Annotated in this window: 48 protein-coding genes and 1 tRNA gene; 15 read left to right on the top strand and 34 right to left on the bottom strand. The window is 65.4% G+C overall.

The genetic code is table 11. The features are described from left to right. The first annotated feature begins 183 nt into the window (after window positions 1-183). The gene (locus E4K65_RS22765; protein WP_135176067.1) at window positions 184-690 is read left to right on the top strand and encodes a MarR family winged helix-turn-helix transcriptional regulator; all 507 of its coding nucleotides are present in this window, start codon (window positions 184-186) and stop codon (window positions 688-690) included. A 15-nt stretch (window positions 691-705) separates the two neighbouring features. Here E4K65_RS22765 and E4K65_RS22770 read toward each other — a convergent pair whose 3' ends face one another. The 4 genes from E4K65_RS22770 to E4K65_RS22785 form a co-directional block, all read right to left on the bottom strand. Continuing rightward, the gene (locus tag E4K65_RS22770; RefSeq protein WP_135176068.1) at window positions 706-1,821 is read right to left on the bottom strand and encodes an alpha/beta hydrolase family protein; all 1,116 of its coding nucleotides are present in this window, start codon (window positions 1,819-1,821) and stop codon (window positions 706-708) included. A gap of 271 nt (window positions 1,822-2,092) precedes the next feature. Beyond that, window positions 2,093-3,064 (bottom strand): SDR family NAD(P)-dependent oxidoreductase, encoded by a 972-nt coding sequence (locus tag E4K65_RS22775; protein ID WP_135176069.1) that lies wholly within the window; start codon window positions 3,062-3,064, stop codon window positions 2,093-2,095. A gap of 35 nt (window positions 3,065-3,099) precedes the next feature. After that, window positions 3,100-3,306 (bottom strand): hypothetical protein, encoded by a 207-nt coding sequence (locus E4K65_RS22780; RefSeq protein ID WP_135176070.1) that lies wholly within the window; start codon window positions 3,304-3,306, stop codon window positions 3,100-3,102. A 20-nt stretch (window positions 3,307-3,326) separates the two neighbouring features. Continuing rightward, on the bottom strand, window positions 3,327-4,235 hold the full coding sequence (locus E4K65_RS22785) for a dihydrodipicolinate synthase family protein (RefSeq protein WP_135176071.1): 909 nt from the start codon (window positions 4,233-4,235) through the stop codon (window positions 3,327-3,329). 327 nt (window positions 4,236-4,562) lie between these two features. Here E4K65_RS22785 and E4K65_RS22790 point away from each other — a divergent pair, with 327 nt between their 5' ends. Further along, on the top strand, window positions 4,563-4,802 hold the full coding sequence (locus E4K65_RS22790; RefSeq protein ID WP_027547402.1) for a hypothetical protein: 240 nt from the start codon (window positions 4,563-4,565) through the stop codon (window positions 4,800-4,802). Between the two features lie 133 nt (window positions 4,803-4,935). Here the strand turns inward: E4K65_RS22790 and E4K65_RS22795 are convergent, their stop codons facing one another. Then, window positions 4,936-5,910, bottom strand: a complete 975-nt coding sequence (locus E4K65_RS22795; RefSeq protein ID WP_135176072.1) for an alpha/beta fold hydrolase — start codon at window positions 5,908-5,910, stop codon at window positions 4,936-4,938. 121 nt (window positions 5,911-6,031) lie between these two features. Between E4K65_RS22795 and E4K65_RS22800 the strand changes: the two genes are divergently transcribed. Continuing rightward, window positions 6,032-6,655: a TetR/AcrR family transcriptional regulator gene (locus tag E4K65_RS22800; protein WP_135176073.1), complete on the top strand. Its 624-nt coding sequence runs from the start codon at window positions 6,032-6,034 to the stop codon at window positions 6,653-6,655. A 328-nt stretch (window positions 6,656-6,983) separates the two neighbouring features. Here the strand turns inward: E4K65_RS22800 and E4K65_RS22805 are convergent. The 7 genes from E4K65_RS22805 to E4K65_RS22835 form a co-directional block, all read right to left on the bottom strand. Beyond that, window positions 6,984-7,061, bottom strand: a tRNA-Pro gene (locus tag E4K65_RS22805). A gap of 127 nt (window positions 7,062-7,188) precedes the next feature. After that, window positions 7,189-7,770, bottom strand: coding sequence for a MerR family transcriptional regulator (locus E4K65_RS22810; protein ID WP_135176074.1), 582 nt, complete (start codon window positions 7,768-7,770; stop codon window positions 7,189-7,191). A 26-nt stretch (window positions 7,771-7,796) separates the two neighbouring features. Next, complete coding sequence (locus tag E4K65_RS22815; RefSeq protein ID WP_027548240.1) at window positions 7,797-8,138, bottom strand: integration host factor subunit alpha; 342 nt, start codon at window positions 8,136-8,138, stop codon at window positions 7,797-7,799. 134 nt (window positions 8,139-8,272) lie between these two features. Then, window positions 8,273-9,253 carry a beta-ketoacyl-ACP synthase III gene (locus E4K65_RS22820; protein ID WP_135176075.1) on the bottom strand — a complete coding sequence of 327 codons (981 nt, stop codon included), beginning with the start codon at window positions 9,251-9,253 and terminating at the stop codon, window positions 8,273-8,275. Further along, entirely contained in the window at window positions 9,250-10,311 is a 1,062-nt protein-coding gene (gene plsX / locus E4K65_RS22825; protein WP_135176076.1) for a phosphate acyltransferase PlsX, read from the bottom strand. Before plsX ends, E4K65_RS22820 begins: the two co-directional genes overlap by 4 nt. A 297-nt stretch (window positions 10,312-10,608) precedes the next feature. After that, window positions 10,609-11,178, bottom strand: coding sequence for a YceD family protein (locus tag E4K65_RS22830; protein ID WP_135176077.1), 570 nt, complete (start codon window positions 11,176-11,178; stop codon window positions 10,609-10,611). Further along, window positions 11,175-11,726, bottom strand: coding sequence for a ubiquinol-cytochrome C chaperone family protein (locus tag E4K65_RS22835; RefSeq protein ID WP_135176078.1), 552 nt, complete (start codon window positions 11,724-11,726; stop codon window positions 11,175-11,177). The genes E4K65_RS22830 and E4K65_RS22835 overlap by 4 nt, the downstream gene beginning before the upstream one ends. A gap of 98 nt (window positions 11,727-11,824) precedes the next feature. Between E4K65_RS22835 and E4K65_RS22840 the strand changes: the two genes are divergently transcribed. Next, on the top strand, window positions 11,825-12,310 hold the full coding sequence (locus E4K65_RS22840; protein ID WP_167771046.1) for an outer membrane protein assembly factor BamE: 486 nt from the start codon (window positions 11,825-11,827) through the stop codon (window positions 12,308-12,310). Window positions 12,311-12,427: 117 nt separating this feature from the next. Beyond that, entirely contained in the window at window positions 12,428-13,429 is a 1,002-nt protein-coding gene (locus E4K65_RS22845) for a Bug family tripartite tricarboxylate transporter substrate binding protein (RefSeq protein WP_135176080.1), read from the top strand. A gap of 276 nt (window positions 13,430-13,705) precedes the next feature. Here E4K65_RS22845 and E4K65_RS22850 read toward each other — a convergent pair whose 3' ends face one another. From E4K65_RS22850 to E4K65_RS22905, 12 genes are all read right to left on the bottom strand, one after another. Next, complete coding sequence (locus E4K65_RS22850; RefSeq protein ID WP_135176081.1) at window positions 13,706-15,826, bottom strand: sodium-translocating pyrophosphatase; 2,121 nt, start codon at window positions 15,824-15,826, stop codon at window positions 13,706-13,708. Between the two features lie 266 nt (window positions 15,827-16,092). Beyond that, a complete protein-coding gene (gene thiL, locus E4K65_RS22855; RefSeq protein WP_135176082.1) occupies window positions 16,093-17,091 on the bottom strand; it encodes a thiamine-phosphate kinase in 999 nt (332 codons plus the stop codon). A 157-nt stretch (window positions 17,092-17,248) separates the two neighbouring features. Then, complete coding sequence (gene nusB, locus E4K65_RS22860; RefSeq protein WP_027548253.1) at window positions 17,249-17,746, bottom strand: transcription antitermination factor NusB; 498 nt, start codon at window positions 17,744-17,746, stop codon at window positions 17,249-17,251. A gap of 3 nt (window positions 17,747-17,749) precedes the next feature. Beyond that, the gene (gene ribH, locus E4K65_RS22865; RefSeq protein ID WP_011087790.1) at window positions 17,750-18,241 is read right to left on the bottom strand and encodes a 6,7-dimethyl-8-ribityllumazine synthase; all 492 of its coding nucleotides are present in this window, start codon (window positions 18,239-18,241) and stop codon (window positions 17,750-17,752) included. A gap of 112 nt (window positions 18,242-18,353) precedes the next feature. Further along, complete coding sequence (locus E4K65_RS22870) at window positions 18,354-18,962, bottom strand: riboflavin synthase (RefSeq protein ID WP_135176083.1); 609 nt, start codon at window positions 18,960-18,962, stop codon at window positions 18,354-18,356. Window position 18,963: 1 nt separating this feature from the next. Further along, window positions 18,964-20,112: a bifunctional diaminohydroxyphosphoribosylaminopyrimidine deaminase/5-amino-6-(5-phosphoribosylamino)uracil reductase RibD gene (ribD, locus tag E4K65_RS22875; protein ID WP_135176084.1), complete on the bottom strand. Its 1,149-nt coding sequence runs from the start codon at window positions 20,110-20,112 to the stop codon at window positions 18,964-18,966. After that, window positions 20,109-20,591, bottom strand: a complete 483-nt coding sequence (nrdR, locus tag E4K65_RS22880; RefSeq protein ID WP_007603426.1) for a transcriptional regulator NrdR — start codon at window positions 20,589-20,591, stop codon at window positions 20,109-20,111. Before nrdR ends, ribD begins: the two co-directional genes overlap by 4 nt. A 15-nt stretch (window positions 20,592-20,606) precedes the next feature. Further along, on the bottom strand, window positions 20,607-21,905 hold the full coding sequence (gene glyA, locus E4K65_RS22885; protein ID WP_027548258.1) for a serine hydroxymethyltransferase: 1,299 nt from the start codon (window positions 21,903-21,905) through the stop codon (window positions 20,607-20,609). Between the two features lie 268 nt (window positions 21,906-22,173). Continuing rightward, complete coding sequence (locus tag E4K65_RS22890; RefSeq protein WP_135176085.1) at window positions 22,174-22,395, bottom strand: hypothetical protein; 222 nt, start codon at window positions 22,393-22,395, stop codon at window positions 22,174-22,176. A 37-nt stretch (window positions 22,396-22,432) separates the two neighbouring features. After that, complete coding sequence (locus tag E4K65_RS22895; protein WP_027548260.1) at window positions 22,433-22,669, bottom strand: hypothetical protein; 237 nt, start codon at window positions 22,667-22,669, stop codon at window positions 22,433-22,435. A gap of 199 nt (window positions 22,670-22,868) precedes the next feature. Beyond that, complete coding sequence (gene ldtR / locus E4K65_RS22900; protein WP_011087797.1) at window positions 22,869-23,387, bottom strand: transcriptional regulator LdtR; 519 nt, start codon at window positions 23,385-23,387, stop codon at window positions 22,869-22,871. A 510-nt stretch (window positions 23,388-23,897) separates the two neighbouring features. Continuing rightward, entirely contained in the window at window positions 23,898-24,401 is a 504-nt protein-coding gene (locus tag E4K65_RS22905) for a DUF6163 family protein (protein ID WP_135176087.1), read from the bottom strand. Window positions 24,402-24,524: 123 nt separating this feature from the next. Between E4K65_RS22905 and hemB the strand changes: the two genes are divergently transcribed. The 3 genes from hemB to E4K65_RS22920 all read left to right on the top strand — a co-directional run bounded on the left by hemB (window position 24,525) and on the right by E4K65_RS22920 (window position 27,249). Then, on the top strand, window positions 24,525-25,586 hold the full coding sequence (gene hemB / locus E4K65_RS22910; RefSeq protein WP_167771047.1) for a porphobilinogen synthase: 1,062 nt from the start codon (window positions 24,525-24,527) through the stop codon (window positions 25,584-25,586). Window positions 25,587-25,795: 209 nt separating this feature from the next. Further along, on the top strand, window positions 25,796-26,353 hold the full coding sequence (locus E4K65_RS22915; protein ID WP_167771048.1) for an RDD family protein: 558 nt from the start codon (window positions 25,796-25,798) through the stop codon (window positions 26,351-26,353). 119 nt (window positions 26,354-26,472) lie between these two features. Continuing rightward, on the top strand, window positions 26,473-27,249 hold the full coding sequence (locus E4K65_RS22920; RefSeq protein WP_135176089.1) for an arginyltransferase: 777 nt from the start codon (window positions 26,473-26,475) through the stop codon (window positions 27,247-27,249). A 134-nt stretch (window positions 27,250-27,383) separates the two neighbouring features. Here E4K65_RS22920 and E4K65_RS22925 read toward each other — a convergent pair whose 3' ends face one another. Further along, window positions 27,384-28,736 (bottom strand): Nramp family divalent metal transporter, encoded by a 1,353-nt coding sequence (locus E4K65_RS22925; RefSeq protein ID WP_135176090.1) that lies wholly within the window; start codon window positions 28,734-28,736, stop codon window positions 27,384-27,386. A 168-nt stretch (window positions 28,737-28,904) separates the two neighbouring features. On the opposite strand from E4K65_RS22925, the gene E4K65_RS22930 reads away from it, so the two are divergent. After that, on the top strand, window positions 28,905-30,149 hold the full coding sequence (locus E4K65_RS22930) for an MFS transporter (RefSeq protein ID WP_135176091.1): 1,245 nt from the start codon (window positions 28,905-28,907) through the stop codon (window positions 30,147-30,149). 85 nt (window positions 30,150-30,234) lie between these two features. Here E4K65_RS22930 and E4K65_RS22935 read toward each other — a convergent pair whose 3' ends face one another. After that, window positions 30,235-31,494: an adenylate/guanylate cyclase domain-containing protein gene (locus E4K65_RS22935; protein ID WP_135176092.1), complete on the bottom strand. Its 1,260-nt coding sequence runs from the start codon at window positions 31,492-31,494 to the stop codon at window positions 30,235-30,237. A gap of 177 nt (window positions 31,495-31,671) precedes the next feature. On the opposite strand from E4K65_RS22935, the gene E4K65_RS22940 reads away from it, so the two are divergent. Next, window positions 31,672-32,829 carry an MFS transporter gene (locus tag E4K65_RS22940; protein WP_135176107.1) on the top strand — a complete coding sequence of 386 codons (1,158 nt, stop codon included), beginning with the start codon at window positions 31,672-31,674 and terminating at the stop codon, window positions 32,827-32,829. A gap of 31 nt (window positions 32,830-32,860) precedes the next feature. Beyond that, window positions 32,861-33,049, top strand: coding sequence for a hypothetical protein (locus E4K65_RS22945; RefSeq protein ID WP_135176093.1), 189 nt, complete (start codon window positions 32,861-32,863; stop codon window positions 33,047-33,049). Between the two features lie 32 nt (window positions 33,050-33,081). Here the strand turns inward: E4K65_RS22945 and E4K65_RS22950 are convergent, their stop codons facing one another. The 6 genes from E4K65_RS22950 to dmeF all read right to left on the bottom strand — a co-directional run bounded on the left by E4K65_RS22950 (window position 33,082) and on the right by dmeF (window position 39,056). After that, the gene (locus tag E4K65_RS22950; protein WP_235885703.1) at window positions 33,082-34,509 is read right to left on the bottom strand and encodes a methyl-accepting chemotaxis protein; all 1,428 of its coding nucleotides are present in this window, start codon (window positions 34,507-34,509) and stop codon (window positions 33,082-33,084) included. Continuing rightward, window positions 34,469-35,098 carry a hypothetical protein gene (locus tag E4K65_RS48765; RefSeq protein ID WP_235885705.1) on the bottom strand — a complete coding sequence of 210 codons (630 nt, stop codon included), beginning with the start codon at window positions 35,096-35,098 and terminating at the stop codon, window positions 34,469-34,471. Before E4K65_RS48765 ends, E4K65_RS22950 begins: the two co-directional genes overlap by 41 nt. A gap of 122 nt (window positions 35,099-35,220) precedes the next feature. Next, a complete protein-coding gene (locus E4K65_RS22955) occupies window positions 35,221-35,847 on the bottom strand; it encodes a hypothetical protein (RefSeq protein WP_235885706.1) in 627 nt (208 codons plus the stop codon). A gap of 366 nt (window positions 35,848-36,213) precedes the next feature. Then, window positions 36,214-37,092, bottom strand: coding sequence for a DMT family transporter (locus tag E4K65_RS22960; protein ID WP_135176094.1), 879 nt, complete (start codon window positions 37,090-37,092; stop codon window positions 36,214-36,216). Window positions 37,093-37,172: 80 nt separating this feature from the next. Then, window positions 37,173-38,012, bottom strand: a complete 840-nt coding sequence (locus tag E4K65_RS22965; protein ID WP_135176095.1) for an N-acyl homoserine lactonase family protein — start codon at window positions 38,010-38,012, stop codon at window positions 37,173-37,175. 93 nt (window positions 38,013-38,105) lie between these two features. Further along, window positions 38,106-39,056: a CDF family Co(II)/Ni(II) efflux transporter DmeF gene (dmeF, locus tag E4K65_RS22970; RefSeq protein ID WP_167771050.1), complete on the bottom strand. Its 951-nt coding sequence runs from the start codon at window positions 39,054-39,056 to the stop codon at window positions 38,106-38,108. 206 nt (window positions 39,057-39,262) lie between these two features. On the opposite strand from dmeF, the gene E4K65_RS22975 reads away from it, so the two are divergent. Then, a complete protein-coding gene (locus E4K65_RS22975; protein WP_135176097.1) occupies window positions 39,263-40,081 on the top strand; it encodes a chromate resistance protein ChrB domain-containing protein in 819 nt (272 codons plus the stop codon). Then, the gene (gene chrA / locus E4K65_RS22980; protein WP_135176098.1) at window positions 40,081-41,466 is read left to right on the top strand and encodes a chromate efflux transporter; all 1,386 of its coding nucleotides are present in this window, start codon (window positions 40,081-40,083) and stop codon (window positions 41,464-41,466) included. Before E4K65_RS22975 ends, chrA begins: the two co-directional genes overlap by 1 nt. 112 nt (window positions 41,467-41,578) lie before the next feature. Here chrA and E4K65_RS47410 read toward each other — a convergent pair whose 3' ends face one another. Together E4K65_RS47410 and E4K65_RS47415 are read right to left on the bottom strand one after the other, a co-directional pair. Then, window positions 41,579-41,728, bottom strand: coding sequence for a hypothetical protein (locus E4K65_RS47410; RefSeq protein ID WP_167771051.1), 150 nt, complete (start codon window positions 41,726-41,728; stop codon window positions 41,579-41,581). A 327-nt stretch (window positions 41,729-42,055) separates the two neighbouring features. Next, window positions 42,056-42,202: a hypothetical protein gene (locus tag E4K65_RS47415; RefSeq protein ID WP_167771052.1), complete on the bottom strand. Its 147-nt coding sequence runs from the start codon at window positions 42,200-42,202 to the stop codon at window positions 42,056-42,058. 71 nt (window positions 42,203-42,273) lie between these two features. Between E4K65_RS47415 and E4K65_RS22990 the strand changes: the two genes are divergently transcribed. Both E4K65_RS22990 and E4K65_RS22995 read left to right on the top strand, forming a co-directional pair. Continuing rightward, complete coding sequence (locus E4K65_RS22990; protein WP_135176100.1) at window positions 42,274-43,317, top strand: medium chain dehydrogenase/reductase family protein; 1,044 nt, start codon at window positions 42,274-42,276, stop codon at window positions 43,315-43,317. Window positions 43,318-43,674: 357 nt separating this feature from the next. Then, on the top strand, window positions 43,675-43,949 hold a 275-nt coding region (locus E4K65_RS22995), incomplete at its 3' end, for a transposase (RefSeq protein ID WP_430649033.1).

Here is a 43,949-nt window from a genome sequence, read left to right on the forward strand (position 1 = left end):
ATTGGATTCCAGCCACATTGTGTCGCACGCGCAACACCGTCGTCCACGCAGCCTAATTGTTGATCAGCTCATATTTGTAAAATGACTGACACAATTACCTTGCCCTGCACTTGCGTCAGGGCAGACTTGCGTGAACAATGATCATCAAAGCGTAAGTGGCGAATGTCGAACCGGGAGCGCAGGATGTCCACGTCGAGGAAGGAGGCAACGCGATCTCGCCCCATCGGCAATCTCGACATCATCAGGCGCTTCACCTGGGAAATATCGTCGATCAACATGTATCTGGAGGAGCTGCGTCAGTTCTGGGCGAGAACGCTCGGCATCAGCGGCCCGCAATGGCTGATCCTGATGGCGATCTCCGATCTCGACAAGGACGACGGCGTGCCCGTCAACATGGTCTCCAAGCTGCTCCACGTCGATCCCTCGTTCGTCACCACCCAGTCCAAGCTCCTGGAGAAGAAGGGCTTGCTCCGCCGGCGGCCCTCGCCGACCGACGCCCGGGTCGTGCGGCTGTCACTGGTCGACAAGACCCAGAAGCACATTGCGAGCCTCAACGAGCAGTACAAGACGATTCGCGAATTCGTCTTCGAGGAGTTCGACGAGAACGAGCTGGCGGAATTCACCACCAAGCTCGCGACGCTGAAGAACCGGCTCGAAAAAGCCTGCGTCAGGATATCGCTCGACTTCTGAGACGCGCGACCGCGCTCAGGTCCGCCGGCCGACGGCGCCGAGTCGCGATTCCAGCCAGTCGAAGATGTATTCGTTGGCCAGGCTCGGATTGTCCGCGTGGGCCTGCGCCGCGCCCGTCTCCGCCGCGGTGAACACCTTCAGCACGATATCGGAGCTGCCGAGCCGGGATTTCTGGACGATCTGACGCGCCCGGTCGGCCTTGAGCCAGCCATCCTCGCCGAGCGTGATCAGCACCGGGCAGTCGGCGCTGGAGGCCATCAGCGGCGCATGCGGCACCGGAACGATGCTGAGGTCGCTGATCGCGAAGCGGCTGGCGAAGAAGGACCGTTCGTGCAGATCCCAAAGGCCGCCATCGCAGACGGCGGCGGCGAGCCGCGGCTCCTGCAACACCGCGCGCGCCACGAAAGAGGATCCCCACCCGTCCGCCACGATGGCGACGCGATCGAAATCGACGTCGCCGCGCGTTTCCAGATAGTCCATGACGCTCGCGATCGAGCTCTCGAGGTCTCGGCGCTGCAAGAGCGTATCGGCATAATCGTCGCGCTGGTCGCCGAGCAGGTCCAGCGCGAGCATCGACAGTCCGCGCTCGCGCGCATGCGGCGCGAGCTTGAACAGGAATTCCTCCTTGCGGTGTCCCGGCTCGCCGATGCAGATCACGGTCGGAGCCCGTCCGCCCGCCGACGGCGCGGGCAGGAAATAGCCCTGCAAGGAATGATCGTCGACCCAGGGAATCGTCACGACCTCGCCGGCCGGCGCGCGCGCCGTGAGGTAGCGGCGGGCGCATTCCTGCATCGCCAGCACCGCAACCCAGCGGCGCTCGTCGGCCTTATCGAGCGGCATTGCCGCTGCACCATAGTAGTTCATCGCCCGCAGCCAGTTGCGCTGCGCGGTCGCCATGTGGCCCTCCGCGAACGCGGCCTCGGCGCGCTGGCGGTTGGCCTGCGCGAGCCTCTTCCACTCGCGATGCCAGGATTGCTCGTCGTCCCGTTTGAGCTGCCGCGCGATCATCAGGCATTCCGCGATCGTGGCACCGCCCTCCTGGGCTGCGGTCAGGAGCCGCGTGAATTCAGCGGAGATGTCCTCTCTCTCCGGGCACAGGGTCCAGTCGTCAGAGAGGCATGCGGGTATCATCGGAGCTGCGCTCTATCATCGCGTTACCCCTGATTCATTAAACTATTTTAATTCGCCAACCAAGCTGCGGCGCGCCGAACGCGACCCGTTTGACATCACCATCACTTGAACAATGCTTGAACGTTCAGACCATGTCGCGTGCGTGACATTGCAATTCGTCATATCGCAACGAATGTTGGCAAGAGGTGGCACGTGAAATTACCTGCGCGCCTCTTGCCATGACGATCATCATACCCATATACGCGCGCCTTCGCCGACTGGGCCAACCGGTTCAGCCGAGCCGCCAGCCGACCTCCTGGGTCAAACTTTCGTAGAAGGCGCGATCATAGGCTTGCTCCGGCGTGGCGCGAACGCGCTCGTCAAGGCGCCTGGCGTCCTCGCCCACGAGAATGCGCCAGCGCTCGGCCTTCACCCCGTCAAGGATGATCTTCGCGGCTTGCGCAGCCGTCGTCGGCGCATCCTCCAGGAAGCTGCGGGCCCGCTCCGCGAACGCCGCCTGGATATCCTCGTCCGACATCCTGTCGGCATCTGGCACGCCGGCCGCGACCATGCGCTTGCGGGTCAGCGCGACCTCGTCGGCGTTGAGCCGCTCCGACCCGTCCATGCTCTGCACCTTGCGCGAATTGGAGACGATCGAGGTGCCGATATGGCCGGGCATCACCACCGAGCATTTGACGTGCGGCGCGTGCAGGCGGAGGTCGTTGATCAGCGCCTCGGTAAATCCCTTCACCGCGAACTTGGCCGAGCTGTAGGCGGTGTGCGCCTGGTTCATGCCGATCGAGGCCCAGAAGCCGTTGACGCTCGCGGTGTTGACGATATGGGCCTCGTCGGCCGCGACCAGCATCGGCAGGAAGGTGCGCACACCGAGATAGACCCCGCCCCAGCAGATGTTGAAGGTGCGCTCCCACTGCTCGCGCGTGTTGGTGAACAGGCTGCCGCCGCCACCGATACCGGCATTGTTGAACAGAAGATGGATCCGGTCGGTCTTCTGCTGTTCGGCAAGCTCGTCGCGAAAACGCTTCAGGTGATCCTCGATCGCGACGTCGGCGACGTGCGTCGTGACGCGCAGGCCCTGCGGCAGCTTCTCGACCTCGCAGAGCCGCTTGGTCTCGGCCATCGCGGCCTCCGAGACGTCGCACATTGCGACATTGCAGCCCTCGGCCACGAGCTGCCGCGCGAGCTCGCGCCCCATTCCCGTGCCGCCGCCGGTGATGACCGCGATCTTTCCTGCAAAATCCTTCATGGGACTTTCGGCCCCTCCCTTGTCGGCTTGTTTCTTCAGAGCATGATCCGGACCCGGAGGGCCGCGTTAGCGCAAAGCGTGAAGCGGTTTTCCGAAGAGATCATGCTCAAACGATAACCTAAAGCGCGATGACGATTCATCCCAATCTCATCGCGCTTTGGCGCCGCTGATCGCGGCGCGCGCAGAATGTAGCAGCGCTGCATCCGCAGGTAAAAGCGGATCGGCGCTGCCATCTTCGCCATCGATTATTTCGGCGGACGGACTATTCAGCCGCCTCGACGCGCGGCCCGCCCAACGCACCGAGTGCCTCCAGCGCCTTGCGGATCGCGGCCTGCTGCGCGCTTGATGCCTCCGGCATCGGCGCGCGCGGATATGTCCTGGGCAGGCCCTGGAGCGTCTGTGCATAGCGCGTGCAGGCCGGCAGATTGTCGGCGATGACAGCATTCCACAGCGTCAGCAGCTTCTTGTGCAGGTCGAGCGCGCGCGGATGGTCGCCCGCCTTCACCGCATCCCACAGCGCGACGGAGGCATGCGGCGCCGCGGTCAGGATCGCGGCGATCGAGCCGTGGGCCCCGAGCGTGTAGGACGGATACATCAAGGCATCGACCGCGCTGTAGATCAGCTTGTCAGGCGCCATCATCATCAGGTCGGCGAACAGCTTGAGATCGCCCGCGCTCTGCTTGACGCCGACGACCAGCGGCACTTCGGTCATGATCCGCGTCAGCAGCACCGGCGACAGATAGGACCACGGCACCACGTTGTAGATGATGATGGGCATGCCGGTCTCGTCAGCGATGGCGCGAAAGTGCGCCACCATCGCCTCCTCGTCCGGCTTGAACAGGTAGTGCACCGGCGTGACCTGGAGCGCGGCGACATTCATGTCGCGGACCAGCTTGCCGCGGCGGATCGCATCGCGCGTGGAGTCCACGATGATGCCGGCGATCACGGGGATGCGCCCCTTCACCGCCTCCACCGTCGCGGCCATCAGCTCTCGATATTCGTCGTGATCGAGCGTGTGTCCTTCGCCGGTCGAACCGCCGGCGGCGACGCCATGGGCGCCGGCGCCGATCATCCAGTCCACCTGGGGCGCCACGAGCCCGAAATCGATCTCGCCGTCGTTCCGGAACGGCGTCGTCATCGGCGGGATCACGCCGGTCGGTCGTACCTTCATGGTCTGCCCTCGCGTTTCCTGTGGTGTTGCGGCAGCCCCGCTCTTTTGGCGAGTGCCCGCAACGCCATGAATCGTATCGGCCTTGCGGGCCTTGTGAAGTGGCTCATACGCGGCGCGGCCCTGACAATCGATCATTCCTGGGGGTTCCTGCGGGTTCCCCGTATTTGTCCGGCTTCGGGTTAATGGCAATTTTTTTACAATCCGAATCGCCAAATGAAGGTGGACGCTAGGTTGAGTCGGTCAGGCCAGCGTGTCGTTTGTGTCACAGGCTCTGGCACTCCGCTTGCATCCTCTTCGTGGTCAGAAACTACCGATGAGGTGACAGGAATGTTCGTGACCGTCGTTGCCGTGCTCTGCCGGCTTGGTGCATCTGCCTCGGGCGCTTGTGTCGAGGAGATCGTGACCGACAGTAATATGACGCCCGAAATGTCGATGATGCAGTGTGCAATCGGTGCACAGGCACCGCTTGCGAAATGGATGGGCGAGCATCCGATCTATCACGCCAACTGGCGCCTCGAGCGCTACAAATGCGTGCCGGGTCACTACGAGATCAAGGGCCACGCCTAAGGCCCCGCAAAACTACTGATACCAAGACGACCGAGGAAACGCCCCGGGGGCCGCCTTTCTCCCCCGCGCAGGCACAGCCGGCGCCAGACCCACCGTGGCGGCGCGCTTTGTGACAATCGTCACGCTCTCCCCCTCAGGCAATCGCACGCAAGATCATCGCACGCGCCTGCCGCCCCTCCGGCGTCGGCATCAGCGCATAATTGTGCGGCTGGCCACGGCGCAGATGCAGCTCGACCGGGACACCCACCGCCCTCGCCCGCTCCGCCAGATCGACGCTGTCGGGGTAAAGCAGATCGCGCGTGCCCGAGAAGATCGTCATTGGCGGCAGCGAACGGAACGCGCCGTTGAGCGGACTGACGAAGGGATGGCCGACATCGAGTTGGCCGGCATAGAGGCGTCCCGCCTCGAGGATCCCCGGAATGTCCTGCATCGGATCGCGCGCCGCGATCTCGACCTGCTCCGGACGGCTGACCGACGCATCCGCCGCGGGCGAGATCAGCACCATCAGGTTTGGCTGCCGATGTCCGCGATCGCGCAGCCACTGGCAGGCGGCGAGCGCAAGGGCCCCGCCGGCCGAATTGCCGACCACCGTGACCTTTGCGGGCCCGGCATCTTCCAGCAGCATCCGCAACAGCTCGGCCGTCCCCGGCACGACATCCTTGGCGGTGGCGCGCGGCGCAAGCGGATAGATCGGCACGACGCAAACGACGCGCGCCTCACGCGTCATCTGGCCGACGAAGCGCCAATGCGCCGGCACGATCTCGTTGATGAAGCCGCCGCCGTGCAGGAACATGACGTAGTTGCAGCCCTCGTGTCCCGCTGACGGCGCGGTGTAATAGACCGGCCATCCGCCCATCTTCGTCAGCGTTGCCTCGACGCCGCGGCCAAGTCCCGTCGGCTCGAACGAGGCCGGCTCCAACGCGACCTTCTGCACGTGTGCCTGCACTGCTTCGGCTGATGCCAGTTGCTTCTTGAACGGAAGAAGGCGCAGCAGCAGGTTGAAGGCGCGGCTTTGCAGGCTCGGCGCGGGATCGCGCGGCGCCCGCGCACCGAACGCGCAGCCACCTGGGCAGAACTGAAATGCCGACACAAGTCTGGCAACGCTCATGGCCACATCCCCATCTTGCTCTTTCGATACGGCGACGAAGAGGCTTGCCGACCCGCCTCCACTTGCGGATATAATGCGAGCATTCACTCGCTTTTCCTACTCGCATTAAGATCACAAGGCCGTGGCCCGCAAACCGCCCACAAAGCCCCGAAAAAATGCCTCGCAGGAGCGATCCCGCGCCACCGTCGACGCATTGGTCGAGGCAACTGCTCGCATTCTAGTCAAGGAAGGATTCGAGAAGGCCAGCACCAACCGCATCGCCGAAATCGCCGGTGTCAGCGTCGGCTCGCTCTACCAGTATTTCCCGAGCAAGGAGGCGCTCGTCGCCGCCGTGATCGACCGTCACAACGAGGAGATCATGGGCATCGTCCGCTCGGCGCGGATTGAGGTCGCCGACATGCCGATCGACAAAGCCGTGCGAAAACTCGTGACCGTTGCGATCGAGGCCCACCGCATCGACCCGAAACTGCACCGCGTCCTCGCCGAGCAGATCCCGCGCACCGGCCAGCTCAAGGACGTCGAAGCCTTCAACCGCGAGGTCCACGCCTTAGTGCGCACCTATCTCGAAAGCCGCCGCAACGAGATGCGCAAGATTGATCCGGCGCTGGCCACCTTCATCTGCGTCAGCGCGATCGAAGCCGTCGCGCACAACACGGTGCTGAACCACGCCGAGATGCTCACGGAGAAGACGGTGCGGACGCTGGTGGACGAGACGACGAGGATGGTGGTGGGGTATTTGAGGTAGGCGGAACGACGTGTGGGGCTTGGACGCGACCTGCTGGCCGCGAGGAAAGGTTACGCTTCGTGGCGCGGGGAGAAGACAACTCCGCTCCGGACGTTCATCCCATGAACCGGGATGATGACATCATGCCCCTGTTTTGCCGACGCGTCAAACCGATTCGGAAAAACGTTACCCACCAATGACATCGCTACTGTGCATGGGGTTGTTTTCGGCATTTTAATCTGCCGGTCACCGACGCAGCCGCCCGCTACCGATCGTCGCGCATGCGGCGCGCGGCGGGAGCAGGCTCCGCGCCGACGGTCGATCCACCCGACAGATGAGTTGGAAAAAATGGTCGGAGCGAGAGGATTTGAACCTCCGACCCCTAGTCTCCCAGACTAGTGCGCTAACCGGGCTGCGCCACGCTCCGAACGTCGTTCCATTAGCTAGGATCGCCGCTTTGCGCAAGGCGAGGTCACAGCATTTTGGTATCGCGATCTGGTTGGCTCCGAGCCCAGAGCCCCGGAACTGCCCCGCAAGGCCGGCGGAATGCGGCCCTAGCCGTCCTTCAGCGCCAGGTCCAGCATCTCCCGGCAGGCGACGAGGTCGGCGAGCACCCGTCCCAGCCTCTCCCGGTCCAGCGCGCTGGGGCCGGCGGGCGCGGCGGGGGTGCCGCCCTTGCGGAAGGTGGTGAGGATTTCCTCGTCGTCGACCTCCGTGAAGCGGAAGTCGATGCCTTCCTCTTCGTCGCCCTGGTAGTCGTCATCGTCGGCATCGGCGACGCCCTTGATCGGCGCCTCCTCGTCGTCCGGCTCCATGAGGCTCGCGCCGATGGCGTCCTCGATGGCCCCGAACGAGACCGCGGCCGCGCCGTCGGCGAGCCCCTGCACCGATTTGACGCCGTGCTCCTTCAGGATCCGCTGCACCCCGCGGATGGTGTAGCCCTCCCCGTAGAGCAGCCGGCGGATGCCCTTGAGCAGGTCGACGTCGTCGGGGCGGTAATAGCGGCGGCCGCCGCTGCGCTTCATCGGCTTGATCTGGGAGAACCGGGTCTCCCAGAACCGCAGCACATGCTGCGGAATGTCGAGTTCCTGCGCTACTTCGCTGATGGTTCGGAACGCATCCGGCGCCTTGTCCAAATGCCAAATCCTTATCCGAAAGGCGATTACGCCTCGGGTTGAGCCTTGCTGGCGTCGCCGTTGGTGCGGTGTTGGGAGTTGATTCGCTGCTTCAGGATCGCCGACGGCTTGAACACCATGACGCGGCGCGGCGAGATCGGCACTTCGGTACCGGTCTTCGGGTTGCGGCCGATCCGCTGGCCCTTCTTGCGAACCATGAAGGAACCGAACGAGGACAGCTTCACCGTCTCGCCCTTCTCCAGGCAGTCGGTGATCTCCTTGAGCACGAGTTCCACGAACGCAGACGATTCCGTCCGCGACAGGCCCACCTTCTGGTAGACGGCTTCGCAGAGATCAACACGCGTTACGGTTTTACTTTGATCGGTCATCGCCCTGCCCCACATCACGGCGAACAATTGTTGTCTGAAATTATGAGCTTACGATACGGCGGTCAACAGCGCTCATCAATGCATACGCATCGATAATCGGCGCTGATTCCGGCAAAATTTTATCGACTGTGGCTCTACCAGCGCACCAGCGCCGAGCCCCAGGTGAAGCCGCCGCCCATGGCCTCGAGCAGAATCAGGTCGCCGCGCTTGATGCGGCCGTCCTTGCGCGCCACCGACAGCGCCAGCGGGATCGAGGCCGCCGAGGTGTTGCCGTGACGGTCCACCGTCAGCACTACCTTCTCCGGCGCGATATGCAGCTTGTGCGCGGAAGCGTCGATGATTCGCTTGTTGGCCTGGTGCGGCACGAACCAGTCGATGCTGTCGGCATTGAGCCCGGTCGCCTCGAAGGCATCGACGATCACGTCGGTGATCATGCCGACCGCGTGCTTGAAAACCTCGCGGCCCTCCATGCGCAGATGGCCGACGGTCTGGGTCGAGGACGGTCCGCCGTCGACGAACAGTTTTGCCTTGTGGCGGCCGTCGGAGCGCAAATGCGTGGTGACGATGCCGCGGTCGGTCGCGGCACGGCCCGGCTGCTCCTGCGCCTCCAGCACGACCGCGCCGGCGCCGTCGCCGAACAGCACGCAGGTGCCGCGGTCGTTCCAGTCGAGGATGCGCGAGAAGGTCTCGGCGCCGATCACCAGCGCGCGCTTGAAGGCGCCGGTGCGCAGGAAATTGTCGGCGGTGGCGAGCGCGAACACGAAGCCCGAGCACACCGCCTGCAGGTCGAAGGCCGCGCCGTGGTTGATGCCGAGCCCGTGCTGCACGGCGACAGCCGTCGCGGGGAAGGTGTTGTCAGGCGTCGAGGTCGCCAGCACGATCAGCTCGATCGACTGCGCGTCCACGCCGGCATCGGTGAGCGCGGCCTGCGCCGCCTTGATCGCCAGGTGCGAGGTGAACTCGCCCTCGGCCGCAATGTGCCGCTCGCGAATGCCGGTGCGCTGGACGATCCACTCGTCGGACGTGTCGATACGCGCCGCCAATTGGGCGTTGGTCACCACCTGCTCCGGCAGGTAGGAGCCGCAGCCGAGCACGACCGAACGAATTTGAGTCACGAAACATCCTCCGGCGCGGGCTGCACGGAACTGAGTGCACCACCCTCGCGGTTGAGCATCTGATTGATCTTGTTCAGGAGATCGTAGTGAGCCATCTCATAGCCAACATCGATCGCATAGGCAAAGCCTTCGGCGCTGGTTCCGCCGTGGCTTTTAACCACCAGTCCGTTGAGCCCCAGAAACACGCCGCCATTGGACTTGTTGGGGTCCATTTTGTCCCGCAGGGCCTGGAACGCGCTGCGCGCAAAGAGATAGCCGAGCTTGGACAGCCAGCTCCGTTGCATCTCGTTACGGAGTAATTCCGCCATCTGCCGCGCGGTTCCCTCGGCAGCCTTGAGCGCGATGTTGCCGCTGAACCCTTCGGCGACGATGACGTCGGCCAGCCCCTTGCCGATGCCGTCGCCCTCGACGAAGCCGATATAGTCGAGCTCCGGCAGGTTCCTCGCCCGCAGGATCTCGCTGGCTTCGCGGATCTCCTCGTGCCCCTTGATCTCCTCGGCCCCGATGTTGAGCAGGCCGACCGTGGGGCGCGGCTTGTTGAACAGGACGCTTGCCATCGCCGCCCCCATGACGGCCAGCGACACCAGATGGTGCGCATCGCCGCCGATGGTGGCGCCGAGGTCGAGCACGACGGACTCGCCGCGCTTGGTCGGCCATATCCCCGTGATCGCCGGGCGGTCGATGCCCGGCAGCGTGCGCAGGTGGAAGCGCGACATCGCCATCAGCGCGCCGGTATTGCCGGCGGAGACCGCGACCTCCGCCTCGCCCTTCTTCACGGCATCGATGGCAAGCCACATCGAGGAGGTCCTGCGGCCACGGCGCAGCGCCTGGCTCGGCTTGTCCTCCATGCTGACGGCGACGTCGGTATGAACGATCCTGGAAGCGGCCTTGAGCGCGGGGTGCTTCTCGAGCTCGGGCTCGATCCTGGCGCGGTCGCCGACCAGCAGGAATTCGGTGTCGCGATGCCTCTGAAGCGAGATGGCGGCGCCTGGAATGATCACGGCGGGGCCGACATCGCCTCCCATGGCGTCAAGCGCGATGCGAACCTTGCTTGGCATAAAAGTCCTGGAAACCTGGTCTGGTGCGGTCTTGAACGAGCGGGGGCCGCGAAATGGGTTCGCCACGGACATGGCGACGGCCAGGCGCCACGCCGCGCCCGGACCGGGGCGCGACAATAGCGTTTTGTTATCCCGAAACAACCTCTTGCCCCCAGCCTTTTGCATTCGGGGCGACGTGGCGGCAAACGCGAAGATTCGAAAGAAATATATAGAAATCAAATAGATGAAACAGGCTTTCAAACCACTCAAGCAAACACCTCGCGCGGCCTGGCAAGCGGTCTTACGGGGAATCGGCAGCTACTGGCCTTTCTTCTTGTCCTGAAGCGCCTTCAGCGCTGCGAAGGGATGGTCTTCCGGGTCCAGGGCAACGACCTCCGCCTCGAACACGGCCCCAGGCTTGCGCGGATAGGGGTCGATCGCCAGGAACAGGGCATCGGTGGCGAGCCGGCCAAGGTCGATGATGCCATTGATGATGGCCTCGGGCGGGTCGATGACCTCCGGCGGCTCCTCGTCGTCCTGCCCCTCCTCGATCAGGTCGGACAGGCGGCGTGCCTCGGCCTCGGGGGCGAAGGTCAGGTCCACCTCCTCCTCGATCTCGTTCTCGATCGGATCGAGCGTGACCACGCAGGTCTGGCCGACCCGGGCGCGGACGTGGCCCGTGACATGGAGCCGGCCACCGCTTTTCGGCACGACATCGAAGCTGGCGTTGGCGGACAGGATCTCCCGCACGCTCGCGACCTCCGCCATGACCTTCCGTTCAGCGGCCGACGCCTCGATCTCGCGGTGCAGGCCAGTATCGGGAATCTGCGCGACGATGACGGGGACCCGCCAGGGATCGGGCTCGGATCCAGTATTCGGTCGGTTCATGGCGTGACATCCTCGGGTAGCGCCGGGGGAAAGTTGAAGGACGCGCGCAGCAGCGCGGCCTCGTCGGTCCGGCCGAGATCGGCATCCGTGGCCCGCGCGTAGGCCGCGAGCCGCTTCGCCTGGTCCAGGCCGGCCCCATTCAAGATATTCTTGCAGATCGCCGCCGCCAGCGCCTCAACGCCACCTTCGATCGCCTGGTCGTAGGCCTGCACCCGGCCGTAGAAGGCCTCGCCGAAGGCCCGCATCCGCTTCGGCACGGTCTGGTCGCCCACCCCCATCTCCCGCAGATTGTCGTCCATGTCCTCGCAGAATCGGTCGAACAGCGCCTGCGACAGCTCCGTGGCGCCCTCGACCGTGCGCAGGCGGCGCAGCAGCAGCCAGAGATGGAGCAGCAACAGGTCGAAACGCCCGTTAACCGTATCCGGTACGCCCAAGTCGCGGTAAAATATGGGTTCTCGCGCCTGCGTCACGATCATGCCATAGATGGCTTCAATGGTGCCCGGCGGGGCTAGGCGGGGTTTCCTGAAGTGATTGAACGGCCAAAGCATTGTGGTTTCCGCAAGCGGGCGCGCGCGTGTTGCATTCAGAGCCTCCGCCCGGTACTTCAGCGCCTCGCGCGACGCAAGGGGACGGAATCAGTTCCGCTATGACGATAACGAACCAGACCAGCCCGCGCGCAGACAAGCGGCGCGGCCTTTATGCACGCTGGCGCGGCCTGCGCATGGCCGCCGCTGCGGCCTTGGTCGGCGTGGCGCTCGCGGGCTGCACCGGCGAGCAGTTCCAGAAGGGCTACATCCTGCCGCCCGGTGCGCTCGAGCAGATTCCGATCGGCGCAAGCCAGGACCAGGTGCTGATCGTGATGGGCACGCCCTCCACGGTCGCGACCCTCGACGGCGAGGTCTTCTACTACATCTCGCAGCGCTCCGAGCGCAAAGTCGCGTTCATGAATCAGCAGGTGGTCGATCAGCGCGTGATCGCGATCTACTTCGACAAGAACCGGCGCGTGCGCCGGCTGGCGAATTACGGCCTCCAGGACGGCAAGATCTTCGACTTCATCAGCCGCACCACGCCGACGTCGGGCCAGGAGATGAGCTACCTCACGCCGCTGTTCAAGCTGCTCAGCTTTAACTGAGCCTTCAGCCTGCGGCGTCGTGCCGCCCTTCGCGCGGCACTTGCGCTCGCGCGCGGCTTGCCGTTGCGCGCCGGGTTCCATACGCTCCCTGCAAAACAAGAAACAGGGAGTGGATTCGTGCCGAAAACGTTGTTGTCCCGCCGCCGCGTGCTCACCGGCGCTGCCGGCCTGTCGGCCGCAGCGATCCTGCCGCGATCGAGCCTGGCGGACTGGAAGCCCACCGAAAACGTCCGCCTGGTGGTGCCGGCTGCGGCCGGCGGTTCGACCGACGTCATGGGCCGGCTCCTGGCCGCCCACCTGCAAACCGCCTGGGGCCAGTCGGCCGTCGTGGAAAATCGCTCCGGCGGCGGCGGCACGATCGGCACCGCCGAGGTCGTTCGCGCCAAGCCGGATGGCCACACCATCCTGATCGGCAATCCCGGGCCGAACGCGATCGCCTACAGCATCTTCAAGAACCTCACTTACAAGCCGGACCAGCTCCAGCCGGTCTCCAACATGATCCGGATCCCGAACATCGTCTCGGCGCATCCGAAGACCGGCATCAAGTCGGTCGCTGAGCTGATCGCCTATCTCAAGGCCAATCCGGACAAGCTCAGCTATGCCTCCTCCGGCGTCGGCCAGAGTCCTCACCTCACCGGCGCCTGGTTTCTCCAGCTCACCGGGCTGAAGATGACGCACATCCCGTTCCGCGGCGCAGGTCCCGCGCTCCAGGCCGCGCTCGCCGGCGACATCCAGATCCTGTTCGACAACCTCTATCCGAGCCTGCCGCAGGTCCAGAACGGCACGCTCACCGGCCTCTGCGTGACCACCACCGAGCGCAGCGACCTCGCGCCGAACCTGCCGACGATGCGCGAGAGCGCGCCGGAGCTGGCCAATTTCGACGTCTCGTCCTGGTTCGCAGTGTTCCTGCCGAAAGGCGTCCCCGCCGGGGTCCTCGAAGCGCTCAACCTTCAAGTGAAGGCGATGCTGGAGCGCGACGACATCAAGAAGAACATCGCCGCCATGGGCGCCCGCGCCGACTACGGCACGCCGCAGCAGTTCGCCGACTTCGTGGACGCCGAGACGAAGAAGTTCGCCGGCATCATCCAGAAGGAAGGTTTGCAGATGGATGTGCAGTAGGCGGGCTCGCTTGCGGCGCCGGAGATTTGAGCCAGTTGAAGGTGATGAGGACGGCCGCCGCCAGCGCGACCGCCAGCATTGTACGAGCACCGGTTTGCCGGCCACCGGTTTGCACCTTGCCGCAAGTCGGACAGACCGTGTCGGCCATCAGCATGTCGCAGCCGCACCGGATACACTTGGTCGTCTCGAACTTCATGGCGACGGTCCCCCGTAAAGCGCACAACAAAAAACCCGCGGTTTGCACCGCGGGTTTGTCGTTTGTAGAGCCCTACAAGCTCAGTGCGCCAGGATCGCCAGCAGCAAGAGCGCCACGATGTTGGTGATCTTGATCATCGGGTTCACCGCGGGGCCGGCCGTGTCCTTGTAGGGATCGCCGACGGTGTCGCCGGTGACGGCGGACTTGTGGGCATCACTGCCCTTGCCGCCGTAATGGCCATCCTCGATGTACTTCTTGGCGTTGTCCCAGGCGCCGCCGCCCGAGGTCATGGAGATCGCGACGAACAGGCCCGTCACGATCACGCCGAGCAGCATCGCGCCGACCGCCGAGAACGCCGCAGACTTGCCGGCCGTACCGCCTCCGGCGATCGCGTAGATCAGGAAGTAGACGACGATCGGCGACAACACCGGCAGCAGCGAGGGGATGATCATCTCCTTGATCGCCGCCTTGGTCAGCAGGTCGACCGCCTTGCCGTAGTCCGGCTTGTCGGTGCCCTGCATGATGCCCGGCTTCTCGCGGAACTGACGCCGCACCTCCTCGACGATCGCGCTCGCCGCACGGCCCACCGCCGTCATGCCCATCGCGCCGAACAGGTACGGCAGCAGACCACCGAACAGGAGGCCCACCACCACATAGGGATTGTTTAGCGAGAAGTCCGGATTGACGCCGGCGAAGTAGGTGTGATGCGCGGAGTCCGCAACGAAGAACTTGAGGTCCTGGTTGTAGGCCGCGAACAGCACGAGCGCGCCGAGACCGGCCGAGCCGATCGCGTAACCCTTGGTGACCGCCTTGGTGGTGTTGCCGACCGCGTCGAGCGCGTCGGTCGACTTGCGCACCTCTTTCGGCAGGCCCGCCATCTCGGCGATGCCGCCGGCGTTGTCCGTCACCGGACCGAAGGCGTCGAGCGCGACGATCATGCCGGCCAGCGCCAGCATGGTGGCCGTCGCGATCGCAATGCCGAACAGGCCGGCAAGGCTGTAGGTGACGAGGATGCCGGCGATGATGACGATCGCGGGCAGCGCGGTCGCCTCCATCGAGATCGCAAGGCCCTGGATCACGTTGGTGCCGTGGCCGGTCACCGACGCAGCCGCAATCGACTTCACCGGACGATAGTCGGTGCCGGTGTAGTATTCGGTGATCCAGATGATCAGCGCGGTGACGATCAGGCCGACGACGCCGCACTCAAACAGCGACATCCCGGTATAATCGACACCGTCGAGCTTGCCGAAGCCGATCAGCGTATAGATCACCAGGGCGATGCCGATCAGCGACAGCACGCCGGTTGCGATCAGGCCCTTGTAGAGCGCGCCCATGATCGACTGGCTCGGCCCGAGCTTGACGAAGAAGGTGCCGATGATCGAGGTGATGATGCAGATGCCGCCGATGGCGAGCGGCAGCGTCATCATGCTCATGAGGATTGGCGTCTTGGCGAAGAAGATCGCCGCGAGCACCATGGTGGCGACCGCCGTCACCGCATAGGTCTCGAACAGGTCGGCGGCCATGCCGGCGCAGTCGCCCACGTTGTCGCCGACGTTGTCGGCGATGGTCGCGGGGTTGCGCGGATCGTCCTCGGGGATGCCGGCCTCGACCTTGCCCACGAGGTCGCCGCCGACGTCCGCACCCTTGGTGAAGATGCCGCCGCCGAGACGGGCGAAGATCGAGATCAGCGAGGCGCCGAAGCCAAGCGCCACCATGGCGTCGACGACGACGCGGCTGTCAGGCGCCAGCTTCAGCGAATAGACCAGGAAGCCGAAATAGAGGGTCACGCCGAGCAGCGCGAGACCCGCCACCAGCATGCCGGTGATCGCGCCCGCCTTGAAGGCGAGCTCGAGGCCGCCGGCGAGCGACGTCGTCGCGGCCTGGGCGGTGCGCACGTTGGCGCGAACCGAGACGTTCATGCCGATGAAGCCGGCCGCCCCCGACAGGATGGCGCCGATGGCAAAGCCGATCGCCACATAAAGCCCGAGGAAATAGACAAGCAGCAGGAAGATGACGATGCCGACGATACCGATCGTGGTGTACTGGCGCCGCAGATAGGCCTGTGCGCCTTCGCGCACCGCAGCTGCGATCTCCTGCATGCGCGGCGACCCCGCATCCGCGCTCAACACCGAAGACGTCGCCCAAATCGCGTAGACGACGGAAAGCACTCCGCAGAGCACTATCAACCATAATGCTGTCATGTGATTTTTTGCCTCAGATCCTTGATGTACCCCCGGCGCCTTTTATTGTCCGTCGTGCGGTGCGGCGCCTTGATTTCGAACAAGGCCGCCCCTTTCCCGAAGAGGCGGCCTCAGTCGGTCGCGAGCTTGCCAAAATCAACTTGATGGTGCAACGCCGGAAGCGGCCGAAAAAGCCGATCTCGGCAAGTATTTAGGCCAAGTCGTGAGCAAGTCCTGAGCACCAGGTCATAAGCCCAGAGCCTGGACGCCGCGATTTGGAGCAATTCCTAGAAGTGGCTGTAGGACAGCCGCTTCAAAGCCAGTTCCTGGCCCTGCCCGTCCAGGAAGCGCGGCCGCGCGCCGCCCGCGACGATCGTGCCGATCGCGGTGACCGCAACGCCGACGGCCCGCCCCGCGGCAATCAGCGCATCGCTTTGCGCCGGCGGCACCGTGCACAGCACCTCGTAATCGTCGCCCCCGGCAAGCAGCGTCTCGACGCAAACGGCGTTGCGCGCGATCAGGCCCGCCGCGGCGGCCGAGAGCGGCACGTTCAGCACGTCCACGGAGGCCGAGACGCCCGACGCCGCGCAGAGTTTGGTCAGATCGCCGGCGAGCCCGTCGGAGACATCCATCGCGGCCGACGCATGGTCGCGCACGGCCTGCGCCAGCACGTTGCGCGGCTGCGGGATGCGATAGCGCGAGACCAGAGCTTCCCTTGCAGCGGGATCGGACGCGAGCGCCGCGGCCACCACCCCGCCCGTGAGCACGTCGAGGCCGAGCGCGGCATCGCCGATCGTGCCCGTCACCAGGATGCGGTCGCCCGGCCTTGCGCCGGTGCGGCCAACCATCTGCCCCTGCGGCACCCGGCCAAAGGCGGTGATCGAGATCATCTGCGGTCCCGGCGTCGACACCGTGTCGCCGCCGAGCAGCGGGCACGCGAAGGTTGTCGCATCCTCGCCCAGCGCATCCGCGAACGGCCTGAGCCAGGCGTCTTCCTTGCTCCGCAGCGCCAGCGTCAGGACGAAGCCGGCGGGCACAGTGCCCTTGGCGGCGAGATCGGACAGGTTCACCCGCAGCGCCTTGCGCGCGATGGTGTCGGGTGGATCGCCGGCAAGATAATGTACGCCCTCGACCACGGCATCGGTGGTGACGACGATGTCATCGCCGGAGGAGGACAGGACCGCGGCATCATCGACCAGCCCGAACGCACCGGGATCGGTCGCCAGCGGCTTGAAATAGCGCGCGATCAGCGAGTCTTCGGCGGAGGTTTCCGGTGCGTTCGTCATCGGCACTAGCCCCAAACACCACTGTCATCGCCCGGCTCGACCGGGTGATCCAGTACGCCGAGACGCCTGATATAGACAACCGCTGCCGCGGCGTACTGGATCACCCGCCCCAGTGCGCAACTGCGCACAAGGCGGGTGACGACAGCGGAATGTGTAACTACCCCCGCCCGAACTCGTCGCCGCGAAACTGACGGCCGATCTGGTCGAGCACCGCATTCACCATGCCGGTCTCCTCGCGGTCGACGAAGGCATTCGCAACGTCGACATATTCGGAGACGACGACACGGCCCGGCACGTCCTTGCGATGCTGGAGCTCATAGGCCCCTGCCCGCAGCACGGCACGCAGGATCGCCTCGATCCGCTTCAAGGGCCAACCCTTCGACAGCGCCTCGTCGATCAGGGGGTCGAGCTTCTTCTGGTCACGCACGACGCCGGAGACGACGTCGCGGAAGAACGCGGCCTCGGCCGGCAGATAGGTGTCGCCCTCGACCTCGTTGCCGAGCCAGTGGCTCTCGAACTCGGCGAAGATGTCGTTGATGCCGGCGCCGGCGATGTCCATCTGGTACAGCGCCTGGACGGCCGCGAGCCGCGCCGCACCGCGCCGGTTCGCCTTCTTCTCCGGAGCGCCTGCCGGCTTCTTGTTGTTGTCAGCCATGGCTCAGGCCCGCGCCAGACGGCGCTTGATGCGCAGCATCGCCAGCGCCGCGCGCGCGGCATCGCCGCCCTTGTTGAGCTCGCTGGCGCGCGCCCGCGCCCAGGCCTGCGCCTCGGTGTTGACGGTGAGGATGCCGTTGCCGAGCGGCAGCTTGCGCGAAACCGCAAGGTCCATCAGCGCGCGGGATGATTCCTGCGAGACGATCTCGAAATGGATGGTGTCGCCGCGGATCACGCAGCCGAGCGCGATCACCGCGTCATAGGGCTTGCCGTTGGCCGCTGCGGCATCCACCGCAATGGCCACCGCCGCCGGGATCTCCAGCGCGCCGGGAACCGTGATGACGTCATGCGTCAGGCCGGCGGCCTTCAACTCGGCCACCGCACCGTCCAATAGCGCGTCCTGGAGATCGTCATAGAACCGCGCCTCGACAATCAGCGCACGTGCGCCGGAAATGTCGGTCTGGTCCTTCAGGGGTGCGCGCCGCGCGTCTGCCATGGTCAACCTATTCTGTCATTGCCGGGCTTGCCCCGGCAATCCGTCGGGCAAGCCCCTCTTAAGAGGATGGATGCGCGGGTCAAGCCCGCGCATGACGAACTTTATCCGCCGGTCACTTCATTTCCGTCAGCCGCGCCGCGTAGCGCGCCATCAGGTCGACCTCGATATTGACCTCGGCCCCTGCCTTCCAGCCGCCGATCGTCGTGACCGTCAGCGTGTGCGGGATGATCAGCACCGAAAAGGTCACGTCCGCAACCGTATTGACCGTCAGCGAGACGCCGTCGAGCGTGATCGATCCCTTGGTGGCGATGAACCGCGCCAGCTCGCGCGTCGTGGAGAGCACGAACCGCGCCATGTCGGGCAGGTCCTCGCGGCTGACGATGGTCGCGATCCCGTCGGCGTGACCTGCGACGATATGGCCGCCAAGCTCGTCGCCGATCTTGAGCGCGCGTTCGAGATTGAGCCTGGTGCCGACCTTCCAATGCTTTGCCGTCGTCAGCGCCAGCGTCTCGGCGGCCGCATCAACGTCGAACCAGGTTTTGCCGCCCTCGACACCTGAAGCGACGACCGTGAGACAGACGCCATTGCAGGCGATCGAGGCACCATCGGCAATGGTGGACTGGTCATAGCGGCAGGCGATGCGCAGCCGGTGCAACTGGCCCTGCGCCGTTGGCGTGAAGCTGACGATCTCGCCGAGATCGGTGACAATGCCGGTGAACATGTTAGGCGCGCTCGTAGATGGTGAGAGTATCCTTGTCGAATGTTTCGCTAGCATGAACCTTGTAGGCCTGCGACTGCGTGATTTTCGACAGGGGCAATGCATCGAGCGCATCGACGCCGCGACTGCCCACCTCTTCCGCGCCGCGGAACAGCCAGATCTCGTCGACGAGATCGGCCGCCACGAACGAAGCCGCAACGCGGCTGCCGCCCTCCACCATCAACCGCGAGATGCCTTTCCCGGCCAGCGCATGCAGCGCGGCCGGCAGATCGAGCCCGGAGGCGTTTCCCGCCGGTATGCGGATGATCTGCGCACCGGCGGCTCCAAGCCGCATGGCGGTCGCAGCCTCGGCGAGTTCGGAGCCCGCCACCCACAGCGGCGTCTCACGCGCGGAGCGCACGAGCTGGCTCGATGCGGGGATGCGCAGGCTCTGGTCGAGCACCACGCGCACCGGCGAGCGCGCCGCCATGCCCGGCAGACGGCAGGTGAGAAGCGGATCATCCGCCAGCACCGTGCCGATGCCGACCAGGATGGCATCGCTCTGCGCGCGAAGCAGATGCACGCGGTCGCGCACAGCTTCACCGGTGATCGCAACCGGCTTGCCGCCGGCGGCGCCGATCTTGCCGTCGGGCGAGACCGCGAGCTTCAGGATCACATGCGGGCGCTTGTCACGGATGCGGCGGAAATGACCGGCGTGGTCGAAGGCGGCCTCCGCCGCGCACAGGCCGACGTCCACCGTGATGCCGGCGGCGCGCAGACGGGCATGGCCCTGGCCCGCGACTTCAGGATTGGGATCCTCGATCGCCGCCACCACGCGCGTGATGCCGGCGGCGATCACCGCGTCCGCACAAGGCGGCGACTTGCCGAAATGCGAGCAGGGCTCGAGCGTGACGTAGAGCGTGGCCCCGCGCGCCGCCTCCCCCGCCTGCCGCAGCGCTTCGGGCTCGCCATGCGGACGTCCGCCGGGTTGCGTCCAGCCGCGGCCGACGATGACGCCATCTTTCACGATGACGGCGCCGACGGCCGGATTGGGCCAGGTCCGCCCCTGCCCGCGCCGGCCGAGCGCCAGCGCCAGCTGCATGAAGCGGCGATCGGCGTCCTTGGATTCGCGGATCTTCTGCGCGAACTGATCCTCCAGAATGCGGAAGATCATTTGCGGATCGCGGCGAGCCGCGCTTCCTCCTCGCCGGAAAGCTCGCCGAGCACGTCGGCGAAATCCTTGGCCTCACGGAAATTGCGGTAGACCGAGGCGAAGCGCACATAGGCGACGTCGTCGAGCGTGCGCAGATGCTCCATCACGGTCTCGCCGATCACCTCCGAGGAGATCTCGGCCTCGCCCCCGGTCTCGAGCTCGCGCACGATGGTGGAGACCATTTTCTCCACCCGCTCCGGCTCGACCTGGCGCTTGCGCAAGGAGATCGACACCGAGCGCATCAGCTTGTCGCGGTCGAACGGCACGCGGCGGCCGTTGCGCTTGATCACCGTGAGCTCGCGCAGCTGCACGCGCTCGAAGGTGGTGAAGCGGAAATTGCAGGCGACGCACACGCGCCGCCTGCGGATCACGGACGAGTCCTCGGTCGGACGCGAGTCCTTTACCTGCGTATCGAGACTGTTGCAGTTCGGGCAGCGCATCCGCTTGGCCTAGCCTTACTGATAGATCGGGAACCGGTCGGTGAGCGCCTTGACCCGTTCCTTGATCGCGGCTTCCACCAGCGGCGCCTTGCCGTCGTCGGACTGCGCGATCGCGTTCAGGACCTCGGCGATCATGCCGCCAACCTGCTGGAATTCGGCAACGCCGAATCCGCGCGTGGTCGCGGCCGGCGTGCCCAGCCGCAGACCCGAGGTCACGAAGGGCTTTTCGGGGTCGAAGGGAATGCCGTTCTTGTTGCAGGTGATGGCCGCGCGAACCAGCGCCTTCTCCGAGACGTTGCCCTTCAGGCCCTTCGGCCTGAGGTCGACGAGCATCAGATGGTTATCGGTGCCACCCGAGACAATATCGAAGCCGTGGCTCTTCATCGCCTCGGCCAGCGCCTTGGCGTTCTCGACGACGTTCTTCGCATAGACCTTGAAGTCGGGCCGCAGCGCCTCGCCGAAGGCAACCGCCTTCGCCGCGATCACATGCATCAGGGGGCCGCCCTGGAGGCCCGGGAAAATCGCCCCGTTGAACTTCTTGGTCAGCGTCTCGTCATTCCACAGCATCAGGCCGCCGCGCGGACCGCGCAGCGACTTGTGCGTCGTGGTGGTGGTGACGTGGGCATACGGCACGGGCGAGGCATGCACACCACCGGCGACGAGGCCGGCGAAGTGCGCCATGTCGACCAGCAGGTACGCGCCGACGCTGTCCGCGATCTCGCGGAAACGCTTGAAGTCCCAGGCGCGCGAATAGGCCGAGCCGCCGGCGACGATCAGCTTCGGCTTGATCTCTTCGGCCTGCTTCTGCACCGCATCCATGTCGATGATCTGGTCCTCGCGGCGCACGGTGTAGTGCGCAGCCTTGAACCACTTGCCGCTCATGTTGACGGGCGAGCCGTGGGTGAGATGGCCGCCGGCGGCGAGGTCGAGGCCCATGAAGGTGTCGCCGGGCTGGAGCAGCGCCAGGAACACCGCCTGGTTCATCTGGCTGCCGGAGTTCGGCTGCACATTGGCGAAGCCCGCGCCAAACAGCTTCTTGGCGCGGTCGATCGCGAGGTTCTCGGCGACGTCGACCCACTCACAACCGCCGTAGTAGCGCGCGCCCGGATAACCTTCCGCATATTTGTTGGTCATCACCGAACCCTGCGCTTCCAGCACGGCTCGGCTGACGATGTTCTCGGAGGCGATCAGCTCGACCTCATGGCGCTGCCGGCCGAGCTCGCCCTTGATGGCGGCAGCGATTTCCGGGTCGGCCTGGTCGAGCGAGGCGGTGAAAAACGAATCGGGCGCGGAGGCGGTTTTTGCTGAGGTCATCTTGCGAATATCTCCACCGCCGCAGCCTTTTGGCGGGCTACGGGCGGGTCTGGTGTGGCGATCGGAAGCGGCGAGCGCCATCTACCACATCGGCCGCCCCCGGCCAAGCATTTGCGGGTCGGGCCTGATATTTATGCAAGATATGGTGGGATTGAAGGATCTGGACGCTGGTGCGGTTCTCTGGAACCGCCCCGTTCCGATTCCCTGAAGGGGCCGTTTTGGACCTCAAGGCCCTGCCGGCCGATGAGGGCCGCCGCCCCTTCCCTCTTTAGAGCCCCGTATACCCCGACTTCACGGGGTCCACGCTACCGTCGAGCTGGCGCAAATAGGTCAGGCCGCAAACCGTCAACCTGTGGGTGTCCTTCTCGCCGGCTTCCATCAACGTCTTGAGGTAGTTCGTGACCTTGGCCCGTGCCTCCTCGCTGGCCGCGGCGGTGCGGTTGGCGAGCAGGTCATAGGTCTGCATGATGCGGTCGATGGCAGCTTCCATGGCACCCTCTGGTTCTCTGGAATATCGGGAGTTCTGATCAGGCAACCGCGCGGGCCTCGGACTGCGTCTCGAACCGGCCGATCGCCTTGTTGGCGAGCCTGATCTTGTTGAATTCGCCGTGCTGGAGCAGCTTGATGATGATCTCGAGCAGGTGTTCGTTGGTGACGAGCGTGTCCGGAATTGCGCCGGAGCGGCGGAGGTAATTCGCGGCGATGGCATAGGCATCGCTCACGAGTTCGACGTTCACAGCCTGCAACCCGCGCCCGACCAGCATCGCATCCCTCCGATCCAGAGGAACAACGGCGATGCCGGGACCTGGTTCCACCCGGACGGCGAATTTTCTCGCAGCTGCGAAACGACAAAACGCACCGGTCCGGGGAGATCCCGGGCCGGTGCGCTTGGGGAAGTCAGGCACGTTCACAAGGCTTGCCGGTCTTGTTGCGGGCCGGCTTGGCCATGATCCGTTTTGGAACTCAGAGCCGATACAGGATCTGGTCGGTCCAGAACCGCTCGAGACGGTGCAGCGACTTGTTGAGGGTCGAGAATTCCTCGCCCGAGATGCCGCCGACCTGCTCGACCGTCTTGACGTGCTTCTGATAGAGCGAGTCGACGATGCGGCGGACTTCCTGGCCCTGCGGCGTCAGGCGGATGCGCACCGAGCGGCGATCGACGCGCGAGCGCTGATGATCGAGGAAGCCGAGCTCGACGAGCTTCTTCAGATTGTAGGAGACGTTGGAGCCGAGATAGTAGCCGCGCGTGCGCAGTTCGCCCGCGGTCAGCTCCTTGTCGCCGATGTTGTAGAGCAGCAGCGCCTGCACCGAGTTGATGTCGGCGCGACCGCGGCGATCGAACTCGTCCTTGATGACGTCGAGGAGCCGGCGATGCAGCCGCTCCACCAGAGTCAAAGCTTCCAGATAGAGCGACTGCACCGAACCCTGCTGGCCGGAGACGCGCTCTGCGGTATCTGCCGCAGTTGCGACGGCTTTCATCATGACACTTCCCCTGTTGTCGTTTTTATCGACACTTATTCGACGAAACTTGTGTCCCGCCTGATAGGTGCAACTTAAGGGGCTCGTTTGAAGATCGGCTTAAATAAGAGAATAAAGAGATCATGAATTTAAGAGAGTGAATTGCGGATTAAGCCTGTGCCACAAGGGCTTTTCGCAACCCTCTGTTGACCTTCGCAAGGTCCTGTTCACCCTCCGTCCGCCGCGGTTGTCGCATTCCAGAACAGCCCCGCCCCGTTTCGAAACGCGCGCGTAAGAGCTGTGGCGGAATGCACGGAGTCAACGAAAAGTTACCTCGAATTTTACGCAACCAACGGTCAACCAAGCGCGACATTCTCATGTCCCGGACAAGCGAAGTGCAGAGCCGGGACCCAGATAGCCAGAGCTTAGATCGCGGAGAAGTGGGCCCCGGCTCTGCAACGCATCACGCCGCAAGCGCGGCGCGCCGCATTGCGTCCGGGGCACGAGCGCAGTTTGCAGTGTCGACGTCGCGGCCTACGGCGGCCGTTCGCGCGCGGCCATCCAGGCGAGCGCCAGATAAGCGGCGAGCATGAAGACCTCGACGCCGACCACGACCAGGCTGCCGCCATAGATTCCCGGGAACATCAGCTCGATCACCGCCATCGACACCACGGTCGTCAGCCACACCACCGCGCCCCAGGGCGTTGCGAGCCACAGCCCGACGGCGGCGACGAGCTCGATCACGGCGAAGTAGACGGTCGCGGCCTGCCAGGCCATCGACTGGTTCTCGAACGCCTCGTCCTCGCCGCCGACGAAGCCGGTCACCTGCGCCCAGTGATAGAGGCCCTTGAGGATCGAGAGCAGCGCCATCACCCGCAGGAACAGCACGAGCCGGCGCGTCCAGACATTGTCGTCGGACTCCGCGCGCTCCGACGAGATCGCCGCCACCGACATGGCATTGTCTCTGGCATTGTCTCTGGCGGCGTCCCTGGCATTGGCGCTGTCGCGGGCCGCATCGCGGGTGGAGATCTCGGACATGGCTCCCTTCTGGCTGTTTCGCCCCGCAAAATCAATCGGCTGCCATCGCTTGCGGCAGGTCAAGCCGCGGTGACGGGAACCATGCGAGCTGGTATAAGAATAATTCCAGCCGGAGGAAGAGTGATGGCGATCAAATACGGGCGTCCGATCGAATTGCGCGAGGTTTCGCGCCGGGATGGCGGTGTGGCCTCCCCTGCCCTCGACCTGACCGTCCGCCCGCGCCGCAACCGCAAGGCCGAGTGGGCCCGGCGGATGGTGCGCGAGAACGTGCTCACCACCGACGATCTGATCTGGCCGTTGTTCCTGATCGACGGCAACAACAAGCGCGAGCAGATCGCCTCGATGCCGGGGGTGGACCGCCTCAGCGTCGACCAGGCCGTGCGCGAGGCCGAGCGCGCCATGAAGCTCACGATCCCCTGCATCGCGCTGTTTCCCTACACCGACCCGTCCCTTCGCGACGAGGAAGGCTCGGAGGCCTGCAACCCGAACAACCTGGTCTGCCAGGCTGTGCGTGCGATCAAGAAGGAGTTTCCCGATCTCGGAATCCTCTGCGACGTCGCGCTCGATCCCTTCACCAGCCACGGCCATGACGGACTGATCGCGGACGGCGAGATCCTCAACGACGAGACGGTCGCCGTACTGGTGCGCCAGGCCCTGGTGCAGGCCGAAGCCGGCTGCGACATCATCGCGCCCTCCGACATGATGGACGGCCGCGTTGCGGCGATCCGCGAGGGACTGGATCACGCCGGGCTCATCGACGTGCAGATCATGGCCTATGCGGCCAAATACGCCTCCGCCTTCTACGGCCCGTTCCGCGACGCCATCGGCTCGGCCAAGACGCTGACCGGCGACAAGCGCACCTACCAGATGGACAGTGCCAACACCGACGAGGCGCTGCGCGAGGTCGAGCTCGACATCTCCGAGGGCGCCGACATGGTGATGGTGAAGCCCGGCATGCCCTATCTCGACGTGGTCCGTCGCGTGAAGGACACCTTTGCGATGCCGACCTTCGCCTACCAGGTGTCGGGCGAGTACGCGATGATCGCAGCGGCCGCGGGCAACGGCTGGCTCGACGGCGACCGCGCGATGATGGAGAGCCTGCTCGCCTTCAAGCGCGCCGGCGCCGATGGTGTGCTGAGCTACTTTGCGCCGAAGGCGGCGGAGAAGCTGCGGACGCAGGGGTAAGGTCATTGTCGTCCCGGCCTAGTGCGCAATTGCGCACTAGGCCGGGACGACATCGGGGATGTGGTGCCGCGCCGCCTCTCACAGCCCCGCCCAGCCCCCTCGCCCCCGAATCGCCGGAATATTTCGGCTTGCTAATCCCGACGCCCTTGGCACGCGGACGGCCTGTTCCCATGTCCTGCCACGGGAGTTTCCCTTCGGGAGGATGGACCATGTCGTATTCGGACTCGGGCAATTCAGGACCCCAGGCGGGCGCCTGGCGCAATGACGGCGGGGTGCAACCGCATGCCTTCGATCCGTATCGGCAGCCGGAATTGTTCCGCGGCGTCGCAACGCGGCGGGTGTTCGCCTTCCTGATCGACATGGTCGTGATCTCGGTGCCGGTCATCCTCGGCTACCTCTTCATCGCCTTGTTCGGCGTGGTCACGCTCGGCCTCGGCTGGGCGCTGTTCTGGCTGGCCTGGCCGGCCTCGGTGATCTGGGCCATCGTCTATTACGGCGCCTGCATCGGCGGTCCGTCATCGGCGACGATCGGGATGCGGGTGATGGACCTGGAGCTGCGCACCTGGTACGGCGCGCCCGGTTATTTCGTGCTCGGCGCCACCCATGCCGTGCTGTTCTGGGTGACGGTTTCGTTCCTGTCGCCCTTCGTGGTGCTGGTCGGCCTGTTCAACGGCCGCCGGCGGCTGTTGCATGACTTCGTGCTGGGAACGGTCGTGATCAACAACTCGGTCCGCGCACCCGCGCCCCAGGGTGCCAGAACCTACTGATCAAGAACCTATCAACCAGGACCGGCTAAGCTGACTGATCAGACCTGCCGAGCAGACCAATTGACCGAGGGCTTCCGTAGCGCGATGCTGATACTCACTTTGGAGGCCCACGACGTCCCTTGACCCAACACTCGCGCGACACCCCCCAATTTTACCTCACGGCGCCTTCTCCGTGCCCGTATCTGCCGGGCCGTCATGAGCGCAAGGTGTTTACGCACCTCGTGGGTGACCGCGCGGGCGATCTCAACGACCTGCTGACCCATGGCGGCTTCCGCCGCAGCCAGTCGATCGCCTATCGGCCCGCCTGCGACCAGTGCCGCGCCTGCGTGTCGGTCCGGGTCGTCGCCAACGAGTTCCGCCCGTCCCGCAACTTCCGCAAGGTGATGGCGCGCAACGCCGACATCATCGGCGAGCAGCGCAGTGCGGTTCCGACCTCCGAGCAGTATTCGGTGTTCCGCGCCTATCTCGACGCCCGCCACCGCCATGGCGGCATGGCCGACATGACCGTGCTCGACTACGCCATGATGGTCGAGGACAGCCATGTCGAGACCCGCATCATCGAGTACCGCAAGCGCGGCCCCGACAGCGGCATCACCGGCCGCGGCGAGGAGCTGATCGCGGTTGCACTCACCGACGTGCTCAGCGACGGCCTGTCGATGGTCTATTCCTTCTTCGAGCCGAGCCAGGTCAGCCGCTCGATGGGCACCTTCATGATCCTCGACCACATCGCCCGCGCCCGCCGGCAAGGGTTGCCCTATGTCTATCTCGGCTACTGGATCGAGGGCTCCAAGAAGATGGACTACAAGGCCCGCTTCCTGCCGCAGCAGCGGCTGGCACCGTCCGGCTGGCTGCGCATCGACGCGCAAGGGGATGCGGCGTCGGAGCCGCAGGACTAGCGTACCCACACTCTCGCGGTCATGCCCCGCGAAGGCGGGGCATCCAGTACGCCGCGGCCCATCCGCATAAAATCGCCGTCTCTGGAATACTGGATCGCCCGCCTTCGCGGGCGATGACAGCAAGCGTAGCGCCCTCAGCCGAACAGCGTGTCGGCCAGCAGCTTCAGATTCAAGATCACGATGACGCCTGCGACGATCCACGCGATCGCGGCAACGTATGGCGGAATCGCGAACTGCCCCATCTTGCGGCGGTCGGAGACGAAGCGGACCAGCGGGATCACGGCGAAAGGCAATTGCATCGACAGCACGACCTGGCTGAACACCAGCAGATCAGCGGTGCCGCGCTCGCCATAGATCGCGGTGACGACGATGACGGGAACGATCGCGATGCCGCGTGTGAGCAAGCGCCGCGCCCAGCTCGGCAGGCGCAGATCGAGAAAGCCTTCCATCACGATCTGGCCGGCGAGCGTCGCCGTCACCGTCGAGTTGAGGCCCGAGGCCAGCAGCGCAATCGCAAATAGCGTCGAGGCGATGCCGAGGCCGAGCAGCGGTGACAGGAGCTCGAAAGCCTGGCCGATCTCGGCGACGTCGGAATGGCCGCTTTTGTGGAACGTCGCAGCTGCCACGACAAGGATCGCGGCGTTGATGAACAGCGCCAGCATCAGGGCGATGGTCGAGTCCGTCGTCGCCCATTTGATCGCCTCGCGCCGGCCCTTCTCGTTGCGCTCATAGGCGCGCGTCTGCACGATCGAGGAGTGCAGATAGAGATTATGCGGCATCACGGTCGCGCCGATGATGCCGATCGCGATGTAGAGCATTTCCGGATTGGTGAAGATCTCGGTCTTCGGCATGAAGCCGTGAAGAACTTCCGCGACCGGCGGCGCCGCGGCCACGATCTGGACCGCGAAGCAGACCGCGATCACCGCGAGCAGCGCGATGACGAAGGCTTCCAGGAAACGGAAGCCGCGGTTCATCAGAAGCAGCAGCAGGAAGGCATCGAGCGCCGCAAGCAGCGCGCCGCCGATCAGGGGAATGCCGAACAGGAGCTTGAGCGCGATCGCGGTGCCGATGACCTCGGCAAGATCGCAGGCGATGATCGCCGCTTCGCAGGCGAGCCAGAGCAGGAAGTTCACCGCCGGCGAATAGGTCGCGCGGCAGGCCTGCGCGAGATCGCGGTCGGTGACGATGCCGAGCCGCGCCGCCAGCGACTGGAGCAGGATCGCCATCAGGTTCGAGAGCAGGATGACCGAGAGCAGCGTGTAGCCGAACTTCGATCCCCCGGCGAGATCGGTCGCCCAATTGCCGGGGTCCATGTAGCCGACCGAGACCAGATAACCCGGACCGACGAAGGCGAGCAGCCGCCGCCACCAGCGGCCTGCCGCTGGAACCGCAATTGTGGAATTTACCTCGGCGAGGCTCTTGGTGGCAGGCGCGTCGGTGCGCCAGCCGGCGGCGTCGGAGGTGAGATCGGGCGAGCGAGCATCCATGCGGTCAGAATACCGAAGTCGAGGCTTATTGCAACTCATTTGCAACTGCATCTAGCCGCATCGGTTCCCGGCGCGGCCCCGTTTTGCCCACCCTGTCGGGAAGCGGGTGGGTTTGGCCGGTCTCGGGGGCGGATACTGGCGCCAATCCGACTTTGCAGGAAATGAGCCATGTCAAATCCGCCGCGCCTCCCCGACACCTTCAACCGCCTCGCCTGGTCCAACCTCGCGGCGCAATCGGCCGAGCAGATCGCGCTGGCCGCAGCGCCCATCGTCGCCGTGCTGACGCTCGGGGTCGCCGAAGGCCAGACCGGCATGTTGCAGACCGCGCTGACACTTCCCTTCGTGCTGTTCGCCATTCCGGCCGGCCTGCTCGCCGACCGCATTTCACGGCGTTCGCTGATGGCGGGCGCCGAGGCGCTGCGAGCGGCAGCCCTCGTGGCCATCGTGCTGCTGCTGGCGCTCGGCGCCCTCAATCTGCCGCTGCTGGCGCTGCTCGGCTTCGCTGCGGTGTGCGGCACCGTCGTCTACAGCGTGGCCGCCCCGGCCCTGGTGCCCTCGCTGGTGAGTTCGGACCTGTTGCCATCTGCCAATGCCCGGATCGAGCTTGCGCGCACCATCGCCTTTGCCAGCGGGCCTGCGCTCGGCGGCGCGCTGGTCGGCTGGTGGGGCGCGAGCCTGGCTTTCGGCTTTGCCGCGGCGCTCTCGGCCGTTGCCGTGGTGCTGCTCTCCGGCATCTACGAGCCCGACCGCACGCCGGCGCCGCGGCGCCATCCGTTCCAGGACATCCGCGAAGGCGCAGCCTTCGTGTTTCACCATCCGCTGTTGCGGCCGGTCTTCATCACCCAGTTCATCTTCAACACCGGCTGGTTCCTGCAGATCGCGGTGTTCGTGCCTTACGCCGTGCGCCATCTCGGCCTGACCGCCGCCGGCGTCGGGACGGTGCTGACGATGTACGGCGTCGGCATGGTGATCGGTGCGCTGCTCGCGACGCGAGTCATGCAGCGCGTCGCCTTCGGCACGGTTGTCGGCCTTGGCCCGGTCACCGGCTTCGTCGCCTCCCTGGTGATGGCGTTGACGGTGCTGATCCCCTCGCCCTGGCTCGCGGCCCTGAGCTTCTTCCTGCTCGGCGTCGGGCCGATCCTGTGGGTGATCTCGACCACCACCTTGCGCCAGTCCGTGACGCCGCCGCGCCTGCTCGGCCGCGTTTCCGCCATCAACATCATGAGCTACGGCGCCCGCCCGCTCGGCTCGGCGCTGGGCGCGATCGTCGGCGGCCTCTGGAGCGCGGAGGCGTGCCTCTATCTCGCGGCGGCCGTGTTCGGCATGCAGGCGCTGGTGATCCTGCTGTCACCGGCGGTGGCGCTGCATCGGCAGCCGGACATGGTGGGGGACGAAGTGGCGGTGAGGTGTTAGCCAAATCCTCGAAAGAGGAACAACAAACTCCAACGTCGTCCCGGCCTAGTGCGCAATTGCGCACTAGGCCGGGACGACGTCGATCCTACCCCGCCAGATACCGCTCGTAGCTTCCCGTCACCGGCTCGTTCGCGTCGACCTCGGGATCGAGCGTGTAGAGGTCCTGCGCACGGCCGATGCCGCGGAGCGCGTAGCGGCCGGTGGAGACGAGATAGCGGCGCCCGGCGGCATCGAGGCCCTTGTAGAACTCCGCAGATGCCAGCAGCTCGCGGTCGACCGAGCGGCTCATCGAGGCGATGCGGCTGACCTCGTTCACCGTCGGACCCACCACCGTGAAGTCGAGCCGGTCCTCGCTGCCGATATTGCCGTAGAAGACCTCGCCGACATGCAGGCCGATATAGGCGGACGTGGTGGGGCGGCCGTCGGTAGCCCGACGCGTGTTCAGCGCCGCGACGTTCTGGCGGAACAGGTGCTCGGCGCGCAGCGCGGCACGGCGCGCGGCCGCCATGTCCTCGCCGGTGAACATCGCGAGCACGCCGTCGCCGATCAACTTCAGGACGTCGCCGCCGGCGTCGTGGATCGCATCGATCACGGCCTGCGCATAGTCGTTGAGGAAGGGAATGATCTCGTCCGGGCCGATGCTCTCGCTGATCCCGGTCGAGCCGCGCAAATCCGAATACCAGAGCACGGCCTTGATGCGCTCGGTGACGCCGCGCGAGATGCGGCCGCCCAGCACCTGTTCGGAGGCGCCGCGGCCGAGATAGACCCGCCCCAGCGTGCGGGCGATGTCGACCTGCTGCGCCGATTTGATCGCAAGTCCCAGCACCGGCACGAGATCACGCAATGCCACAAGCTCCGGCTCGGAGAAGCCACTGTCGCGGCGCGTGGTCCAGCAGGAGTACAGGCAATCCATCAGGCCGAGCGCGCCGTTCTCGCCGAAGCGATGCACGAAGGCGAGATAGTGCTTGTGGCCCTTCTCGGCGAGTTCGCCGATCTGCGAGAAATCCAGCGACGGCGCGTCGGCGAGATCGATCACCATCTCGTCGTGGCCATGCTCGAGCATGTGGAAGAACACCGAGCGGCGCCAGTGCTCGTTGGCGTCGCCCTCGGCGGTCGAGCCGTATTCGAACGCATCGCTCTCGTTGCTGGCCCGGTCGCTCCAGCGGAAGCCGCGGCCCTCATAGATCGGATGCAGCGTGTCGATGACGACGAGCCCGCGCGAGAGTTCCAGGCCCTCGGCGCGGCAGCGCTCGCAGAACCCGCGGAGCAGTTCGTTTTCGGGCAGGCCGGTGAGCCCCTGGCCGGTCAGCCAGTTCATCAGCGCAAGGCGCGAGGTCAATTGCATGCGCCATTATGCCGTGCATTCGTGACGAGCGAAAGGCGCAAGCCTCAGGCGAGCCGTGCGCAAGGCTCCCGTCCCCTGCAGGTCGAATATGCCGCGATCGCGGTTGACGCACTCGCTGCGCGCAGGGCAAATGCCGGCGATGATGACTTTGTCGGCCAGAATCGGAAGTACGCGCGGATGAGCCGGCGCCAGCTCCCGATCATCCTGGCGCTCGGCACCACGCAGACCCTGGCCTGGGCTTCCAGTTACTACCTGCCGGCCCTGCTCGCCGATCCCATGGCGCACGACCTCGGCGTCTCCTCCAACTGGATCTTCGGCGCGTTCTCGGCCTCGCTGGTGATCTCCGCGATGCTCGGCCCGCGGATCGGGCGGCAGATCGATCTGGTCGGCGGACGGCAGGTGCTGTCGGCTTCCAACCTGACCATCGCCGCCGGCCTCGTGCTCCTTGGGTTGTCGCAATCCGTTCTGGTGATGGCGATCGCCTGGCTCGTGCTCGGCATCGGCATGGCGATGGGACTCTATGACGCCGCCTTCGCCGCGCTCGGCCGCATCTACGGCACCGAGGCGCGCAGGCCCATCACCGGCATTACGCTGATGGCTGGCTTCGCCTCCACCGTCGGCTGGCCGCTCACCGCCTGGGGCCTCGCCCATATCGGCTGGCGCGAGACCTGCTTTGCCTGGGCCGCCGCCAACGTCCTGATCGGCCTGCCCCTCAACTTCTTCATGCTGCCGGCGATCAAGGGCGCGAAGCAGGCGGCGGCGACGGCCGAGAAGCCGCACGTGCCGCTCGACCGCACCATGATCCTGCTCGCCTTCGTCTTCGCCGCGGCCTGGACGGTCACCGGCGCGATGGCGGTGCACTTCCCGCGCATCGTCGAGGCAACCGGCGCGACACATGTCGAGGCGATCGCGGCCGGCGCGCTGATCGGTCCGGCGCAAGTGTTCGCGCGCATTCTCGAGGCGAGCGTTCTGAGCCGCTTTCATCCGCTGTGGTCGACGCGGCTCGCCTGCGTGACCCATCCGATCGGAGCGGCCGTCGTCGCCATCTTCGGCGGCGCCGCTGCGAGCGCGTTTGCGTTGCTTCACGGCTCGGGCAACGGCATCCTGACGATCGCCCGCGGCACGCTGCCGCTGTCGATCTTCGGGCCGAAGGATTTTGGCTACCGCCTCGGTATCATCGGCGCGCCGGCCCGGATGGCACAGGCGGTGGCGCCGTTGGCCTTCGGCCTGCTCATCGACGTCATGGGCGCCAAGGTGCTGATGGTCTCCTCCGCGCTGAGCCTCTCGGCGCTGGCAGCGCTGTTCCTGATCCGCGCGGAGCGCCGGCCCGATTGACCGCCCGGCCGCTTTCGCGCACAAGCGGGCCATGACCGAAGACAACAGCCCGCCCCGCACATTCAAGGGTCTCCTGCGCTGGGCGACCACGCCGCCACAGGCCTGGGTCGTCTATCTCCTTGCCGTCATGCTGGTGTGGCTGCTGTCGTTCTATGCCGGCACGCTGAAGCCGAAGAAGACGCCGGAGGGCGGACCACCGCCGGTCGCGGCGCCGCGCTGAAGCATGACGCTTCAAGCCAAAGCCATTGCGATTTAGGCGGCCCGGACGTCCTCGACAAAGCTGCCCACCTCGCTTGTCAGTTGCTCAGCCTGTCGCGACAGACCGTCTGCCGCGCTCAGCACCTCGCTCGCAGCAACGCCGGTTTCCGTTGCCGCCTTGCTCACACCACCGATGGTCGCCGTCACATCCTTCACCGATTGCGACGTCTGCTGGACGTTGCGGGCGATTTCCGCCGTCGCCACCCCTTGTGCCTCCACTGCCGTCGCGATCGCATTCGAGATCGAACTCACCTCTTCGATGGTCCCGGTAATTCCACGGATCGCGTCGACGGCCTCCTTGGTGGCAGCCTGAATTTGCGCGATCTGGGCCCCGATCTCCGCCGTCGCCGTCCCCGTCTGGGTCGCCAGCATCTTGACCTCGGAGGCGACCACGGCAAAGCCTCTCCCGGCGTCTCCGGCCCGGGCTGCCTCGATCGTCGCATTCAAGGCCAGCAGGTTCGTTTGAGCGGCGATGGCCTGGATCAGGGTGACCACCGCACCGATCTTCTCGGCTCCCTCAGCCAACGTCTGCACGATCCTGTCGGTCCGCTGCGCATCGGCCACCGCCCGGCCAGTGATCGTCGACGATTGTGCGACCTGGCGGCTGATCTCGCTGATCGATGCCGTCAGTTCCTCGGCCGCGGAGGCGACCGTGCTCGCACCCACGCTCGCTTCCTCGGCCGCCGCCGCGACGGTTGTCGCCTGCCCCTTGGTCTGCGTCGCGGTCGAGGACATGGATCGTGCCGTGCTCTCGAGCTCGGTAGCCCCTGACGCCAGCAGCGCCACCATCGCCCCTGCCTTGGTTTCGAAATCGCGAACCAGGCCTTCGAGGCGCGCCGCGCGCTTCTCCTTGACGATCCGCTCGGCGGCCTGTTCTCCAGCCAGTCGATTGGTAGTGGCCATCGCCTCTTTGAAGACCTGCACTGCGACAGCCATGCCGCCGATCTCATCCTTGCGGGCGGCAAATGGGACCTCGGCCTCCTCGTTGCGGGCAAGCCGGGTCATGACCTCCGAAAGCCTCGAGATGGGCGTGAGCAAATGGCGCACGAGCAGCACCGAGGAAGCCGCGGATAATCCCAGAACGACCAGAATGGCCGCGCCGGCGAACAAGATGCCGCCGAGCCCATCCGCTTCGTCCTGCTCGGCCACCGCCTGCGCGTCGCGCAAGGCGGCATCGCGGATTCCCAGCAACGAGGCGTTCGCGCTCGTGGCGGACTTGCGCCAGTCATCCACCGATACCTCGTAAGGAGTGCCGTTGAAGGCGGCCTTGGTCAGACCGTCGCGCAGCGGCTTGTCCGAACCGAAGTAGCGATCCCTGGCCGCGCCGACGCTGGCCCGCGTGTTCTTGGGGGCGTGAGCGTCATCGCCGCGATCGAGGATTTCAGCCCAAAGCCGTGTCATCTGGCCGTTCGCAGCGCTCAATTCGTCCCGCTCCGCCAATGTGGCCGGACGTCACAAGCCCCGAGATCAACAGCGAGACCTGGCCGGCCGTCTGCCGGATCACCCAGCCCTTCTGGGCGACATCGAGCAGGTTTCCCGCCGTGGTGCTCAGCCGCATCGTCGCCTTGATGCCGGATTCCAGCAGTTCATTCAGACTCGCCATCGCTTCGGCATAGTCTCGCATGGCCTTGGCAGCGATGCCGCCGGGACGTTCGGTCAGCGGTTTCTGCCAGTGGGAGGCGGCCTCCTCACGCGCGGCGGCAATCTTCGCTGCGGCCGCCTTGACCCGCTGCGTCAAGTCAGCATCGCCGCTGGCAAGCGTCTGCAGTTTCTCCAATGCCTCATCGCTCGTTCGGCGATTGGCGGCAAACTCCTTGAGCACCGCATCGTCCGCCGCGGACTTCCCGAGCAGCGCCCGATTGACGGGACCACGCTCGATGGTCAGGCTGCCGACGGCATCGAAGCCCGCAGCCAGACGGGTCTCCAGGGCGTGCGCCGCGATGGCGTTCTGGTAAGCGCGCCAGCGCTCGCTCAGTTGAAGGCCTGACGTCAGAACGACGACGCCCGACATCAGCGCAGCAATGGCAATTCCCGACCGCTTGATAGACACGCCCCACTCCTCATTCGCATCAGAACCCAGGAAGTGAGGGCTGCCCGCTCAGCAGGAACGCTCCTCCGCCCGAATGTCACGCCTCATTTCAGTTCGAATTCGACAAGCTCGACGGTCGATGTTCCTGCGTTTCGCATCGTCCGTACGGGGCCGGCATTTTGCCACGCGAAATCGCCGTACTTCAGGTTGAGCTTGTGGTCCGGCTTCCCCTGCACGCCCTCGACCAGCACGCCACCCTGCACCACGATGCGCACACCGGGCGCCGCCTGCTGCATAGGTGGCGCCGCCTCACCCGGCTGGAGGATCAACCGCCAGGCCTGGACACGGTGGTTGTCCATGACCGAGACGTAGGGCGCAGGGCGAGCAAGCGGCGCAAAGCGGCCTGGCTGAGAGTCGAATATCTCGAACCCCATGATGCGGAAATCGCTGGTGCCGACATTGGCGACCTGGTGCACCACCGGCTGCTTCGTATAGTTGGTGAACAACACTTCTCCGACCTTGCGCGGCGTGATGACGGGCTTGCCCCCAAGCGGCGTGCCCTCCGCATCCGAGACGGCCATGTACACTTGGGCAAAGTCCCTGGTGTGCCGGTGATAGGCGGCGATCTGTCCGGGCGGGATCGTGACATTCATGAACTGCAGATATTCGTTGCTGAACGTCTGATCGTGAAAGCTCGCAAACTCGATCGGAACGATTTCGGGATCGCCCACGGCGCTCGCTTGTCTCGGCAGAGCCGCAGCGCCAAGCACCGCGCAACAACCGCACAGGAACTGACGCCGCCCTATCGAATTACGCATGTCCTTGCCGTCCTGCTGAATTATGCACGTTTACATGCATAGCGGCCGACTCTTTAAAGTCCGCTTAAGTGAAGGCCTGATCGGGATTTCAGAAATGCATGACCCGCCTCTCCGAACGGCATGCCTGTCGGATCGTTGATGACTGCCTTGCTGAAACTATAGGCACGGCAATGGCAGCATCCTGCGTCTACCTGCATTGGACCGCACGGCGAACTGCAGCGTGTGCCGTTGACTGTTGGCGATGTGCCGGCGTCAAACTGTCACTCTGCGCGGAGCTGATCAATTCGTCTTCGCTTCACTGGTCGCGATCCAGATTCCGGCGAACACCGCGAGCAGCCCGACCAGGAGATTTGGCGTGATCGGCTCGCCGATCAGCAGTGCTGCCAGCAAGGTCGCGGCAATCGGATTGACCGTCATCGTATTGGCGACGCGGGTCGGCGTTGCCCGCGCCAGCGCCATGACCCAGAGGATGAAGGCGAGCGCGCCGCCGCCGGCTCCGAGATAGATGCCGGCGATCCACTGCGCCGTCGTGAAGTGATCGAGCGCCGCAAAGCTGCCTTTCACGAGCCCCGCCAGCACCAGCACGACGGCGCCCGCGCCCATGCCGACCGTGAGAAAGCCGAGCGCGCTCGAGCGCTGCATCAGCGGGCGCGACAGCACGTTGTAGAACGCCATGCAGAACACGGCGCCGGTCATGATCAGCTCACCGCGCCAGGCGCCCGGCGGGCTTTGCGCGAGGCCCGCGGCGAGCGCCGCCGCCACGCCGAGCACGGCGATGCAGACGCCAATGATCTTGCGCGCCGTCAGCCGCTCCACGCCGAGGATCGCGCCGACCACCATCGTGTGGAGCGGCAGCGTCGCCAGCGCGAGGCTGGCGCGCGCCGCGGTCGTGTAGGACACCGCGATATTGTAGAGGATGAAGAACAGGCCGAAGAAGCAGATGCCGAGCAGCGCCACGGCCAGCCAGTCGGGCCGCTGCGGCCAACGCACGCCGAGCAGGAGCGCGCACGGCAACAGGCAGAGAAAACCGATCCCCCAGCGCAGGATCGCCAGCAGGACCGGATCGGCGCTGCCGACGAGATAGCGCGTGATCGCCGCCGCGGTGCCTCCGAGGCTGCTGGACGCCAGCGCAATCGCAACCCCGGCCCATTCCCCCACGATCGCCTCCTGCGCGGAGCTTCGGGGCGGCTAACACAGCCCTGCTGCCACCGGTGTGGCAACAAGGGTGGTCCGAGAAGCTAGTCGTAAAACTCCGGCGACATCTTCTGGCTGTCGCGCTGGGCCTTGTCGTGATTGATCCAGAGCTGCGCCTTCTCCCTGGCGAGCGTGTCGGCGATCTTCTGCATCGAGGCCGCGCTCTGGTCCTTGTTGACGTTCATGCCGGGCACGCGGCGGTTATCCCAATTATCCTTGAAGTGAACGACATCGCCGGACAGGATCACCGCGCCGGTCTTCGGCAACTTCACCAGCAGCGACTGGTGTCCCGGCGTATGGCCGGGTGTCGACAGGATGGTCACGCTGCCGTCGCCGAACACGTCCTTGTCGCCCGCGAGCTGCTCGACCGGATGCGAGGGCTTGAAGCGCGGTTCGTTATTGGCGCCGGGCCAGTCATATTCGGCCTTCTGCACGTAGAGCGTGGCTTGCGGGAACAGCTCGACATTGCCGGAGTGGTCGGGATGCGTGTGCGACACCGCCATCGCCTTGACGTCATCCGGCTTGAGGCCGAGCTGTTCGAGCTGGGCGGCAAGCGTCTTCGGCCGGCGCCAGGTGACGGCCTTGGGATCGGCGGGAACCAGGCCATTCGGCATCGCGGCGACGGCATCAGCGATGCCGGTGTCCCACAGGAACCAGCCCTTGCTGCTGTGCTTGATGAGATAGCAGCTGTCGACGAAGTCCATCGACTTGCCTTCGTTCAGGCCGGGCGTCCAGCGCGAGATGTCGCCGGCGGTACCCTCGCCGCAATTGAGGACGTAGAGCTTTTCGACGCCTGATTTCTCGGACTGCGCGAGCGCCGCCTGGCCCGACAGAGCCAGCGCGGCCACGGCGAAAGCGAACCTGATCCTCGTGATCCCTGACATCATCCTTGGTCCCTCTTGCAGCGCAAGCCTTGTATGGCTGCGACCGAGGATCAACCCCGGCCGCGCCGCCGAATTCCATTTCGGCGGATCACATCAATGCGGGCAGGTCTCGACCTCGACCGTGACGTGGCTGAGGCCCTTCAGCCCGGCGAGCCGCTTCTTGTAGACGGCCGGCTGCTTCGGCTTGTCCGACACCACCGAGACCAGCACGGCGCAATGGCCGGGGCCGACCTGCCAGAGATGGAGGTCGGTGACGCGGTCCTCGCCGACCTCCATGCGGGCGCGGATGGTGCGTTCAAGCTTCTCGTCGGCGCGCACGTCGAGCAGAACCGCGCCCGAGCTCTTGATCAGGCCGAACGCCCAGCTCGCGATCACGACGCTGCCGATCAGGCCGACGGCCGGATCGGCCCAGACCCATCCCGAAGACATCGCCACCAGCAGCGCGCCGATCGCGAGCACCGAGGTCGCGGCATCCGCCATGACGTGGACATAGGCCGCACGAAGGTTGTTGTCGTGATGATGGTGGTGATGATCATGATCGTCGTGATCATGATGCGCATGGCCGTGGCCGTGATGATGGTGATCATGGCTGCCGCGCAGCAGCCACGCGCTGGCGAGGTTGACGCAAAGGCCGAGCGCCGCCACCGCGATCGCCTCGCCATAGACGATCGGCACCGGCGTGAACAGCCGCAGCACGCTCTCATAGGCGATCTCGACCGCGATCAGGCCGAGGATAATCGCGCTGGAGAAGGCGGCAAGGTCTCCGAACTTCCCGGTGCCGAAAGTGAAATGCGAATTCCCCAGATGACGGCGCGCGAAGCGGTAGGCGAACGCGGCAATGCCGAGCGCCGCCGCATGCGTGCCCATGTGCCAGCCGTCGGCCAGCAGCGCCATCGAGCCGAACAGCGAGCCGGCGACGATCTCGCCGACCATCATGACCAGGGTCAGGACCACCACGAGCCAGGTGCGCCGCTCGTTCTCGTCGTGCCGGTCGCCGAGGAAGGCGTGGTCATGGGTCCATTGCTCGATGGAATGGGAGTGCATCGGCTCAACTCTCCGGAAAACAGAATCTGCGTGGCCCGAATATAGGCCCCGGCAGCATATCTTTCTAACGTCAAATGCCGCCGAAACCGGCGATTGACAGGCAGCCAGCGTTTCGCTGTAATTGGCGGCATGGGGATTTGAGCGATCTCCCCACGAGGCGACATGCCCAAGTATCGCGTCCCGTTCGATTTTTGCGAGGACGCATCATGTCTACATTCACGACGATATCATCTGACAAGCTGGCGCGGCTGATCGGCACGGCAAACGCCCCTGCCCTGATCGACGTGCGCACGGAAGAGGATTTTGCCGCCGACCGGCGGCTGATCCCCGGCTCCATCAAGCTCAGCCACGACAAGGTCCAGGACTGGGGCGGCGATTTCGCCGGCCGCCGGGCCATCGTCTCGTGCCTGCGCGGTGAAAAGCTCGCGCAGGGCACCGCCGCCTGGCTCCGCCAGCTCGGGGCGCAGGCCGAGACGCTGGAGGGCGGCTTCGAGGGCTGGAAGGCGGCCAAGCTGCCGCTGCTCGACACGCGCAAGCTGCCGCCGCGCGACGCCAAGGGACGCACCGTCTGGGTGACGCGGGCGCGGCCGAAGGTCGACCGCATCGCCTGCCCCTGGCTGATCCGCCGCTTCGTCGATCCCAACGCGGTGTTCCTGTATGTGGCGCCGTCCGAGGTTGTCGCGGTCGGCGAGCGGTTTGGCGCAGCCCCCTTCGACATCGAGAACGTGTTCTGGAGCCACCGCGGCGAGCTCTGCACCTTCGACGTCATGATCGAGGAGTTCGGGATCGCGACGCCGGCTTTGCTCCGGCTCGCAACGCTGGTGCGCGGCGCCGACACCGCGCGGCCCGATCTGGCGCCTGAAGCGCCCGGCCTGCTCGCGGCCTCGCTCGGGCTGTCGCGGATGTACGACGACGACCTCGAACAGCTCGAGGCCGGCATGCTGCTCTATGACGCCTTCTATCGCTGGTGCCGCGACGCGACGGCCGAGACCCACAACTGGCCGACCAACAAGGTGAAGGCGTAATGGATACCCGTAACGTTCAAGCAGGAGCTGATGCCGGTCACGGCATCAGCTTCAACGAAGCCTTCCGCGTCTGGCTGCGCGTCGCCTGCTTAAGCTTCGGCGGGCCCGCGGGCCAGATCGCGGTGATGCACCGCATCCTGGTCGAGGAGAAGAAATGGATCTCCGAGGGCCGGTTCCTGCATGCGCTGAATTACTGCATGCTTTTGCCGGGACCCGAGGCGCAGCAGCTTGCGACCTATGTCGGCTGGCTGATGCACCGCACCGCCGGCGGGCTGATGGCGGGCGGGCTGTTCATCCTGCCCGGCATCATCGCCATCATGGCCTTGAGCTACGTCTACGCCGCCTTCGGCAATGTCAGCTTCGTCGAGGCGCTGTTCTTCGGCCTGAAGGCGGCCGTGCTCGCCATCGTCGTCGAGGCCGTGGTGCGCGTCGGCAAGCGCGCGCTGAAGAACCGCATCATGATCGCGCTCGCCGCCATCGCCTTCGTCGCTATCTTCTTCTTCGCGGTTCCCTTCCCGATCATCATCATTGCCGCCGGCGTGATCGGATATATCGGCGCCAGGCAGGGCCGGCCGGAATTCGCTCCGGCCGGTCACGGCCCTGGCGGCAGCGGCGCGGTGATCGACAGCATGCTCGGCGACGCCGTACCCGATCACGTCAAGCCTGATACCGCGCGCGCGGTCCGGGTCGGCGCGCTCTGGCTTGCGCTGTGGCTGGTGCCCGTGATCGCGCTGCTTCTGGCCCTCGGCCAGGCCAACGTGTTCAGCCAGATCGCCCTGTTCTTCTCGAAAATGGCGCTGGTCACCTTCGGCGGCGCCTATGCGGTGCTGGCCTACGTCGCCCAGCAGGCGGTCGAGCATTATCACTGGCTGAAGCCGCACGAGATGCTCGACGGCCTCGGCATGGCCGAGACCACGCCGGGCCCGCTGATCATGGTGCTCCAGTTCGTCGGCTTCATGGCCGCCTATCGGGACCCCGGCGGCCTGTCGCCAATGCTGGCGGCGACGTTCGGCGGACTGCTCGCGACCTGGGTCACGTTCACGCCCTGCTTCCTCTGGATCTTCGTCGGCGCGCCCTATATCGAGCGCCTGCGCGGCAATACGGGCCTCGCCGGCGCGCTCAGCGCGATCACCGCCGCCGTCGTCGGCGTGATCCTCAACCTCTCGATCTGGTTCGCGCTGCACACGCTGTTCCGCGAGACCGTGCCGGTGCATGCGTTTCCGTTCGCTTTCGACAGGCCGGTGCTGACCAGCGTCGACATTCCGGCGCTCGTGCTGTCGATCGCAGCCGCCACCGCGATCTTCCGCTTCAAGCTCGGGATGCTCACGGTGCTTGCGGGCAGTTGCGCGGCTGGTGTTGGGCTGCGGATGGCGGGGATCATCTAGGAAGAGGAGCGCACCCGTCACCTGGCGCCAGGGCATGTACGCGGTGCGGTCTCAGGTCTTGGCCTTCGGACGTCCGTAGCACGGACTGACGCGGCCGCCGCCAAGTCCCGCCCTACAGGGCTTGATCGTAGGCCTGCAGGATCCGGACAAAATCAGCCATGCTGGATCGATCTCCGTTTTCAGCCATAGCCGCGATCTGACCATTGGATGCGGGCTGGTTTCCCTGCCAGAACCGCATCAGGAAATCGGCGATGTTACGCATGGGCGTACTCTCTGCACCAACCATGGCAGCAAGCCTCAGTTGAGCGGCAAAGCGCCGCTGGATCGGGAGAAGAGCCCGGCGGGCACTACGCCGCCGGCCTTGTCCCGCAACTGCCGGCTCGCAGGACCGGTTCCGTTGCTCTTCACTCTGGATGTATCGGTAGCACCAAGCACTGGGTCGGCGCCATCGCGCGGAGGTATGAAGTGACCATACCTAGGTAGACCTGGGGCCGGTGGAATGAGCCGAGCTCCTAGCTTGAGTGACGCCCCATGTTTTCTCCAAAGTGTCGCGCCGTCCTTTGCAAGCTGTAAGATGGTCGCGAGATCGCTACCGGGTCTTGGATGCGAAACGAACTGCATAACAACCGCAGGCATTTTCCCCACCAATGAAAAATGATGGCGCCAAATAACCCGGTTGGTCATTTAGCCCGAGCAGAATTCCAAACAGTGCAGCCTCAGGCTTGATCTGGATCAATTTCATTTTTCCAGCTTGGCGGCAGTCTCCCCGTTCTTGCGCTGAATGACGGCATTGCATGGAGATCGCCCATGATGGAACAGCGCAATCGAGTTGTTCAAGTCAGCCGCTTCGGTGATCCCGAGAGACTGGAGGTCGTCGACGCTCGCCTGCCCACCGCCGGCCAGGGCGAGGTGCGCGTTCGCGTGCTCGCGTCGAGCCTCAACTACACCGAGGTGTTGATCAGGCGCCATCTATACCCGCAAACGATGCGCCTCCGGCCGCCGTTCGTGATGGGCTACGACGTGGTGGGGGCAATCGATCAGCTCGGCGAAGGCGTGCACGAGTATCAAATTGGCGATCGCGTGGCCGACATGACGGTGGTCGGGTCAAACGCCGAGTATCGCACGCTTCGGGCGAACGACGTGGCCCGCGTGCCGGCGGGCGTAGACGCGGCCGAGGCGGCCACGCTGATCTTGAGCTGGACGACCGCGCACCAGCTTCTGCACCGTGTGGCCCAAGTCCAGCGAGGCCAACGTGTGCTCGTGCACGGAGCCGCCGGCGCAGTCGGCCAGGCGCTGCTCGTGCTCGGGAGACTGGCGGGCCTCGAGCTGTGGGGCACGGTACGCGGCGAGCACATGGCGCTCGTCCGAGACCTGGGGGCAATCCCGATCGACTACAAGCATGAGGACTTCACGCGGGTTCTGCCGGGCGGGTTCGACGTCATCGTCGACGGCGTTGGCGAAGACGGCTATCGCCGCTCATACGCGGCGCTCAAGCCAGGTGGCCTGCTCTGTGCCATCGGGTTCTCGGCGAGCGTGCAGGCAAAGCGCCGAATGCTCCCTATCGTGATGGAGATCGCGCGCCTCTACCTGTGGAGATTATTGCCCGACGGCAAGCGAGCCCGCTTTTACTCGGTAAATGCCATGCGGGCGCGACATCCCACCTGGTTCAAGGAGGACCTGGAGGAACTGTTCGAGCTTCTGGCAGAAGGTGCCATCCGGCCGCGCGTCGCCGAGCGGATCTCCTTCGACGAGGTCGCCGATGCTCACCGTCGCCTCGAGGCTGGCGGTCTCGAGGGCAAGCTCGTGCTGTGCCCGGATCTCTCCTCGCGACGCAGCCAGCGCGCCGCCTGACGCGGTGCGACGCTGCCCGGGCGTTTCCGCTACGGTCAGGACCGCCGCTCGGAATGACCGCCAACAACTTCCATTCGAACCCAAGACGCCGAGCCGGCTGTGAGCATGGCGATCGGCAGGAACGGGCCCAAAGGAGCCTTACGGTCCGGCTCGCCCTGAGCGAAGCCGGACCGCTCACCGACCAGGGAGTGGCTCACTTCCGGGGCTCAACGACTGTCTTTGTTGATCCGTCCGGCGCTGCCTGCATCCCCGGTGGGCTTTGACCTTGCGGACTTTCCGGCTGCGCACCACCCGACTTTGTTTCAATCGGTCCGGTCCAACCTTGCGGCTGCAATTGACCCTGGCTGTGTGAAAACGCTGCTGCTTTGCTATGATTCTCTGGTGATTCTGCGGGGGAAGCTGATGAGGCGCTTCGTTGAGCAGGCCGATCGTGGGCAATGGACATTATTGCCCGAATGCCTCGATGATTTCATTGACGAGAGCAACCCTGTTCGAGTGATCGACGTGTTTGTCGATGCGCTTGATTTGGCTGAGATGGGCTTTGAGGGAGCGGAGCCGGCCGCAACGGGACGGCCGTCGTATCACCCCTCGGTTCTCCTGAAGCTCTACATTTATGGCTATCTGAACCGGGT

Origin of the sequence: Bradyrhizobium niftali (genome assembly GCF_004571025.1) — a bacterium.
Lineage (GTDB): Bacteria > Pseudomonadota > Alphaproteobacteria > Rhizobiales > Xanthobacteraceae > Bradyrhizobium > Bradyrhizobium niftali.

Coding starts and splice junctions, on each gene's coding strand:
- E4K65_RS22765 (WP_135176067.1), top strand. CDS start 184: ATGTCCACGTCGAGGAAGGAGGCAACGCGATCTCGCCCCATCGGCAAT.
- E4K65_RS22770 (WP_135176068.1), bottom strand. CDS start 1,821: ATGATACCCGCATGCCTCTCTGACGACTGGACCCTGTGCCCGGAGAGA.
- E4K65_RS22775 (WP_135176069.1), bottom strand. CDS start 3,064: ATGAAGGATTTTGCAGGAAAGATCGCGGTCATCACCGGCGGCGGCACG.
- E4K65_RS22780 (WP_135176070.1), bottom strand. CDS start 3,306: ATGGCGAAGATGGCAGCGCCGATCCGCTTTTACCTGCGGATGCAGCGC.
- E4K65_RS22785 (WP_135176071.1), bottom strand. CDS start 4,235: ATGAAGGTACGACCGACCGGCGTGATCCCGCCGATGACGACGCCGTTC.
- E4K65_RS22790 (WP_027547402.1), top strand. CDS start 4,563: ATGTTCGTGACCGTCGTTGCCGTGCTCTGCCGGCTTGGTGCATCTGCC.
- E4K65_RS22795 (WP_135176072.1), bottom strand. CDS start 5,910: ATGAGCGTTGCCAGACTTGTGTCGGCATTTCAGTTCTGCCCAGGTGGC.
- E4K65_RS22815 (WP_027548240.1), bottom strand. CDS start 8,138: ATGACCGATCAAAGTAAAACCGTAACGCGTGTTGATCTCTGCGAAGCC.
- plsX (WP_135176076.1), bottom strand. CDS start 10,311: ATGCCAAGCAAGGTTCGCATCGCGCTTGACGCCATGGGAGGCGATGTC.
- E4K65_RS22830 (WP_135176077.1), bottom strand. CDS start 11,178: ATGAACCGACCGAATACTGGATCCGAGCCCGATCCCTGGCGGGTCCCC.
- E4K65_RS22835 (WP_135176078.1), bottom strand. CDS start 11,726: ATGCTTTGGCCGTTCAATCACTTCAGGAAACCCCGCCTAGCCCCGCCG.
- E4K65_RS22840 (WP_167771046.1), top strand. CDS start 11,825: ATGACGATAACGAACCAGACCAGCCCGCGCGCAGACAAGCGGCGCGGC.
- E4K65_RS22850 (WP_135176081.1), bottom strand. CDS start 15,826: ATGACAGCATTATGGTTGATAGTGCTCTGCGGAGTGCTTTCCGTCGTC.
- thiL (WP_135176082.1), bottom strand. CDS start 17,091: ATGACGAACGCACCGGAAACCTCCGCCGAAGACTCGCTGATCGCGCGC.
- nusB (WP_027548253.1), bottom strand. CDS start 17,746: ATGGCTGACAACAACAAGAAGCCGGCAGGCGCTCCGGAGAAGAAGGCG.
- ribH (WP_011087790.1), bottom strand. CDS start 18,241: ATGGCAGACGCGCGGCGCGCACCCCTGAAGGACCAGACCGACATTTCC.
- E4K65_RS22870 (WP_135176083.1), bottom strand. CDS start 18,962: ATGTTCACCGGCATTGTCACCGATCTCGGCGAGATCGTCAGCTTCACG.
- ribD (WP_135176084.1), bottom strand. CDS start 20,112: ATGATCTTCCGCATTCTGGAGGATCAGTTCGCGCAGAAGATCCGCGAA.
- nrdR (WP_007603426.1), bottom strand. CDS start 20,591: ATGCGCTGCCCGAACTGCAACAGTCTCGATACGCAGGTAAAGGACTCG.
- glyA (WP_027548258.1), bottom strand. CDS start 21,905: ATGACCTCAGCAAAAACCGCCTCCGCGCCCGATTCGTTTTTCACCGCC.
- E4K65_RS22890 (WP_135176085.1), bottom strand. CDS start 22,395: ATGGAAGCTGCCATCGACCGCATCATGCAGACCTATGACCTGCTCGCC.
- E4K65_RS22895 (WP_027548260.1), bottom strand. CDS start 22,669: ATGCTGGTCGGGCGCGGGTTGCAGGCTGTGAACGTCGAACTCGTGAGC.
- ldtR (WP_011087797.1), bottom strand. CDS start 23,387: ATGATGAAAGCCGTCGCAACTGCGGCAGATACCGCAGAGCGCGTCTCC.
- E4K65_RS22905 (WP_135176087.1), bottom strand. CDS start 24,401: ATGTCCGAGATCTCCACCCGCGATGCGGCCCGCGACAGCGCCAATGCC.
- hemB (WP_167771047.1), top strand. CDS start 24,525: ATGGCGATCAAATACGGGCGTCCGATCGAATTGCGCGAGGTTTCGCGC.
- E4K65_RS22915 (WP_167771048.1), top strand. CDS start 25,796: ATGTCGTATTCGGACTCGGGCAATTCAGGACCCCAGGCGGGCGCCTGG.
- E4K65_RS22925 (WP_135176090.1), bottom strand. CDS start 28,736: ATGGATGCTCGCTCGCCCGATCTCACCTCCGACGCCGCCGGCTGGCGC.
- E4K65_RS22930 (WP_135176091.1), top strand. CDS start 28,905: ATGTCAAATCCGCCGCGCCTCCCCGACACCTTCAACCGCCTCGCCTGG.
- E4K65_RS22935 (WP_135176092.1), bottom strand. CDS start 31,494: ATGCAATTGACCTCGCGCCTTGCGCTGATGAACTGGCTGACCGGCCAG.
- E4K65_RS22940 (WP_135176107.1), top strand. CDS start 31,672: ATGAGCCGGCGCCAGCTCCCGATCATCCTGGCGCTCGGCACCACGCAG.
- E4K65_RS22945 (WP_135176093.1), top strand. CDS start 32,861: ATGACCGAAGACAACAGCCCGCCCCGCACATTCAAGGGTCTCCTGCGC.
- E4K65_RS48765 (WP_235885705.1), bottom strand. CDS start 35,098: ATGTCGGGCGTCGTCGTTCTGACGTCAGGCCTTCAACTGAGCGAGCGC.
- E4K65_RS22965 (WP_135176095.1), bottom strand. CDS start 38,012: ATGTCAGGGATCACGAGGATCAGGTTCGCTTTCGCCGTGGCCGCGCTG.
- dmeF (WP_167771050.1), bottom strand. CDS start 39,056: ATGCACTCCCATTCCATCGAGCAATGGACCCATGACCACGCCTTCCTC.
- E4K65_RS22975 (WP_135176097.1), top strand. CDS start 39,263: ATGTCTACATTCACGACGATATCATCTGACAAGCTGGCGCGGCTGATC.
- chrA (WP_135176098.1), top strand. CDS start 40,081: ATGGATACCCGTAACGTTCAAGCAGGAGCTGATGCCGGTCACGGCATC.
- E4K65_RS47410 (WP_167771051.1), bottom strand. CDS start 41,728: ATGCGTAACATCGCCGATTTCCTGATGCGGTTCTGGCAGGGAAACCAG.
- E4K65_RS22990 (WP_135176100.1), top strand. CDS start 42,274: ATGATGGAACAGCGCAATCGAGTTGTTCAAGTCAGCCGCTTCGGTGAT.